The organism is Nonomuraea sp. KM88 (assembly GCF_052245635.1).
GTDB lineage: Bacteria > Actinomycetota > Actinomycetes > Streptosporangiales > Streptosporangiaceae > Nonomuraea.
In genome coordinates this window covers 225343-280690 of record NZ_JBQQCC010000006.1, presented here as the reverse complement: position 1 = coordinate 280690, position 55348 = coordinate 225343, and the positions used below count along the sequence as shown (strand labels likewise).

53 protein-coding genes (1 of these 53 cut by a window edge) are annotated in these 55348 nt (G+C 70.0%); 31 read left to right on the top strand and 22 right to left on the bottom strand.

The genetic code is table 11. The features are described 5' to 3' along the window. A protein-coding gene (locus ACTWPV_RS20680) for a MarR family winged helix-turn-helix transcriptional regulator (protein WP_443153048.1) crosses the window boundary here: on the top strand, nucleotides 1–293 show its 3' portion. The gene continues 157 nt to the left of window position 1, outside the view; the window shows 293 of its 450 coding nt (coding positions 158–450); the start codon falls outside the window, past its left edge; it ends in the stop codon at nucleotides 291–293. Between the two features lie 194 nt (nucleotides 294–487). Beyond that, nucleotides 488–1516 carry a polysaccharide deacetylase family protein gene (locus ACTWPV_RS20675; RefSeq protein WP_443153047.1) on the top strand — a complete coding sequence of 343 codons (1029 nt, stop codon included), beginning with the start codon at nucleotides 488–490 and terminating at the stop codon, nucleotides 1514–1516. 24 nt (nucleotides 1517–1540) lie between these two features. Here ACTWPV_RS20675 and ACTWPV_RS20670 read toward each other — a convergent pair whose 3' ends face one another. Next, complete coding sequence (locus ACTWPV_RS20670; protein WP_443153046.1) at nucleotides 1541–2671, bottom strand: saccharopine dehydrogenase family protein; 1131 nt, start codon at nucleotides 2669–2671, stop codon at nucleotides 1541–1543. A 157-nt stretch (nucleotides 2672–2828) separates the two neighbouring features. Here ACTWPV_RS20670 and ACTWPV_RS20665 point away from each other — a divergent pair, with 157 nt between their 5' ends. Together ACTWPV_RS20665 and ACTWPV_RS20660 are read left to right on the top strand one after the other, a co-directional pair. Further along, nucleotides 2829–4928: a serine/threonine-protein kinase gene (locus ACTWPV_RS20665; RefSeq protein ID WP_443153045.1), complete on the top strand. Its 2100-nt coding sequence runs from the start codon at nucleotides 2829–2831 to the stop codon at nucleotides 4926–4928. Between the two features lie 58 nt (nucleotides 4929–4986). Then, nucleotides 4987–5973, top strand: coding sequence for a malate dehydrogenase (locus ACTWPV_RS20660; RefSeq protein ID WP_443153044.1), 987 nt, complete (start codon nucleotides 4987–4989; stop codon nucleotides 5971–5973). A gap of 77 nt (nucleotides 5974–6050) precedes the next feature. Here ACTWPV_RS20660 and ACTWPV_RS20655 read toward each other — a convergent pair whose 3' ends face one another. Both ACTWPV_RS20655 and galE read right to left on the bottom strand, forming a co-directional pair. Then, on the bottom strand, nucleotides 6051–6251 hold the full coding sequence (locus ACTWPV_RS20655) for a hypothetical protein (protein ID WP_347646632.1): 201 nt from the start codon (nucleotides 6249–6251) through the stop codon (nucleotides 6051–6053). Between the two features lie 34 nt (nucleotides 6252–6285). After that, complete coding sequence (gene galE, locus ACTWPV_RS20650; RefSeq protein ID WP_443153043.1) at nucleotides 6286–7236, bottom strand: UDP-glucose 4-epimerase GalE; 951 nt, start codon at nucleotides 7234–7236, stop codon at nucleotides 6286–6288. Nucleotides 7237–7322: 86 nt separating this feature from the next. On the opposite strand from galE, the gene ACTWPV_RS20645 reads away from it, so the two are divergent. Together ACTWPV_RS20645 and trpS are read left to right on the top strand one after the other, a co-directional pair. Continuing rightward, nucleotides 7323–8636, top strand: a complete 1314-nt coding sequence (locus tag ACTWPV_RS20645) for a hemolysin family protein (RefSeq protein WP_347646634.1) — start codon at nucleotides 7323–7325, stop codon at nucleotides 8634–8636. A gap of 14 nt (nucleotides 8637–8650) precedes the next feature. Next, nucleotides 8651–9655: a tryptophan--tRNA ligase gene (gene trpS, locus ACTWPV_RS20640; RefSeq protein WP_443153042.1), complete on the top strand. Its 1005-nt coding sequence runs from the start codon at nucleotides 8651–8653 to the stop codon at nucleotides 9653–9655. A 25-nt stretch (nucleotides 9656–9680) separates the two neighbouring features. Here the strand turns inward: trpS and ACTWPV_RS20635 are convergent, their stop codons facing one another. The 3 genes from ACTWPV_RS20635 to ACTWPV_RS20625 form a co-directional block, all read right to left on the bottom strand. After that, the gene (locus ACTWPV_RS20635; RefSeq protein ID WP_443153041.1) at nucleotides 9681–10940 is read right to left on the bottom strand and encodes an arginine deiminase; all 1260 of its coding nucleotides are present in this window, start codon (nucleotides 10938–10940) and stop codon (nucleotides 9681–9683) included. Nucleotides 10941–11091: 151 nt separating this feature from the next. Next, a complete protein-coding gene (locus tag ACTWPV_RS20630) occupies nucleotides 11092–11256 on the bottom strand; it encodes a hypothetical protein (RefSeq protein WP_347616638.1) in 165 nt (54 codons plus the stop codon). A 119-nt stretch (nucleotides 11257–11375) separates the two neighbouring features. Beyond that, entirely contained in the window at nucleotides 11376–12566 is a 1191-nt protein-coding gene (locus ACTWPV_RS20625) for a helix-turn-helix domain-containing protein (protein WP_443153040.1), read from the bottom strand. A gap of 139 nt (nucleotides 12567–12705) precedes the next feature. On the opposite strand from ACTWPV_RS20625, the gene ACTWPV_RS20620 reads away from it, so the two are divergent. Next, nucleotides 12706–13644: a YihY/virulence factor BrkB family protein gene (locus ACTWPV_RS20620; protein WP_443153039.1), complete on the top strand. Its 939-nt coding sequence runs from the start codon at nucleotides 12706–12708 to the stop codon at nucleotides 13642–13644. Here ACTWPV_RS20620 and ACTWPV_RS20615 read toward each other — a convergent pair. Further along, complete coding sequence (locus ACTWPV_RS20615; protein ID WP_443153038.1) at nucleotides 13633–14730, bottom strand: D-alanyl-D-alanine carboxypeptidase family protein; 1098 nt, start codon at nucleotides 14728–14730, stop codon at nucleotides 13633–13635. The two genes, ACTWPV_RS20620 and ACTWPV_RS20615, sit on opposite strands and share 12 nt — an antisense overlap. A gap of 92 nt (nucleotides 14731–14822) precedes the next feature. On the opposite strand from ACTWPV_RS20615, the gene ACTWPV_RS20610 reads away from it, so the two are divergent. Beyond that, nucleotides 14823–15062, top strand: a complete 240-nt coding sequence (locus ACTWPV_RS20610) for an SCO4848 family membrane protein (protein ID WP_443153037.1) — start codon at nucleotides 14823–14825, stop codon at nucleotides 15060–15062. On the opposite strand, the gene ACTWPV_RS20605 is transcribed toward ACTWPV_RS20610, so the two are convergent. After that, on the bottom strand, nucleotides 15034–16386 hold the full coding sequence (locus ACTWPV_RS20605; RefSeq protein WP_443153036.1) for a peptide ligase PGM1-related protein: 1353 nt from the start codon (nucleotides 16384–16386) through the stop codon (nucleotides 15034–15036). The two genes, ACTWPV_RS20610 and ACTWPV_RS20605, sit on opposite strands and share 29 nt — an antisense overlap. Before the next feature lie 537 nt (nucleotides 16387–16923). On the opposite strand from ACTWPV_RS20605, the gene ACTWPV_RS20600 reads away from it, so the two are divergent. Further along, a complete protein-coding gene (locus ACTWPV_RS20600; protein WP_347646642.1) occupies nucleotides 16924–18147 on the top strand; it encodes a M20 family metallopeptidase in 1224 nt (407 codons plus the stop codon). Between the two features lie 31 nt (nucleotides 18148–18178). Here ACTWPV_RS20600 and ACTWPV_RS20595 read toward each other — a convergent pair whose 3' ends face one another. Beyond that, complete coding sequence (locus ACTWPV_RS20595) at nucleotides 18179–20059, bottom strand: Xaa-Pro dipeptidyl-peptidase (protein ID WP_443153035.1); 1881 nt, start codon at nucleotides 20057–20059, stop codon at nucleotides 18179–18181. A gap of 287 nt (nucleotides 20060–20346) precedes the next feature. On the opposite strand from ACTWPV_RS20595, the gene ACTWPV_RS20590 reads away from it, so the two are divergent. The 6 genes from ACTWPV_RS20590 to ACTWPV_RS20565 all read left to right on the top strand — a co-directional run bounded on the left by ACTWPV_RS20590 (nucleotide 20347) and on the right by ACTWPV_RS20565 (nucleotide 27216). Further along, nucleotides 20347–21402, top strand: coding sequence for a BMP family lipoprotein (locus ACTWPV_RS20590; RefSeq protein WP_443153034.1), 1056 nt, complete (start codon nucleotides 20347–20349; stop codon nucleotides 21400–21402). 121 nt (nucleotides 21403–21523) lie between these two features. Continuing rightward, a complete protein-coding gene (locus tag ACTWPV_RS20585) occupies nucleotides 21524–23131 on the top strand; it encodes an ABC transporter ATP-binding protein (protein ID WP_443153033.1) in 1608 nt (535 codons plus the stop codon). Next, complete coding sequence (locus ACTWPV_RS20580; RefSeq protein ID WP_443153032.1) at nucleotides 23131–24273, top strand: ABC transporter permease; 1143 nt, start codon at nucleotides 23131–23133, stop codon at nucleotides 24271–24273. Before ACTWPV_RS20585 ends, ACTWPV_RS20580 begins: the two co-directional genes overlap by 1 nt. Continuing rightward, the gene (locus ACTWPV_RS20575; protein WP_443153031.1) at nucleotides 24270–25547 is read left to right on the top strand and encodes an ABC transporter permease; all 1278 of its coding nucleotides are present in this window, start codon (nucleotides 24270–24272) and stop codon (nucleotides 25545–25547) included. The genes ACTWPV_RS20580 and ACTWPV_RS20575 overlap by 4 nt, the downstream gene beginning before the upstream one ends. Beyond that, on the top strand, nucleotides 25544–25939 hold the full coding sequence (locus tag ACTWPV_RS20570) for a cytidine deaminase (protein ID WP_132627761.1): 396 nt from the start codon (nucleotides 25544–25546) through the stop codon (nucleotides 25937–25939). The genes ACTWPV_RS20575 and ACTWPV_RS20570 overlap by 4 nt, the downstream gene beginning before the upstream one ends. Beyond that, nucleotides 25939–27216, top strand: a complete 1278-nt coding sequence (locus ACTWPV_RS20565) for a thymidine phosphorylase (RefSeq protein WP_443153030.1) — start codon at nucleotides 25939–25941, stop codon at nucleotides 27214–27216. The genes ACTWPV_RS20570 and ACTWPV_RS20565 overlap by 1 nt, the downstream gene beginning before the upstream one ends. Here ACTWPV_RS20565 and ACTWPV_RS20560 read toward each other — a convergent pair. Further along, entirely contained in the window at nucleotides 27203–27607 is a 405-nt protein-coding gene (locus tag ACTWPV_RS20560) for a MarR family winged helix-turn-helix transcriptional regulator (protein ID WP_443153029.1), read from the bottom strand. The two genes, ACTWPV_RS20565 and ACTWPV_RS20560, sit on opposite strands and share 14 nt — an antisense overlap. A gap of 284 nt (nucleotides 27608–27891) precedes the next feature. On the opposite strand from ACTWPV_RS20560, the gene ACTWPV_RS20555 reads away from it, so the two are divergent. From ACTWPV_RS20555 to ACTWPV_RS20540, 4 genes are read left to right on the top strand one after another with little or no spacing between them, the layout of a single operon-like run. Next, on the top strand, nucleotides 27892–28494 hold the full coding sequence (locus ACTWPV_RS20555; RefSeq protein ID WP_443153028.1) for an AMIN-like domain-containing (lipo)protein: 603 nt from the start codon (nucleotides 27892–27894) through the stop codon (nucleotides 28492–28494). Between the two features lie 58 nt (nucleotides 28495–28552). Next, on the top strand, nucleotides 28553–28906 hold the full coding sequence (locus ACTWPV_RS20550; RefSeq protein WP_443153027.1) for a cupin domain-containing protein: 354 nt from the start codon (nucleotides 28553–28555) through the stop codon (nucleotides 28904–28906). Between the two features lie 42 nt (nucleotides 28907–28948). Further along, nucleotides 28949–30022: an adenosine deaminase gene (locus tag ACTWPV_RS20545; protein WP_443153026.1), complete on the top strand. Its 1074-nt coding sequence runs from the start codon at nucleotides 28949–28951 to the stop codon at nucleotides 30020–30022. Then, nucleotides 30019–30630 (top strand): PH domain-containing protein, encoded by a 612-nt coding sequence (locus ACTWPV_RS20540; RefSeq protein WP_443153025.1) that lies wholly within the window; start codon nucleotides 30019–30021, stop codon nucleotides 30628–30630. Before ACTWPV_RS20545 ends, ACTWPV_RS20540 begins: the two co-directional genes overlap by 4 nt. A 48-nt stretch (nucleotides 30631–30678) precedes the next feature. On the opposite strand, the gene ACTWPV_RS20535 is transcribed toward ACTWPV_RS20540, so the two are convergent. Genes ACTWPV_RS20535 through ACTWPV_RS20525 form a run of 3 tightly spaced genes read right to left on the bottom strand, consistent with a single transcriptional unit; the run spans nucleotide 30679 to nucleotide 33564 of the window. Continuing rightward, nucleotides 30679–31434, bottom strand: coding sequence for an enoyl-CoA hydratase/isomerase family protein (locus ACTWPV_RS20535; protein ID WP_443153024.1), 756 nt, complete (start codon nucleotides 31432–31434; stop codon nucleotides 30679–30681). Further along, complete coding sequence (locus tag ACTWPV_RS20530; RefSeq protein ID WP_443153023.1) at nucleotides 31431–32906, bottom strand: class I adenylate-forming enzyme family protein; 1476 nt, start codon at nucleotides 32904–32906, stop codon at nucleotides 31431–31433. Before ACTWPV_RS20530 ends, ACTWPV_RS20535 begins: the two co-directional genes overlap by 4 nt. After that, nucleotides 32866–33564: a TetR/AcrR family transcriptional regulator gene (locus ACTWPV_RS20525; protein WP_347646657.1), complete on the bottom strand. Its 699-nt coding sequence runs from the start codon at nucleotides 33562–33564 to the stop codon at nucleotides 32866–32868. Before ACTWPV_RS20525 ends, ACTWPV_RS20530 begins: the two co-directional genes overlap by 41 nt. Before the next feature lie 101 nt (nucleotides 33565–33665). On the opposite strand from ACTWPV_RS20525, the gene ACTWPV_RS20520 reads away from it, so the two are divergent. The 3 genes from ACTWPV_RS20520 to ACTWPV_RS20510 are packed head-to-tail and all read left to right on the top strand — an operon-like array spanning nucleotide 33666 to nucleotide 35913. Next, on the top strand, nucleotides 33666–34484 hold the full coding sequence (locus ACTWPV_RS20520; RefSeq protein ID WP_443153022.1) for a MerR family transcriptional regulator: 819 nt from the start codon (nucleotides 33666–33668) through the stop codon (nucleotides 34482–34484). After that, complete coding sequence (locus tag ACTWPV_RS20515; RefSeq protein WP_443153021.1) at nucleotides 34481–35410, top strand: sigma-70 family RNA polymerase sigma factor; 930 nt, start codon at nucleotides 34481–34483, stop codon at nucleotides 35408–35410. Before ACTWPV_RS20520 ends, ACTWPV_RS20515 begins: the two co-directional genes overlap by 4 nt. A gap of 17 nt (nucleotides 35411–35427) precedes the next feature. Beyond that, nucleotides 35428–35913 carry a GyrI-like domain-containing protein gene (locus tag ACTWPV_RS20510; protein ID WP_443153020.1) on the top strand — a complete coding sequence of 162 codons (486 nt, stop codon included), beginning with the start codon at nucleotides 35428–35430 and terminating at the stop codon, nucleotides 35911–35913. Between the two features lie 99 nt (nucleotides 35914–36012). Here the strand turns inward: ACTWPV_RS20510 and ACTWPV_RS20505 are convergent, their stop codons facing one another. The 6 genes from ACTWPV_RS20505 to ACTWPV_RS20480 all read right to left on the bottom strand — a co-directional run bounded on the left by ACTWPV_RS20505 (nucleotide 36013) and on the right by ACTWPV_RS20480 (nucleotide 43527). After that, nucleotides 36013–37416: an ATP-binding protein gene (locus ACTWPV_RS20505; protein WP_443153019.1), complete on the bottom strand. Its 1404-nt coding sequence runs from the start codon at nucleotides 37414–37416 to the stop codon at nucleotides 36013–36015. A 130-nt stretch (nucleotides 37417–37546) separates the two neighbouring features. Further along, entirely contained in the window at nucleotides 37547–37909 is a 363-nt protein-coding gene (locus ACTWPV_RS20500; protein WP_443153018.1) for a hypothetical protein, read from the bottom strand. Nucleotides 37910–38798: 889 nt separating this feature from the next. Beyond that, nucleotides 38799–40430: a phospho-sugar mutase gene (locus ACTWPV_RS20495; RefSeq protein WP_443153017.1), complete on the bottom strand. Its 1632-nt coding sequence runs from the start codon at nucleotides 40428–40430 to the stop codon at nucleotides 38799–38801. Then, nucleotides 40427–41230: a purine-nucleoside phosphorylase gene (locus ACTWPV_RS20490; protein ID WP_443153016.1), complete on the bottom strand. Its 804-nt coding sequence runs from the start codon at nucleotides 41228–41230 to the stop codon at nucleotides 40427–40429. Before ACTWPV_RS20490 ends, ACTWPV_RS20495 begins: the two co-directional genes overlap by 4 nt. 3 nt (nucleotides 41231–41233) lie before the next feature. Continuing rightward, complete coding sequence (locus ACTWPV_RS20485; RefSeq protein ID WP_443153015.1) at nucleotides 41234–42538, bottom strand: M20/M25/M40 family metallo-hydrolase; 1305 nt, start codon at nucleotides 42536–42538, stop codon at nucleotides 41234–41236. Continuing rightward, nucleotides 42535–43527, bottom strand: a complete 993-nt coding sequence (locus tag ACTWPV_RS20480) for an Lrp/AsnC family transcriptional regulator (protein ID WP_443153014.1) — start codon at nucleotides 43525–43527, stop codon at nucleotides 42535–42537. The genes ACTWPV_RS20485 and ACTWPV_RS20480 overlap by 4 nt, the downstream gene beginning before the upstream one ends. A gap of 110 nt (nucleotides 43528–43637) precedes the next feature. Here ACTWPV_RS20480 and ACTWPV_RS20475 point away from each other — a divergent pair, with 110 nt between their 5' ends. Beyond that, nucleotides 43638–44942 (top strand): MFS transporter, encoded by a 1305-nt coding sequence (locus ACTWPV_RS20475; RefSeq protein WP_347646667.1) that lies wholly within the window; start codon nucleotides 43638–43640, stop codon nucleotides 44940–44942. On the opposite strand, the gene ACTWPV_RS20470 is transcribed toward ACTWPV_RS20475, so the two are convergent. Then, nucleotides 44939–45430, bottom strand: a complete 492-nt coding sequence (locus tag ACTWPV_RS20470; protein ID WP_347646668.1) for a gamma-glutamylcyclotransferase — start codon at nucleotides 45428–45430, stop codon at nucleotides 44939–44941. The genes ACTWPV_RS20475 and ACTWPV_RS20470 overlap by 4 nt on opposite strands. Before the next feature lie 142 nt (nucleotides 45431–45572). On the opposite strand from ACTWPV_RS20470, the gene ACTWPV_RS20465 reads away from it, so the two are divergent. The 6 genes from ACTWPV_RS20465 to ACTWPV_RS20440 all read left to right on the top strand — a co-directional run bounded on the left by ACTWPV_RS20465 (nucleotide 45573) and on the right by ACTWPV_RS20440 (nucleotide 53381). Beyond that, complete coding sequence (locus ACTWPV_RS20465) at nucleotides 45573–46961, top strand: NAD(P)H-quinone dehydrogenase (protein WP_443153013.1); 1389 nt, start codon at nucleotides 45573–45575, stop codon at nucleotides 46959–46961. Between the two features lie 151 nt (nucleotides 46962–47112). After that, a complete protein-coding gene (locus ACTWPV_RS20460) occupies nucleotides 47113–47940 on the top strand; it encodes an alpha/beta fold hydrolase (protein WP_443153012.1) in 828 nt (275 codons plus the stop codon). Nucleotides 47941–48091: 151 nt separating this feature from the next. Then, on the top strand, nucleotides 48092–50377 hold the full coding sequence (locus ACTWPV_RS20455) for a TIM-barrel domain-containing protein (RefSeq protein ID WP_443153011.1): 2286 nt from the start codon (nucleotides 48092–48094) through the stop codon (nucleotides 50375–50377). A gap of 17 nt (nucleotides 50378–50394) precedes the next feature. After that, entirely contained in the window at nucleotides 50395–51699 is a 1305-nt protein-coding gene (locus tag ACTWPV_RS20450) for an ABC transporter substrate-binding protein (RefSeq protein WP_443153010.1), read from the top strand. After that, a complete protein-coding gene (locus ACTWPV_RS20445) occupies nucleotides 51700–52563 on the top strand; it encodes a carbohydrate ABC transporter permease (protein WP_443153009.1) in 864 nt (287 codons plus the stop codon). Further along, nucleotides 52560–53381 carry a carbohydrate ABC transporter permease gene (locus ACTWPV_RS20440; protein WP_443153008.1) on the top strand — a complete coding sequence of 274 codons (822 nt, stop codon included), beginning with the start codon at nucleotides 52560–52562 and terminating at the stop codon, nucleotides 53379–53381. The genes ACTWPV_RS20445 and ACTWPV_RS20440 overlap by 4 nt, the downstream gene beginning before the upstream one ends. A gap of 24 nt (nucleotides 53382–53405) precedes the next feature. Here ACTWPV_RS20440 and ACTWPV_RS20435 read toward each other — a convergent pair whose 3' ends face one another. Further along, nucleotides 53406–53627, bottom strand: a complete 222-nt coding sequence (locus tag ACTWPV_RS20435; RefSeq protein WP_443153007.1) for a hypothetical protein — start codon at nucleotides 53625–53627, stop codon at nucleotides 53406–53408. Between the two features lie 133 nt (nucleotides 53628–53760). On the opposite strand from ACTWPV_RS20435, the gene ACTWPV_RS20430 reads away from it, so the two are divergent. Both ACTWPV_RS20430 and ACTWPV_RS20425 read left to right on the top strand, forming a co-directional pair. Next, complete coding sequence (locus ACTWPV_RS20430; protein WP_443153006.1) at nucleotides 53761–54354, top strand: glycoside hydrolase family 3 protein; 594 nt, start codon at nucleotides 53761–53763, stop codon at nucleotides 54352–54354. Beyond that, nucleotides 54351–54839: a carbohydrate-binding protein gene (locus tag ACTWPV_RS20425; protein ID WP_443153005.1), complete on the top strand. Its 489-nt coding sequence runs from the start codon at nucleotides 54351–54353 to the stop codon at nucleotides 54837–54839. Before ACTWPV_RS20430 ends, ACTWPV_RS20425 begins: the two co-directional genes overlap by 4 nt. Nucleotides 54840–54904: 65 nt before the next feature. Here the strand turns inward: ACTWPV_RS20425 and tnpA are convergent, their stop codons facing one another. Continuing rightward, complete coding sequence (gene tnpA / locus ACTWPV_RS20420) at nucleotides 54905–55333, bottom strand: IS200/IS605 family transposase (RefSeq protein ID WP_443153004.1); 429 nt, start codon at nucleotides 55331–55333, stop codon at nucleotides 54905–54907. Nucleotides 55334–55348: the final 15 nt, after the last annotated feature.

Here is a 55348-nt window from a genome sequence, read left to right as displayed (position 1 = left end):
AGGACGGCTGGCACATGCGCATGCGGCAACTCGCCCGCGCCGCCGCACTGTCGAGCAGCGCCACCACCCGCCTCGTCACCCGCCTGGAGGATCGTGGGCTGCTGACGCGAGTCCTGTGCCAGGACGACCGGCGCGGCATCTACACCGAGCTCACCGACCAGGGCTGGACCCTCCTCCTCCAGGCCCGCCCCATTCACGACGAAACCCTCGCCGCCACCCTCGCCCAGGCCGGGCAACTCCCCGAACTCGCTCCCTTGGTCACTGCGCTCCACGACGTGGCTGCCTCCGCGTGACCTCCCGCCTCCCCGGGCGGACGGGGAGGCGCCGCGCGGGCTGGTGGCGCGGCTTGCACGTTTCCCCGCGATCTGCGGACCATCTCTTGACGGTGGGGCGCGCGTGGCATAGTGGATCACTTGGGTAGGAGCCTCCCTGTAGGTACACACACCGCTACCTACCGTTACGGTCGTTCGTGTCTCGGGGGGTTCGGATGCGACTGGGAATTATGGGCGGGCTGGGACTGATCGCCGCGGTCGCGATGGTGTCCGGTTGTGACTCGCCGCCCGACACCGCCAGGCTGGCGGACAGCAAGGCCGACGCCGCCACCAAGGTCAAGGTCAGTAAGGCGGCCAAGGCCAAGGCCGCGGCCGCCGTGAAGGCGAACGAGCTGGGGCAGATCCCGGTGCTGATGTTCCACCGGGTCATCCCCAAGCCGACCACGACGGACGACCGGACGCCGAAGCAGTTCCGCGCGGACCTGGAGCGGCTGGCCAAGGAGGGGTACGTGCCGATCACGGCCGCCGAGATGGTGTCCGGCAAGATCGACATTCCGGCCGGCAAGCACCCCGTGGTCCTGACCTTCGACGACTCCTCACCGTCGCAGCTCACCCTGAACCAGATGGGCGTGCCGCAGAAGGACACCGCCGTCGAGATCCTGCTCGACGTGGCCGCCAAGAACCCGGGCTTCCGCCCGGCCGCCACCTTCTACGTGACCCGCGACATGTTCGGCAAGAGCACCCCCGAGGAGCAGGCGCAGATGCTGCTCTGGCTGAAGAACCACAATTTCGAGATCGGCAACCACACCCGCGACCACCTCAACCTGCGCGGGCTCTCGCACGAGAAGGTCGAGGAGCAGATCGGCTCGATCGCCAAGCAGGTCGGCACGTTGTCCTCGGTCAAGCCGACCACGATCTCCCTGCCGTACGGCAACCAGCCGCGCAAGAAGCAGTGGGCCATGCGGGGCAAGCACTTCAAGCACCAGGGGGCGTTCCTGGCCGGCTACACGCCCGCCCAAGCGCCGTTCAGCAAGTCGTTCGACCCGGCGGGCATCCCGCGGATCAAGGTCATGGAGAAGAAGGGCGACTGCAAGCAGTTCTGCTCGCACGCGTGGCTCGACTGGCTCAAGAACAACCCGGACATGCGCTACACCTCGGACGGGGACCCGCGGACGGTCGCGTACCCGAAGTACAAGGCGCCGTACCTGCGGAAGTCGTTCCTCACGTTGAGCCTGCCGTACTGACGGCCGGGGCCGGCCGGCGCGACGTCACCCCGATCGCGTGGTGAAGGCGATGCCGGCCGCCCGCAGCCGGTCGATGAGCGGCCGGCCCATGGCCGAGGCGGTCGTGAGCTGGCCGGCGAGGTCGGGCACGTCGTCGAAGGCCAGGCAGAGCGCCGACTCGGCGAGCATCTTGGCGGTCTCGTCGTAGCCGGGGTCGCCGCCCGCGACCTCCGTGACGACCCGCTCGCCGCCGCCCTCGCCCAGGAACGTGACCTTGAACCAGCTCTTCGCGCGCTGCTCGGGCGAAGGACCCTCGCCGGGTTTCACCCGGCTCTGGAGCCAGCCGCGTACGGCGGGGACCTGGGAGAGCATCGCGAACGCCCCCGCGCCCGCCGCGACCGCCAGCGCGGCCGGGAGGGTCTTGACGGCGATGTGCTGGCGGTAGGCGAAGTCGGGGCCGTAGCGGTCGAGGAGGCGGGCCGAGCGGCTGACGATGCGCGGGTCGACGGTGGGCATCGGGAGCGCCCAGCCGCCCACGTAACGCAGTCCGCCCGCCCTGGCGCTCACCCTGCGGCCGAGGGGCCCGGTCTCGGCGGCGCGGCGCCGGGCGCCGGCCTCGGCGGCCTGCCTGGCCCGTCCGACGATGGACATCGCGCTGGTCAGCGTGCCGCTGGAGAAGCGCGCGTTGGCCCGCAGGAAGGCGCTGACCGTCAGCGGGACGTCCTTGGGCAGCTGGGAGACGGTGTAGAGGGTGCCGAGATCGAAAACGATCGAGTCGAAGCCGCAGGCGTGCACGATCTTGGCTCCGCTGCTGACGGCCCGGTCGTGGTGGCGGACGTAGACCCGGTCCACGAACTCCGGCTCGCCCGTGAGGTCGAGGTAGTGGGTGCCGGCGTCGGCGCACGCGGCGACGAGCGGGTCGCCGTACGTGATGTAGGGGCCGACCGTGGTGGCCAGGACGCGCGTCCGGCGGGCCAGCTCGGCCAGCGAGCCGGCGTCCGTGGCGTCGGCGAGCAGGATGGGTACGTCGAGCCCGAGACGCTCCAGCTTGGCCCGGTCGCGCCCCGCCAGCGCCCACCGCGTGCCGGGGCCGGCGGCGCGGGCGAGATAGGCGGCGGTGAGGGCGCCGGTGAACCCGCTCGCACCGAAAAGTACGATGTCGTAGGGACGGTCCATGATCAGCGGCTCCTGGTGATCGTCTGCTGCACATTCGACCGTGCCCATGGCCACGCCGGCGAACCCCCAAGGTCTCGAAGGCTTAACAAATCCCTGGGAAGTGGCTGGGCGTCGTAAAGTTTGCGTCGTTGGGGTCAAGCACACGTGGGGATGACGAATGCCGCGAATCGCACCGTTGGTGGCCGGCGATCCCGACCACCTGGGGTCGTTCCGGCTGTCCGGACGGGTCGGAGAAGGCGGTCAGGGCATCGTCTACCTCGGCGTCAACGACGAGGGGGAGCGTGCGGCCATCAAGTTGCTGCACGTGAAGTTCAGCGGCGACACCATCGCCCGGTCGCGATTCGCCAGGGAGCTGAAGGCCGCGCAGCGGGTGGCGTCGTTCTGCACGGCCAGGGTGATCGAGGCCGACCTCGACGGTGACACCCCGTACATCGCCAGCGAGTACATCGAGGGCAAGGCGCTGCGTGACCTCGTCGAGACCGACGGGCCGCTCACCGGCACGGCGCTCGACCGCCTCGCCATCGGCACCGCCACCGCGCTCACCGCCATCCACCACGCCTCGATCATCCACCGCGACTTCAAGCCCGACAACGTGCTGATCGCCGCCGACGGGCCGCGCGTGGTCGACTTCGGCATCGCCCGGATCATCGACTCCACCGGCACGATCACCAGCCGGGCCATCGGCACGCCCGCCTACATGGCGCCCGAGCAGATCGCGGGCGACGACATCGGCCCCTACACCGACGTGTTCTCGTGGGGGGCGACCATCGCCTTCGCGGCGACGGGAGAGACGGTCTTCGAGGGCAAGTCGATCGCGGTGGTGCTCAACCGGATCCTCAACCACGAGGTCGACGTCGACATGATGCCGGAGCCGCTGCGGAGCGTGGTGAGCTCGGCGCTGGCCAAGTCGCCGGCCGAGCGGCCCTCGGCCGACCAGATCCTGCTGCGGCTGCTCGGGCAGTCGTCCACGGCGGGGGCGTCGACGGCCGTGCTCACCAAGGGCGTGCAGCTGGCGGGCGACGACACGACGCCGTTCATCCGGGTGTCGGCGGGGTCGATCACCGACCACCCCAGCCGGCGGGCCTCCGCCGTACCGACCCACGGGCCGGCCCACGGCACGGGCCAGGGGCCGTTCCACGGCACGGGCCATCAGACCGGTTCCGGTCACCACGCCGGCACGGCCTGGCCCGCGGTGGGGCACGCCGCGACGGGGACGGAAACGGGCGCCGGCACGGGCACGGGCACAGGGACAGGGAACGCCGCGACGGGGCCTCAGAGCGCGGCAGGGCAGGAGACGGCGCCTCCGGGCGAGTCCGGGCCGCCCACGGGCGAGACGGGGCCGTCTGAGGGCGGCGGGACGCCGTACCCGGCGAAGAAGCTCGCCACTCGCGGCCGGCGCCGGTGGGCGAAGGCAGGGGTCGCGGCGGCCGCCGCGCTCGCCCTCGTCGCGGCCGCCGCGGTGGCGGCGACGATGAACGGCTGGCTGTCGTTGCCCTTCGGCGGCACGGCGGAGCAGACGGTCGATCCCTCCCGCCCGAGCGTGGTGGACAAGGTGGCCGGCACCGGGCGGATCGTGATCGGCGTGCGGGGCGACCTGCCCGGCGTCGGCCTGCGCAACGGCGACGGTTTCGACGGTTTCGACGTCGACATCGCCAGAGAGCTCGCCGCGGAGCTCGGCGCGAAAGAGACGAAGTTCGTCCAGGTCAGCAGGGGCGACAGGGCCGACGCGCTGGAGAAGGGCCAGGTCGACCTCGTCGTCGCCGCGTACTCCATCGACAAGGGCAGAACACAGTTCGCCGGCCCCTACTACCTGGCGCACCGCGACCTGCTGGTGCGCGCGGACAGCGACCACGACACGATCGCCGATCTCAAGGGCGAGAAGGTCTGCGCCCCGAGCAGTTCTTCCCTCAGCGAGGTGCAGGAGAAGGTGACGGTCGAGCCGGTGGCGGCCAGCGACTACGCCGCCTGCATGGACCTGCTCAGAAGCGGCAAGGTCGCCGCGGTGCCGGGGGAGGACGTGGTCCTGGCCGGTTTCGCGCAGCGCGAGAGCATGCGCTACAAGATCCTCGGCGCCAAGCTCAACAACGAGCGTTACGCGGTCGGCATCAGGAACGGCGACGTGAAGACCTGCAAGGCGGTCAAGGCCGTCATCGCCGACCTCTACGCCAGGGGTGTCGTCAAGCGGCTCCTGACCAGCAGGTTCGGTAGGGTCGATTTCGAAATGGAGCTGAAGGTACCCGCGATGGAAACCTGTTGATGACGTGCGGGTAACATCCCGAAGGTCAACGAATCGTCCTGCGAGTTAGGGGAAGGCCATGGCGTCGTCAGCCACTGCGCCCGTCAAGGTGACCGTCACCGGAGCAGCCGGCCAGATCGGCTACGCGCTGCTGTTCCGCATCGCGTCGGGGCAACTGCTCGGCGCCGACGTCCCGGTCAGGCTGAGCCTGCTGGAGATCCCGGCGGCGGTGAAGGCGGCCGAGGGCACCGCGATGGAGCTCGACGACTGCGCGTTCCCGCTGCTGTCCGGCATCGAGATCACCGACGACCCCGACGTCGCCTTCGCGGGCGCCAACGTCGCCCTGCTGGTGGGCGCCATGCCGCGTAAGGCCGGCATGGAGCGCGGCGACCTGCTCGGCGCCAACGGCGGCATCTTCGGCCCTCAGGGCAAGGCGATCAACGACCACGCCGCCGACGACATCAGGGTCCTGGTCGTGGGCAACCCGGCCAACACCAACGCGCTCATCGCCCAGCGCAACGCGCCCGACGTGCCCGCAGACCGCTTCACGGCGATGACCAGGCTCGACCACAACCGCGCGCTGTCGCAGCTGGCCGCCAAGCTTCAGGTGCCGGTCACCGAGATCAAGAAGATGACGATCTGGGGCAACCACTCCGCCACCCAATACCCTGACCTGTTCCACGCCGAGGTGGGCGGCAAGGTCGCGGCCGAGCAGGTCGACGGCGACTGGCTGCGTGACACGTTCATCCCGACGGTGGCCAAGCGCGGCGCCGCGATCATCGAGGCGCGCGGCGCGTCCTCGGCCGCCTCGGCGGCCAACGCCGCGATCGACCACGTCCACGACTGGGTTAACGGCAGCGAGTGGACGTCGGCGGCCGTGGTCTCCGACGGCTCCTACGGCGTGCCCGAAGGGCTCATCTCGTCGTTCCCCGTGCGCGCGGCCGGCGGCGCGTTCGAGATCATCCAGGGTCTCGAGATCGACGCGTTCTCCCGGGAGCGCATCGACGCCAGCGTGCGCGAGCTGGAGGAGGAGCGCGACGCGGTGACGTCGCTGGGCCTCATCTGAGCGGCAGGCACCGCCCGAACGCGAAACGCGCGCCCTCGTCGTCACGGGGGCGCGTTCGCGTTCGTGGGCCCGCCCGGCTAGGGGCAGGCCGCGGTGGGCACAACGGGTGCGGCGGGCACGGACTGGATCGACGGCACGGGCAGGATCGCCGGTGTGGGCTGCAGTGCCGGCGCCGGCTGCGACGTCGCGAACAACACGCCGGCGGCGGCCATCAGGCTGCCCGCCACGACGAGGGCACCGTAGAGCAGCTTCGTGACCCTTGGTGAAAAGCTCCTCACGTTTCGATATCCCAGCACATATCTCGCCTTCATATCAGGTGTTTGGCGAAAGCGCTCTCCAGGCATCGGAGACGATGTCGCCCAACGCCGCCCGCTCGGCCTTCCAGCCCAGCTCGCGCTGGATCTTCGCGGACGAGGCGACCAGCACGGCCGGGTCGCCGGGCCGGCGGTCGCCCACGACGACGGGGATCTCGTGGCCGGTGACCTCGCGGCAGACCGAGATCACCTCCTGGACGCTGAAGCCGGTGCCGCTGCCCAGGTTGTAGATCTTGTGCTCGCCCGGCGTGATCGCCCCGAGCGCCAGCAGGTGCGCCCTGGCCAGGTCGAACACGTGGATGTAGTCGCGCACGCAGGTGCCGTCGGGCGTCGGGTAGTCGGAGCCGAACACGCTCACGGAGTCGCGCTCGCCGGTCGCGACCTTCAGGACGTTGGGGATGAGGTGGGTCTCGACCGTGTGCCGCTCGCGGTAGCGGCCGTGGGCGCCGGCCACGTTGAAGTAGCGCAGGCTCACCGCGCTGAGCCCGCGCACCTGCGCGAACGCGGTCAGCGCGGTGTCGACGGCCAGCTTGGAGGCGCCGTAGGGGTTGGTGGGGCGCGTCGGGTCGCTCTCCTGGATGGGGGAGCGTTCGGGCTCGCCGTACGTGGCCGCGGTCGAGGAGAACACGATCCTGGCCACGCCCTTGTCCCGCATGGCGTCGAGCAGGGCCAGCGTGCCGCCGAGGTTGTTGGCCCAGTAGAGTCCGGGCTTGGCCACCGACTCGCCGACCAGCGACTTGGCCGCGAAGTGCAGCACCGCGTCGGCGCCGTCGAGCGCGTCGTGCGCGTGGGCGATGTCCGCCCGCACGAATCGGGCGCCCTCGGGCACGGCGTCCTCGTGCCCTGTCGACAGGTCGTCGAGTACGGTCACCTCGTGGCCCGCCTCGACGAGCTGCGCCGCGACGACGCTGCCGACGTATCCGGCACCACCCGTGACCAGCAGCCTCATGTTCACTCCTGTTCAAATATGTTTGATTTTGTACGGCTTGCCGTTCAGCATACGCGGGAAAGCGGCCGAGTACGCTGCCAACCACCATGTTTGACACCGTCGTGGCCAACATCGCCCTGGTTCTGCTGTTCATTCTGATCGGCGGCTTCTTCGCCGCCGCCGAGATAGCGATGGTGTCCCTGAGGGACAGCCAGGTACGCCAGATGTCGCAGCGGGGCCGCAGAGGCGAGCGTGTGGCCAAGCTGGCCCGCGACCCCAACCGTTTCCTGTCCGCCGTGCAGATCGGCGTGACGGTGGCCACCATGTTGTCGGCCGCGTTCGGCGCCGACCGGCTGGCCGCCCAGCTCGTGCCCGTGCTCGAAGGGTGGCGGGTGCCCGAGGCCGTTGCCCCCGTCATGGCGCTCGTGCTGGTGACGCTGGCCATCTCGTACGTGTCGCTCGTGCTGGGGGAGCTGGCCCCCAAGCGGCTGGCGCTGCAGCGGGCCGAGGGCCTGTCGTTGTACGTGGCGCCCTTCCTCGACCGGCTCGCCGCCCTGTCGCGCCCGATCATCTGGGCGCTGTCCAAGTCCACCGACGTCGTGGTCCGGCTGCTCGGAGGCAACCCGAAGGCCGACAGGGAGGAGGTCACGACCGAGGAGCTGCGCGAGATGGTGGTCGGCCACACCGACCTGACCGCCGACGAGCGCAAGCTGATCGCGGAGGTGTTCGCCGCGGGCAAGCGGCAGCTCAGGGAGGTGATGCTGCCGCGTACGGAGGTGGAGTTCATGGAGGCGGACACGCCGCTGGACGACGCCGCCCGCCTGGCCGCCACGCTCCCGCACTCGCGCTTCCCCGTCTACCGCGAGTCGTACGACGAGGTGGTCGGGTTCGTGCACGTGCGTGACCTGCTCGACCCCGAGCTGGCCGGGCGGAGCGAGCCGATCAGCGCGGTCGTGCCGATCAGGGCGGCGAAGTTCGTGCCCGCGTCCAAGCGGCTGCTCACCACGCTCAACGAGATGCGCGCGGAGGGCCAGCACCTGGCCATCGTGGTGGACGAGTACGGCGGCACGGCGGGCATCGTCACCCTGGAGGACCTCGTCGAGGAGCTGATCGGCGACATCAGGGACGAGTACGACGTGGAGGAGGACGTCGTGGTCCTGCCCGCGGGCGAGATCGAGATCGACGGCCTGACGAACCTGAACGACTTCGCCACCGAGACCGGCATCCGGCTGCCGGACGGGCCCTACGAGACGCTGGCCGGGTTTGTCATGGCCATGCTGGGGCACGTGCCCGTCGTCGGGGAGAAGGTGGAGGTGCTGGGCTTCGAGATGAGCGTCACCGAGCTCGACGGCCGCCGTATCGCCAGGGTACGCGTGAAACGCCGTCCGGTCGTCGAGTCGCCGCCCGACCAGGATTCCTGACACAATTGCCTGCTATGGCCAGACCTCGTGTACTCTCCGGCATCCAGCCCACAGCGGACTCCTTCCACCTGGGCAACTACCTGGGTGCGGTCCGCCAGTGGGTCACCTTGCAGGAGACCCACGACGCGTTCTACTGCGTGGTCGATCTCCACGCGATCACCGTGCCGACCGAGCCCGACGCGCTGCGCCGACGCAGCCGCGTGGCGGCCGCGCAGCTCTTCGCCGCCGGCCTCGATCCCGAGCGGTCGACCGTCTTCGTGCAGTCGCACGTGCGCGAGCACAGCGAGCTCGCCTGGATCCTCAACTGCCTCACCGGGATGGGCGAGGCGGCCAGGATGACGCAGTTCAAGGACAAGTCCGCCAAGTTCGGGGAGAGCGCCGCCAGCGTCGGCCTGTTCACCTACCCGATCCTGCAGGCGGCCGACATCCTGCTCTACCAGGCCGACCGCGTGCCGGTGGGCGCCGACCAGAAGCAGCATCTCGAGCTCACCCGTGACCTGGGCGGGCGCTTCAACCACCGGTTCGGCGCGACGTTCCGGCTTCCGGAGCCGTACATCCTGAAGGAGGTCGAGAAGATCACCGACCTGCAGGACCCGACGGCGAAGATGTCCAAGTCGTCCTCCAGCCCCGCCGGCATCCTCGATGTCCTGGAGCAGCCGGGCCCGCTGCGCAAGAAGGTCATGCGCGCGGTGACCGACACCGGCTCCGAGGTGCTGTTCGACGAGGAGAACAAACCGGGCATCAGCAACCTGCTGCGCATCCAGTCAGCGCTGACCGGCACGTCCATCCCCGACCTGGTGGCCCGCTACGAAGGGCAGGGCTACGGCACGTTCAAGAAGGACGTGGCCGAGGCGGTCGTCGAGGCGTTCTCGCCGATCAGGGAGCGCACGGAGAAGCTGCTGTCCGACGAGAAGGAGCTCGACCGGATGCTCGCGATCGGCGCCGAGCGCGCGTCGGCGGTGGCCAGGGAGACGATGGCCCAGGTCCGCGACCGGGTCGGCTTCCTGCCCACGACGTAGCGGCCGCCGCGGGTGCGACGGGCGCTCAGACGTCGTCGCGCAGGACGGGGCAGGTCATGCAGCGCGCGCCCCCGCGGCCCTTGCCCAGCTCGAAACCGTCGATCTCGATGACCTCGACGCCGTGCTCGCGCAGCTTGCGGTTGGTGAACTGGTTCTTGCGGTAGCCCACCACGACCCCGGGCGACAGGGCGAAGAAGTTGTTGCCCGAGTCCCACTGCTCGCGGGCCCGCTGGTGGTCGTCGCCGCCGGTGGGGATGACGTCCAGGCGGCGCACGCCCAGCGACTCCTCAAGCGCGTTCACGAAGCCGGTGTCGCGGCGCACGTCGAGGGTGCCCGGCTTGTCGCCGGGCCGCAGCGAGTAGGTGGTCGCCGCTTCGAGGAACGGCGGGTACGCCGTGGCCTTGTCGACGTCGAGCAGCGTGAAGACGGTGTCCAGGTGCATGTACGACCGGCTCTTCGGCACGTGGACGGCGATGACCCGCTCGGCGACCTCCGCCGCGAACAACGACAGCGCCAGGTGCTCGACGGTGCGCGTGGTGGTGCGCTGGCTGATGCCGACGGCGACCGTCCTGTTGCCGATGGGCATCATGTCGCCGCCCTCCATCGCCGCCGTGCCGTAGTCCTTCTCGTTGAAACGCCGGTCGTCACCCGCGAACGGATACCAGAAGCCGAAGTCGCGCCCCGCGAACATCGGGTGGTGGTGGTAGATCGTGGACTGGTTCATCGTCTCCAGCAGCCGGACGGGGAAGAACATCGGGTTCAGCGCGACGCCGCCGTACAACCAGGCCGAGGGGTCGCGCTGGTAGAGCGAGTTGGGCAGCGGCGGCAGGATGAACTCCCCGCTCTCGCCCGCCGTGGCGACCAGCGAGGAGTGCTCCAGGGCGGCCGTCCCGAACTCCTCCTTGGTCAGGCCGCCGATCAGGGCCGCGGCGAGCCGGTCGCCGCTCCACCCGGCCAGGGTCTCCCTGACGGTGTCGACGAGGACCGGGCCCACCGTCAGGTGGGTGACGGTCTCCTCGATGGCGTGCCACTTGGCCTCGAAACCCGTGTCGAGGGCCTCGGCCAGCAGCTGCTGGTGGTAATGGACCTCGATGCCGCGCTCGCGCATCAGGGCCACGAACGCGTCGTGCTCCCGCTGCGCCTGCTCGACCCAGAGGATGTCGTCGAACAGCAGCTGGTCGCTGTTGGCCGGGGTGAGCCGCCTGAGGCTGAGCTCCGGCCGGTGCACGATGACCTTGCGCAGCGTGCCCACCTCGGAGTGGACGCCGAACCGCTGATCGTTCATGGTGATCTCCTCGGACGGTGATCAGCGAACCCGCCCGACCCCGCGCGAACGCCGGGCCGGGCTCCCGAACATCCCCGTCCGCGTCACCGGCCAACCGCGTCGCGCGGGGCCTTGGAGATTTCCTGCCTCCCCCATGGGAGGCCGCGCGAGGTCAGCCGCGCCGCACGACCCGGTGCACCCGCAGCAGCGCCCGCAGGGCGGCCAGGCTTGGCCGGGTGAACCGGGTCTCGCCGCGGACGGCCGTCCAGCCGGAGGGTCCGCGGTCGAAATCCCAGCCGGGAAACTCGCGCGTCGCCTCCTGAAGCAGTCTTTCCATGACGAGATGGGCACTTGGCGCTGTGGTCATGAACGCAGAGTGGCACCAGGACGCCGCACGGTGACGAACTGAGGCGAAGGATCTCCCAGTTCGCATGGACCGAACTCAGAGTTCGCTCCTCAGATCAGGATGCCGTGCCGCTCGGCCAGGAAGCGGACCTCCGGCGCCCACGAGGGCCGCGCCCGCCGTGCCAGAGCCCGGACCATCTCTCTCAGCAGCGGCTTGTGGTCGAGCTCCTCGGGGCTCTCCCGCTCGAGGCGCAGCAGGTGGAGCAGGCTGGCGGCGTCGTCGCCGAGGTCCTCGCAGGCGCGGGCCACGTGGCCGAGGTGGGTGGTCCGCCGCTCGATGGACGGCGTGCGGCGCAGGTCGATGTCGTCGGCGATGCGCAGCACGGCGTCGGGGCGGCCGGCGTCGTTCTCGACGCTGGCCATGTGGATGGCGACGTTGGTGGGTCCGAAGAAGGCCAGGTCGTAGCCGTCCGAGTGCTCGTGCACCCGCTCCGCGAGCTGCGTGGCGGGACCGCGCAGCCGTTCCCTGGCCTCGTCGTCGTCGCCCGAGCGGGCGGCGCCGACGGCGGCGAGCAGGTGCAGCGCGCCGAGCGCCTTCCTGTGGCGCTCGTCTCCGCCGGCGACGTGGGGTTCGAGCACTTCGAGGCCCCGCCGGGCGACGTCGTACGCGATCTGGTGCATGTCGTCGGACAACATCGACTGCCCCAGGCTCCAGTACGCCCACGCTCTCATCAGCGGATCGGCCGACTCCTCGGCGAAGCGCATGGCCCGGTCGGCGGCGAGGTGGGCGAGGTCCACCCGGCCCAGATGTTTGAGCACGCCCCTGGCCAGCAGGTACGCGTCGGTCGCGACGCCGTGGGAGGCGGGGGTGCGTTCGAGCGCGAGGTTCTCGGCGTCGGAGATGAGCGAGGGCAGGGCCGCCATCAGGATCGAGTAGCGGCGGGCCGAGGTGAACCAGGCGTTGCGGGCCGCCGCCACGCGTTCGGTGAGCTGCTCGGCGTCGGGCGGCTCGAGGTCGGGGGTCAGCGTGCGGCAGGTGAACAGCGCGCGTTCGATGTCGCGGATCTGCGGGCGGCTCGGCTCGTGGGAGTCGCGCGGCGTCTCTCCTAAGAGGACCGTGGTGCGTACGCCGAGCACCTTGGCGATCTCCCGCAGGAGGGGGAGTGACGGGGTGCGTTTGCCGTGTTCGATCAGCTCGATGTGCCTGGCGGTGCAGCCGGCCTGGGTCGCCAGCGCGGTGGTGCTCATGCCCCTTCGTTCGCGCTGGAGCCTGACCATCTGCCCGGTGCTGATTTCGGCCATGGGCGTGGCGCCTCCTGGGTCGGTCCTAACTGCACAGGCTAGGGCCCACGAAGATCGCCTGTACTGGATTCCGCCCTGCTCAGGGGAGGTGATGGCGGCACGCTCGTGAAAGGGTGATCGGCAGGGGAATGGGAGTGGGATGGCGAGTCTGGCGGAGCGGTTCGAGCCGGTGAAGGCCTGGGGCCGGCGCACGGTGGACGACTGGCGGGTCCGCCGGCCGTCGATCGACCACCTCATCATGACGGTGCAGCGTTACCGGCTGCAGTCGGGCGACCGGCTGGCCGGCGCGGTCACCTACTTCGCCTTCCTGTCCTTCTTCCCGCTCCTCTCGCTGTCGTACGCGGTGCTCGGGTTCGCGGTGGCGACCAGCGAAGCCACCCGCGACGCGCTGCAGCGGGCGATCGCCGAGCGGTTGCCCGGTCTCGCCCCCCACCTCGACCTCGAGGGCATCGCCCAGGCCAGGGAAACCGCCGGGATCATCGGCCTGCTCGGTCTCCTCTACGCCGGGCTCGGCGCTCTCGACGCGCTGCGCGAGGCGTTGCGCGAGATGTCGATGACGACCGCGCCGCCGCTCGGCTTCGTCGCCGGCAAGCTGCGCGACCTCGCCTCGCTCGTCATCGTCGGGGCGACGATGATCCTGTCCGTGCTGGTGGCCGGGTTCGCCACCACGGCCACGGACAAGGTGCTGCACGCGCTCTTCGGCGGCTCGTCCATGCTGGTGACGCTCGGGCTCAGGATCGCCGGAGTGGTGGCGAGCGTGGGCGCCGACTGGCTGCTGTTCGTGATCCTGCTCGGGTGGGTGGCCAAGGCCGGGCTGCCGTTCCGGGCGATCGCCAAGGGCGCGCTGCTCGGCGCCCTCGTGTTCGGGGTGCTCAAGCAGGCGGCGACCCTGCTGCTCGGGCACACGCTGAGCAACCCCGTCTACGGCGCGTTCGCGGTCATCGTCGGCCTGCTGGTCTGGATCAACATCTCGGCCAGGCTCGTGCTCTTCGTCGCCGCGTGGACGTCGACGGCGGGGTTCAGCCCGCCGCCGTCTCCGTCGCCGGTGCCCGCGCCGGGGACGTCGTCAGAGCCGTGACCTGCCGCGCTTGCGGCGGATCCCGTACGCGAGCCAGATCAGGCCGAACAGCAGCCCGCCGCCGATCACGAGCGCACCCACGGTCTTGGTGGAGTCGGTCTGCTTCGAGGCGGCCCTGTCCAGCAGCGCCGGCTGGGCGGCGGGCGTGACGGACGTGGAGGCATCCGGCTTGGGCGCGGCGGCCCGCGGGTCGGGGAGCGGGTCGACGAGCTTCCCGACCGGTGCCGCCTTGCCGCGCACCGAGAAGCCCCAGTCGAGCAGCTTGGCGACCTCGTCCCAGAAGAAGCCCTCGTGCCGCATGATGCTCACCACGATCGTGTGGCCGCCACGGGTGGCCGCGCCGACGAAGCTGGCCCTCGCCTTCGAGGTCCAGCCGTTCTTGACGCCGATCATGCCCTTGTACCGCCAGAGCAGCTTGTTGTGGTTGCTGATCTGGTAGTGCTTGCCCTTGGGCGCGGGGAAGTTCGCGGTCTTCGTGCTGATGTAGCGCTTGAAGTCGGGATTGGCCAGTCCGGCGCGGGCGATCAGCGCCAGGTCGTAGGCCGAGCTGCTCTGCCCCGGCTTGTCCAGGCCGCTGGGCGTCTTGGCCACCGTGTCGTTCGCCTGCAGCCGCTTGGCCTCGGCGTTCATGTCACGCATGGTCTTGTCCAGGCCGCCGTTCGTCTCGGCCAGGGCCATGGCGGCGTCGTTGCCCGACGACATCATCAGGCCCTTGAACAGGTCCTCGACCTTGTACTTCGCCTTGACGGACAGGCCGACCGCGCTGCCCTCCTGGTTGCAGGCGTTGCGGCTCGGCCGGATCTCGCGGTTCTTGTCGAGCTTGGGGATGAGCGTGAGCGCGGTCAGCGCCTTGAGTGTGCTGGCCGGCAGGTAACGCCCATGGGCGTCCTTCGCCGCGAGCACGTTCCCCGTGGTGACGTCCGCGATGACGTACGACGTAGCCTTGCTCTTGGGAGGCTTCTTGACGCCGTCGGGCGACACCAGGCCACGGCGGCCCAGCGCCTCGCCGCCGACCGGTGTCGTCGGTGCGGCGTAGGCGGTCCCGCCGGTGAGCGAGACTGAGGCGATGAATGCCGCAATTGGCATGATTTTCGTCCACATGGCGGTCTCAGCGTAGCTCCGTGTGAATGCCCATGTGGCGACACATCCCCCGGAGATCCAGCTTCGATACTAGAGAGATGGGCATGTCGCGAAAGATCGCCGGATTCCTCATCATCCTCGGCGGATTCATGATCTTCGAGTGGATCAACCTGGGGTTTAACTTGGCCGACGGCCATCCGACCAGCTTCTACGTGGTGCACGGCATCCTCGTCGTGGTGAACGTCGTGCTCGCCGTCATCCTGGCGGTCATCGGCTGGCGCGGGCTGCGTGGCACGGGCGGTGGTTCCGTCACGGGCCGCAGTAGAGACGCCGGGTGAGCGCGTGCAGCTCGTCGGCCTCCTCCCGCGAGTTCCCGATCGAGGTGAAGCCCAGCTTGCCGTGCTCGGGCACGGCGCCGAGCAGATGGAAGACGTTCCCGGTGCGCCGCTCGGGGTCGAACCCGACCCCGAGCCGCTCGGCGGTCCTGACGATCTCGCCGGGAGTGCGCCCGCGCAGGCAGACCGAAGCGCAATTGTCGGTCGCGGTGTAGAACTTCGGCTGACTTCCGGCCATGAGGAGACCGGTGGCCGCATCGTACGTGGCCCCGGTCGTGAGCATGGCGGCGCCGAACGGATGCGTGGTGCCGCCGATCCGCAGGTTGATCTCGCACAGCAGCGCCGCGTACCCGGCGTCGGCCTTGAGCGCGAAGAAGTCCATCCCGAACACGCCCACCACGCCCCGCTCGGCCAGCGTACGGGCGATCCCGCCGGCCGACGCGCCCACCTCGGAGCGGTACTCGTCCGCCGCCGGGAACGTGCAGCCCTGGTAGACCTGGCCGCTGTCGCCGCCGAGGATCTGGTCGTGCGTGGCCAGCACGCGCGCGTCCCCGCCCGGCGTGATGCAGGCCAGCGCGCTCGGGTAGTAGAGCGGCCGGTGCTCGATGTACTCCTCGACCACCGCGCCGCGCTCCTGGATCTTGGCGGTGTAGCTGGCCCAGGTCTCTCCCGCCGCGGAGAAGCGGGTCAGCGACCGGTCGGCCTTGTCGACGATCACGTTGCCGAGCCCGGAGTAACCGTCGTTCAGCTTGACGATCACCCGCTCGCCCGGCACCGCCTCCATCGCCTCCTCGATCTCGACCTCGGTCCGCAGGTCGCCGAAGCCGCGCGGCATCGGCACGCCCGCCTCGTGTCCCACCTCGCGGGCGCCGCTCTTGGAGCCGTAATAGGAAAGGGACGTGGCCGGACCGTAGAGGGGCACGTTGAGTGACGAGGCGAGCTCCTCCTCCAGCTCGCTCAGGACGAACGGCACCAGCCAGGCGTCGCCGTCGATCGCCGATCGCAGTTGCTCCATCACGTCGGGACGGGAGAGCAGGCTCCTGGTCAACGGCTGAGACCAGGGGTCGTCGAGGGTGATCAGCGTGAGGCGCTTGGCGGCGTCGTCAGGGTCGGGGAGGAAACTGAAGTAATAGTCGATGATGTCGGGATCGATGGGGGCGGAGGAGAGATAGATCACCTTGACCCCGGGCTCCCGCAGCGTGAGCAGCAGGAAGAGCAGGCGCTCCTCGTACGACCTGACTCCCGTGATGCGGCGGAGCTCGTCCTGCGGAAGCGAGAGCGAGGGCACGACCACCAGGGTCCCCTCGACCGGCTCGAAGATGCTCAACCCAGCATACTTCGCCCCGAACGGGATATTAGTGATCATATAGCGAGTGAAGCACGCATTCTTCCCAGAGGCAGCCATCGTCGAAGTGTGATGACCATGACGGAAGGTGACAGGATTCGGAATCGCTGACCACGTTTGGAACTGGCGACAACGGGTCACCATCTACTGATCCCTTGTGACTATTTCGGGATCACGCAACCCCTGACGCTGTGTGACCCACCCCAGGTTACGGGCATGCCATCGGCTAACTTTTGGTGTATCTGTCGCCGGGAAGCCGCGCGGGGACGATAAAGTCGAAGCATCGCCATCGGGCTCACGGCCGACCGCTGTGCTCCCGGGCCGCGGCGGCACTCGCGACCGACGAACGCAAGCCCGTACTGACGATCTCGCGCACCTGACACCAGTGGGTGTGTTCTTGCGTCGCCGAGCGGTCGCCCGATCCGGGCGCCCCGCGGGGATGGACGAGTTTTCACAGCGCATCAGCCGCGTTGCCCGAGACGTTCGGGGCAGTGCGGCATTGGGACGGGACGGTGACATATGCGGGGACGTGAGCTTCGGGGAGAACTCGACGCGTTCCTGGCGGAGAGCGAGCAGGATCTCGTGGCGTTCCGCCGCGACCTCCACATGCACCCTGAACTGGCTTTCGCCGAATACCGCACGACACAGCGCATCGCCGAACGGCTCACGGCCGCCGGCCTGGCCCCTTCGGTGCTGCCCCGCGGCACCGGCCTGATCTGCGACGTGGGCAGCGGCGACGGCCCGACCATCGCGCTGCGCGCCGACATCGACGCGCTGCCGCTGCAGGACGAGAAGGACGTCTCCTACCACTCGACCGTGGCCGGGGTCTGCCACGCCTGCGGCCACGACGTGCACACGACGATCCTGCTCGGCACCTCGCTCTTCCTCGCCCAGCAGGCCGCCGCCGGCCTGCTGCCCGGCCGCGTACGCCTGATCTTCCAGCCCGCCGAGGAGCTGCCGGGCGGCGCGCTCGAGGTCATGGCCCACGGCGGCATCAGCGGCGTCGACCGCATCTTCGGCCTCCACTGCGACCCCCGCGTCGACGTCGGCCAGCTCGGGCTCAGGAACGGCCCGATCACCTCCGCCTGCGACAAGCTGGCCATCAGGGTCTCGGGCCCCGGCGGCCACACCGCCCGCCCCCACCTGACCGCCGACCTCGTCTTCGCGCTGGCCAAGATCCTCACCGAGCTGCCCGCCGCGCTGTCGCGCCGCGTCGACCCGCGCTCGTCCCTCAGCCTGGTCTGGGGCAAGGTCGAGGCCGGCTCGGCCGCCAACGCGATCCCCGACGACGGCGTCGCCGAGGGCACGGTCCGCTGCCTCGACGAGAACGCCTGGCACGCCGCCCCCGACCTGATCAAGTCGCTGCTGGAGTCGGTGGCCGGCGCCTACGGCGTCGAGGCCACGATGGACTACACGCGCGGCGTGCCGCCGGTGGTCAACGACGAGGTCAGCGTCGAGATGCTGACCGAGGCCGCCGAGCGCGCGCTGGGCGCGGGCGCGGTCGTCCCGACGCAGCAGTCGCTCGGCGGCGAGGACTTCGCCTGGTATCTCGAGTCGATCCCCGGCGCGTTCGCCCGCCTCGGCACGCGCTCGCCCGACGGCTTCACCTACGACATCCACCAGGGCACGTTCGACGTCGACGAGAAGGCGATCTCGATGGGCGTGCGGGTGATGGCCACCACCGCGCTGACCGCGCTGTGGGAGGTCGGCCCGCTCGACTCGATCACCTCCGCCCTGGCGTGACGGCCCGCCGCGCGCGCGGCGGGCCTCCCCATCACATCAGCCGGCCCCACACCACGGGCAGCCGCAGGGACGAGTGCCCCGGCGCGACCGTGATCCTGGTGCCCGGCGGATAGCGCAGGGTGTAGTCGACGTCGGTCGACATGATCACCAGGCCCAGCCGGTGTCCCTTCTTGAACACGTAGTCGGTCGGCTGGAAGTCCCAGGTGAAGCCATATTCCTTGCCGGGCCGCAGCGGCTCGGTCCGGTCCGGGCGGTGCCGGTTGCGCACGTCCAGCCAGCCCCGGGTGACGATCTTGTAGGGGGTCACGGCGGTGCCGAGCCTCCTCAGCGTCGTGCAGCCGGAGTCGTCGGGGACGCTCTCGCCATAGCAGTAGCTCTGGCCGGTCGAGACGAGGGTGCCGTTCGGGCGCTCGTCCGTGCCGTAGTCCACCAGCAACGCCGTCAGGTACGGCGACGCACCGTCCTTCAGCGAGGCCCGCACCGAGATCGTGGGCGTGCCGGAGATGCGCACGTCGGTGGGGAGCGTGCCGGTCGTGTACGCCAGCCGGTTCGGATCGGACCCCGAGGCCTCCACGAGCTGCTCGGCCGTCCTGGACTTCTGGTCGGTGAACGACTCCTTGCGCGACAGCGGGCGCGGCAGCAGGCTCAGCTTCGCGCCCGAGCCCAGCCAGAGCGGCACCGTGGCCGTCCCCGGCAGCGGCCACGAGGCGTGCTGGGCCCACTGGCCGGCCGCGCTCTCCACGTCCGCCTGCGGCTCGCGCATGATGCCGGAGTCGATGCCGTGCAGCCAGTGGTCGAACCAGCCGTGCAGCTGCCGCAGCCACTCGGCGGTACGCAGGTTGAAGGGGCTCATGTGGGTGCCCTGGTGCAGCCAGATCTTGCGCGGCACGTCCCGCCTGGCCAGGGCGTACCACCACTGCGCGAACTGCTTGGTCTTGACGTTCCAGTCGTTGAGCCCGTGCACCAGGAAGACGCTCGCCCTGACCTTGCCGACGTCGTTCATGTAGTTGCGGGCGTCCCAGAGCGGGCTGTAGTCGCCGGTGATCCGGTCCTGCTCGGCGGTGAGCCGGTCCATCAGCCCACCGCAGACCTCCTGGCCGTTCTCCCTGGTCAGCACGTATTTCGCGAGCACGTCCAGGTCCTCGCCCTGGAATCCGCCCGGCGCCAGGACGCCGCCGTTGGCGCGGTAGTAGTCGTACCAGCTGGAGATCGCGGCGATCGGGACGATCGTCTCCAGTCCTTTGACCCCGGTCGCGGCGACCGCGTTCGGCAGCGTGCCGTTGTACGAGACGCCGATCATGCCGACCTTGCCCGTGGACCACGTGGCCTCGACGGGCTCGCCGCCGGCGTCGAAGCCCTTGGCGCGGCCGTTCAGCCAGTCGATCGCGGCCTTGGGGCCGGCCGTCTCGTTGCGGTCTCCGGAGGTCGGGCAGCCGGTGGCGCGTCCGCTGCCGAGGTTCTCCACCAGGGCGATGGCGTAGCCGCGGGGGACGAAGTAGTTGTCGTAGTAGCCGTCGAAGGGCTGGGGCACCGTCTTGGCCGCGTCGGCGCGCAGGCCGGGCAGCGGGTTGCCGTTCTCGTCGACGTCCACGGGGTGGTTGGAGACGTCGTTGCCGCCGGCGTAGTAGGGGCTGGCCTCCATGATCACGGGGACTTTGAGGCCCTCGTCGGTCTCCTTGGGCCGCAGGATGTCCACGGCGACGCGGTCCGGCTTGCCGTCGTTGTCGCTGTCGGTCCCCTCGACCTCGACGTACACGGTCTGCGCGATGGCGTCCGCCCTGGAGAAGATCGGCTGCGTGGCGCTGCCCTCGATCTTGATGGCGGGGGTGTCGGCTGTGGCGGGCGGGATGCCGGTCAAGGTCGCGACGAGTAACGCGACCAGGGGCACGGACAGGACCTTGCAAGGATGCATACGGTGCTCCGGTAGGAATTTTCCGCCGTCGCTGGGAATGTCCGCCATGATCTGCTCGGGGGCAAGGGCGATCGAGACCCAAACTTTGAGCAGAACTTTTCCCGAGCCTGACGCCCGCTTCAGGTCACGGACGCGCTTGATGTCGATAACGGAGCGGTTGCGACACCGTGTGCTGGTTTGGTCTGCCCTGGTCAACCAACTATCTTCCGTGCAGGTGCCGTACGCTCCTTGGCGCGCGCGACGAACTCGCAGCGGAGGAAGACGGCGGGGAAATGGAAGGAGTCGCCTTGCTCGGCAAGCGATTCAGCAGGATGGCGGTCGGCACGGTGGCCGGCGTCATGCTCATGGCAGCGGCCGCCTGCGGCGGCGACACTGGTGGGGGCACCACCGCGAGCGAGGCGCCGGCCGGCGAGTCCGAGGGCGCGCTCAAGGTCGGTCTCGCCTTCGACATCGGCGGGCGCGGCGACAAGTCGTTCAACGACGCGGCGTACGCGGGCCTGGAGAAGGCCAAGACGGAGCTCGGCGCCGAGATCAAGGAGCTGAGCCCGGCCTCCGACGGCTCCAACCGCGGCGACCTGCTGCGCCAGCTGGCCGACGCCGGCTACAACCCCATCATCGGAGTCGGCTTCGCCTACGGCGAGGACATCAAGAAGACCGCGGAGGAATACCCCGACATCCAGTTCGCGGTCGTCGACTCCGCCTCCAACGCGCCCAACGTGACCGGCCTGCTGTTCGCCGAGGAGCAGGGCTCCTACCTGGCGGGTGTCGCCGCCGCGACCAAGGCGGAAAGCGGCCACGTCGGCTTCGTCGGCGGCGTCGAGAACGACCTGATCAAGAAATTCGAGGCGGGCTTCGAGGCCGGTGTGAAGTCGGTCAAGTCGGACGCCAAGATCGACGTGAAGTATCTGACCCCTGACGGTGACTTCTCCGGGTTCAAGGCCCCCGACAAGGGCAAGGTCGCGGCCGAGAAGATGTTCCAGGACGGCGCCGACATCGTCTACCACGCCGCCGGCGACTCCGGCCTCGGCGTGTTCCAGGCGGCCGCCGCGGCCAAGAAGAAGGCCATCGGCGTCGACTCCGACCAGCGCCAGACGGTCAAGGAGAGCGACCTGCAGTCGGTCATCATGACCTCGATGCTCAAGCGCGTCGACGTCGGCGTGTTCGAGTTCGTCAAGGCCTTCCAGGGCGGCGCCAAGGGCGGCTCCAACATCACCTACGACCTCAAGGTCGACGGCGTCGGTCTGGCCACCACGGGCGGCGAGATCGACGACATCAAGGACAAGCTCGACGCGGCCAAGAAGGACATCGTCGAGGGCAAGATCACGGTCCCGGCCAAGCCGTAATCAGGCACATGACCACGCGAGGGCCCGGAGTCCGCAACTTCGGGCCTTCGCCCATGCCGCCCTGCCGCTAGGAGAGGCGAAGTGAGCCAGCACCGACCGACGACCTGGGAGCGGTGAGCACATGAGCTCGGACACCCTCGACACGGCGAGACCCGCCGTCGAGCTCGAGGGCATCACCAAGCGCTTCCCCGGCGTCGTCGCCAACCATGACATCCACATCTCCGTCCGGCAGGGCACGGTGCACGCGATCGTCGGGGAGAACGGCGCCGGCAAGTCGACGTTGATGAAGATCCTCTACGGAATGCAGAAGCCGGACGAGGGGACGATCAAGGTCGGCGGCCAGGACGTCAGCTTCCGCTCGCCGAGCGACGCCATCGACGCCGGCATCGGCATGGTCCACCAGCACTTCATGCTGGCCGACAACTTCACCGTGCTGGAGAACATCATCCTCGGCGCCGAGCCGACGAAGGCCGGCAGGCTCGACGTCGGCGCGGCCACGAAGCGCATCACCGAGCTGGCCGCCACCCACGGCCTGCGCGTCGATCCCGGCAGGCTGGTGGAGGACCTCGGCGTCGGCGACCGCCAGCGCGTGGAGATCCTCAAGGTCCTCTACCGCGGCGCCCGCATCCTCATCCTCGACGAGCCGACCGCCGTGCTCGTCCCGCAGGAGGTCGACGAGCTCTTCCAGAACCTGCGCGAGCTCACGGCCGAAGGCCTGACGGTCATCTTCATCTCCCACAAGCTCGACGAGGTGCTCGACATCGCCGACGAGATCACCGTGATCCGGCGCGGCACCACCGTCGCGAGCGTCGATCCCCACGAGGTGACCGCCCGGCAGCTCGCCGAGCTGATGGTGGGAAGCGAGCTGCCCACGCCCGAGACGCGCGAGTCCACGGTGACCGACACGGTGATGCTGAAGGTGTCGCACCTCACCATGGAGGCCGACGGCCACCGCGCCGTGCCCAAGGGCATGCCGGTCGAGCGCTACGTCGACCTGCTGCGCGAGGAGGGCCGCCGGCTGCTGCTCGACGACGTGTCCTTCGAGATCCACAAGGGCGAGATCCTCGGCCTGGCCGGCGTCGAAGGCAACGGCCAGAGCGAGCTGATCGAGGCGATCATGGGCATCCGCCCGGCGCACGGCGGCATCGCGCTGGGCGAGCAGGACCTCAGCGGCTGGTCCACGCTGAGACGCCGGGAGGCCGGCATCGGCTACATCCCGGAAGACCGCCACCGCCAGGGCCTGCTGCTGGAGGCGTCGCTGTGGGAGAACCGCGTGCTCGGCCACCAGACCAGGAAACCCGCGCGCAGCGGCATCTGGATCAACCGGGGAGCCGCCAAGGCCGACACCTGGCGCATCGTCGAGGGCTACGACGTACGCACGCCCGGCGTCGACACGCTGGCCCTGGCGCTGTCCGGCGGCAACCAGCAGAAGCTGATCGTGGGCCGCGAGATGAGCGGCGAGCCCCTGTTCCTCATCGCCGCCCACCCCACCCGGGGCGTGGACGTCGGCGCTCAGGCCGCGATCTGGGACCACCTGCGCGAGGCCAGGGCGGCCGGGCTGGCCGTGCTGCTCATCTCCGCCGACCTCGACGAGCTGATCGGCCTGTCCGACTGCATCCAGGTGATCTACCGCGGCCGCCTCGTGGCCGCGCTCGACCCGTCCGACATCACGCCCGAGCGGCTGGGCGGCTACATGACCGGCGCCATCGCCGGCACTGAGGAGTCGTGATGCCCGCGGGGCTCAACCGGGCGCTGTTCACCGTCGCCGGCGCCGCCGTCGCCATCGTCCTGGCGATCGCGATCTGCAGTGTCGCCATCGTCGCCGCGGGCGCCGACCCGCTCGCCGCGTTCGCCGCCTTCTTCGACTTCGGCGCGAGCGCCCGGTCGCAGTCGAACGGCATCGCGGCCTTCCTCAACCGCGCGGTGCCGCTGTTCATCGCCGGTCTTGCGGTGGCCGTGGGCTTCCGCATGAACCTCTTCAACATCGGCGTGGAGGGCCAGTACCGCCTGGCGGCCATCTGCGCGGCCTACGTGGGCTCGACGTTCACGGCGCCCAAGCCGATCCAGATCGCGGTGATCATCCTGGTCGCCGCGGTCGTCGGCGGCCTCTACGCGCTGATCCCCGCGGTCATGAAGGTGACCAGGGGCGTGAACGAGGTCATCTCCACGATCATGCTGAACTACATCGCGCTCAGCCTGACCTCCTACCTCGTACGCGGCCCGTTCACGGGGCAGCGGGCCGAGGGCGAGCTCACCACGACGACGCCGGACCTCCCCGAGTCGGCCATGTTCCCCAACCTGAACTTCTTCTTCGACTGGTTCGGCATGCTCCCGCCCACCCGCGGCGGCGGCGTGTGGGGATTCCTGCTCGTGGCGGTCGTGCTCGGCCTGGTGGTCTGGGTGGTGCTGGAGCGCACCCGGTTCGGCTTCGACGTCAAGGCCAGCGGGCTCAACGGCCCGGCGGCGCTCGCCTCCGGCGTCAACCCCAGGACGATGGTGATCGCGGCGATGGTGATGTCCGGCGCGATCGCCGGGCTCATCGGCCTGCCCGAGATCCTCGGCGACCGGGGCGCCTTCAACTCCAACTTCACCCCCGGGCTCGGCTTCCTCGGCATCGCGGTGGCGCTGCTCGGCAGGAACAAGCCCGTGGGCATCGCGATCGCCGCGCTGCTGTTCGCGTTCCTCGACCGGGCGCAGGGCGCGCTGCAGATCGCGGACGTGCCGCCGTCCGTCATCACGATCATGCAGGGCGTGATCGTGCTGTTGGTCGTCGTGGCCAACGAGGTGACCAACCGCCTCGCGCTCAGAGTCGAAGAACGCCGGGCCGCCCGGCAGCTCGGCGGGAACTCTCCGGTTGAGGTGGGAGCATGACCAGGGTCGGGAAATACCACGTGGCGCTCCTCGGCGTCGCCGTGCTCCTCCTGCTGCTGTCGCTGGTCCGGGTCGTGTCGGGCTACACCGACATCACCTCGTCCGGCACGTTCGCATCCGCGCTGCTGTTCGCGGTGCCGATCGGCCTGGCCGGCCTCGGCGGGTTGTGGGCCGAGCGGGCCGGCGTGGTCAACATCGGCCTCGAGGGCATGATGGTGCTCGGCACCTGGTTCGCCGGCTGGGCCGGATACCAGTGGGGCGCCGTGGCCGCGCTGGTCGCGGGCCTGCTCGGCGGCGCGCTCGGCGGGCTGCTGCACGCGATCGCCACCGTGTCGTTCGGCGTCGACCACATCATCAGCGGCGTCGCGATCAACCTGCTCGGCCCCGGCGTCACCCGCTTCCTGTCGGAGGTGCTCTACAAGGAGGGCACCCAGGCGGCGGACGCGGGCGCCGGCATCACCACCTCGCCCGCGATCACCTTGCCGCCGCGGGTCAGCCTGCCGGTGCTGTCGGACGGGCCCGACCTGCTCGGGAAGCTGGAGAGCACCCACTGGTTCCTGCTGTCCGACCTCGCCGGCATCCTGCGCGGGCTCACCCACAACGTCAACGTGCTGGCGGTCCTGGCCGTCCTCCTGCTGCCGCTGACGTTCTTCGTGCTCTGGCGCACGGCCTTCGGCCTGCGGCTGCGCTCGGCGGGCGAGAACCCGTGGGCGGCCGAGTCGCTCGGCGTGAACGTCTACTTGATCAAGTACGTCGCCGTCGTCATCTCGGGCGCGTTCGCCGGGCTCGGCGGCGTGTTCCTCGTCTTCGTCTCCACGAAATACGTGGAGGGGCAGACGCTGGGCCGCGGCTTCATCGGCCTGGCCGCCATGATCTTCGGCAACTGGCGTCCCGGCGGGCTCGCCGGCGGCGCCGCGCTGTTCGGCTACGCCGACGGCCTGCAGCTGCGCAGCTCCGGGGCGGTCACCTCGTTCTTCCTGTTCGGCGCGGTGTTGCTGCTGATCTACCTCGGCCAGCAGGTACGCCGCCAGCTGGCGTCGGGCGAACCGGCCGAGATGGTGACCAGAGGCGCCAAGGAGTACACGATGATGGCCGCCGCCGCCGCGGGTATGGTCGTGCTGTTCTGGCTCTGGCTGACCGTCGACCAGCTGCCGAACGAGTTCGTCTACATCACGCCGCACGTGCTCACGCTGATCGTGCTGCTGGTCGCCTCGCAGCGGCTGCGCATGCCCAAGGCCGACGGCGTGAGCTATCGCAGGGGGGATCAACATTGAGCATCGACTGGGAGACCCTGCGCGCCAGGGCCGCCGAGGCCATGCGCAACGCGTACGCGCCCTACTCCAAGTTCCCCGTGGGGGCGGCGGCGCTGGTCGACGACGGCCGGGTGGTCACCGGCTGCAACGTCGAGAACGCCTCCTACGGCGTCGGCCTGTGCGCCGAGTGCGGCCTGGTGTCGGCGCTGCACCAGTCGGGCGGCGGCCGGCTGGTGGCCTTCACCTGCGTCGACGGCCACGGCGAGCTGCTGATGCCGTGCGGGCGCTGCCGCCAGCTCCTCTACGAGTTCGGCGGTGACGACCTGCTGGTCGAGACCGTGGACGGGCCGAAGCCGATGCGTGAGATCCTGCCGTACGCGTTCGGCCCGCAGGACCTCAGCCGGAGCTCGTGATGGACGCGATCGAGGTCATCCGCGCCAAGCGCGACGGCGGCCAGCTGACCACCGCCCAGATCGACTGGGTGATCGACGCCTACACCGGCGGCGGCGTGGCCGACGAGCAGATGTCCGCGCTGGCCATGGCGATCCTGCTGAACGGAATGGACCGGCGCGAGATCGCCGCCTGGACCCAGGCGATGATCCGTTCGGGCGAGCGTATGGACTGGTCCGCGCTCGACCGCCCCACCGCCGACAAACACTCGACCGGCGGGGTCGGCGACAAGATCACGCTGCCGCTGGCGCCGCTCGTGGCGGCGTGCGGGGCGTACGTGCCGCAGCTGTCCGGCCGCGGCCTCGGCCACACCGGCGGCACGCTCGACAAGCTCGAGTCGATCCCCGGCTGGCGCGCCTCGCTCTCCAACGACGAGATGCTGCACGTCCTGCGCGAGGCCGGGGCGGTCGTCTGCGCCGCCGGTTCGGGCCTCGCGCCCGCCGACAAGAAGCTGTACGCCCTGCGCGACGTCACCGGCACCGTGGAGTCCATCCCGCTGATCGCCTCCTCGATCATGTCGAAGAAGATCGCCGAGGGCACCGGCTCGCTCGTCCTCGACGTGAAGGTCGGCTCGGGGGCGTTCATGAAGACCCCGGGGACGGCGAGGGAACTGGCCGAGACCATGGTCGCGCTCGGCACGGACGCGGGCGTGCGCACGGTCGCGCTGCTGACGGCCATGGACCGGCCGCTCGGGCGGGCCGTGGGCAACGCCCTGGAGGTCGAGGAGGCCGTCGAGGTCCTGGCCGGCGGAGGGCCCGCCGACGTGGTGGAGCTGACCGTACGCCTGGCGCGGGAGATGCTGGCCGCCGCCGGGGTGTCCGGCAAGGACCCGGCGAAGGCGCTGGCCGACGGCTCGGCGATGGACTCCTGGCGCCGCATGATCGCCGCCCAGGGCGGTGACCCCGGAGCCCCGCTGCCCAGGGCGGCCGAGACCACCACGGTGCGGGCGCCGGCGTCGGGCGTGCTGACCCGGCTCGACGCGTACGCCGTCGGGCTGGCCGCCTGGCGGCTCGGCGCTGGCCGGGCGCGCAAGGAGGACCCGGTCTCCGCGGGGGCGGGCATCACGCTGCACGCCAAGCCCGGTGACCCGGTGCGCGAGGGGCAGCCGCTGCTGACCCTCCACGCCGACGAGACGGCCCGCTTCGAGCGGGCGCTGGAGGCGCTGGGCGGCGGCTACGCGGTGGGCCCCGCGGACGTGGCACGGCCGCCACTGATCATCGAACGCGTCACCGCCCCGTGACAACGACCCCGCTCGGGGCGGGGGCGCCGGCGAAGATCTGGAGCAGGACGGCGCGCTGCGTGGGGAGGGCCTCGGCGTGCCGGGCCCGTCCCGCGTCGGTGATGGACACGTAGACGCCCCGCCGGTCGGCGTCGCACACGCCGCGCGAGACCAGCTCACCCTTCTCCAGCCGCGCCACCACCCGTGACAGGGCGCTCTGGCTCAGGTGGACCTCGTCGCAGAGCTCCTGGATGCGCAGCTTCCTGTCGTGGTGGACGATCCGGTCGAGCACCTCGAACTCGCTGGGACCCAGGCCGTGCCGGTCGCCCAGCTCGCGCTCCAGGGCGCACATGGCCTTGGCGTGCTTGGCCAGGACGTAGTGCCAGGTGCCGACCACGAACTCCTCGTCCATGTCGCGGAGGGTACCACCTCGGTGAATGCAATTGCATACGTTCTTCCAGGACGGTTGGCTCGCCCGGCTCCGTCCCGGACGTGTCCGGGCCGGTACGGCGGGCGCCATGCACCGGACGGCCCGGCCATGGGCCCTTTCACGATGCCGTTCGCACGTTTCGCCCGGCCACAGGCCCCGCGCGATGCGGGACCGTTTGCGTGTTTCGCCCGGCTGCCGGCCCGAAGGAGCGGCGCGATCTGCGGAAACGCGGCTTGCGGCGAGGCGGGGCGGGGCATCTACCGGGCATGCGCTCGCCATCCCCGCCCGGCCGCCGGTCGTCGCGCTCGCGCGCCCTGGCCTCGCTGGCCTGTCTCGCCGCGCTCACCGCCTGTGGCCCGGCCCAGCAGGCCGCCCTGCCCGGATCGCCCGGACCGACCAGGTCATCCGCCACGGCCCGCGACACTCCCGGCCGCAACGTCCCGACGAGCACCGCCGAGGTGGACGTCCGGCGCGACGGCATCGAGCCCGCCATCGTGACGGGCGTGCGGTACGCCGGGCACAGGACGTACGACCGCGTGGTCATCGACCTCGACGGCGAGATACCCGGCTACAACGTGCGATGGGTGGACGAGTTCGTGGAGGACGGCTCCGGCCGGCCGATCGACATCCGCGGCGGCGCGTACCTCCTCGTCACGCTCTTCCCCTCCCAGGCCCACGACGAGGACGGCACGCCCACGTGGGAGGGCGGCCCGATCTACCACGCCAAACTGCGCAACCTCGCCGACGTCGTCAGGACCGGCGACTTCGAGGGCCGCGTCGGCATCGGTCTGGTGCTGGACAGGCGGGCCGCGTTCCAGATCCAGGAGCAGGGCGCACCCAGCCGCCTGATCGTCGACGTGGCCCATTAACCTCCCTGCGGGGACACCCCGCACACCCCGAAACAATGGAAGAGGCTAGCCTGGGCTGGTGGTGAGAAAGATCGAGGGCGGTCCCGCCCGCATTCCGGTGCCCGGTGGCAAGATCATTGACGAGCACGTGGGCCGGGTCAGCAGCGGCGACGAGACGATCTCCATCGCCCGCATGGTCGCGCCGGCCGGCTGGGAGGAGCCCGCCCAGACGCCGTCGTTCGCCGAGTACACCGTGGTCCTGCGCGGCACGGTGATCGTGGAGCACGCGGAGGGCACGACCGAGGTCGAGGCGGGGCAGTCGGTGGTGACCTCGCCGGGGGAGAAGGTCAGATACAGCGCCGGTCCCGAAGGGGCCGAGTACATCGCCGTGTGCCTGCCCGCGTTCAGCCCGGAGTCGGCCGGCCGCGACTGAGCCGTAACCCGGAAAACCGGGCGGTGCTCATATCATGGCGAGATGAGCCCCACGCTTGACCAGATCCGGCGGGCTCCCAAGGTGTTGCTGCACGATCACCTCGACGGCGGGCTCCGCGCCGAGACGATCGTCGAGCTGGCCCGGGAGACCGACTACGGCCGGCTGCCCACCCACGACCCCGACAACCTGCGCCAGTGGTTCGAGGAGGCATCCGACTCGGGCTCGCTCGAGCGCTACCTCGAGACGTTCGACCACACGGTCGGGGTCATGCAGACGCGCGAGTCCCTGGTGCGCGTCGCCTCCGAGTGCGCCCAGGACCTGGCCGCCGACGGGGTGGTCTACGCCGAAGTGCGCTTCGCGCCGGAGCAGCACACCTCCAGAGGGCTGAGCCTCGACCAGGTGGTCGAGGCCGTGCTCGAGGGGTTCAGGCAGGGGTCGGAAGGGCGTGGCATCCACGTCGGCACGCTGCTGACGGCCATGCGGCACCAGGCACGCTCCAGGGAGATCGCCGAGCTCTCCGTGCGCTACCGCGACGTGGGCGTCGTCGGCTTCGACATCGCGGGCGCCGAGGCGGGCTACCCGCCCACGCGGCACCTCGACGCGTTCGAATACCTGCAGCGGGAGAACGCCCACTTCACCATCCACGCGGGCGAGGCGTTCGGGCTGCCGTCGATCTGGCAGGCCATCCAGTGGTGCGGCGCCGACCGGCTCGGCCACGGCGTGCGCATCATCGACGACATCACCGTGGCCGGCGACGAGCCCGCCAAGCTGGGGCGCCTTGCCGCCTACGTGCGCGACAAGCGCATCCCGCTGGAGATGTGCCCGACCTCCAACCTGCAGACCGGCGCCGCCGCGTCGATCGCCGAGCACCCCATCGGGCTGCTGCGGCGGCTGCACTTCCGGGTCACGGTCAACACCGACAACCGGCTGATGAGCTCGACGAGCGTGTCGCGGGAGTTCCACAAGCTGGTCGAGGCGTTCGGCTACGGCTGGGACGACCTGCAGTGGTTCACGGTCAACGCGATGAAGTCGGCGTTCATCCCGTTCGACGAGCGGCTGGCGTTGATCAACGGCGTGATCAAGCCCGGGTTCGCGCAGATCAAGTGGCAGTCGTGAAAGAGTCCTACCGTTCCAAGACCGCGTTCGCGCTGGCGTGGGTGTGGCTGGCCTTCGTCGCGTTCAACGTGTGGGACCTCATCGCCCACTACACCGGCAAGTCGTCGCTGGTGGCGCTGGCCGTGCTGGGGGCGCTGACGGCGCTGGTCTACTCCATCGCGCTCAGGCCCGCCACCGTGTTCACGCAGGAGGGCCTGGTGGGGCGCAACCCGTTCCGCACGACGTTCCTGCCGTGGGCCTCCATCGACGACGTCACGGTCTCTCACTCCATCAACGTCCACCACGGCGACGAGCGGGTGCTGCGGTTGTGGACGCCGATGAGCAGCGCCAGAGAGCGGGCCAAGGCGCAGCGGCGCGGCGCCCCCAGGCGGCAACGCGGGCGTTTCACGACCGAGCCGACGCTCTCCAGGTCGGAGCAGGCGGCGGTCGAGGCGTTCGCGGGCAAGACCCACGCCGACTGGGTGGGCGACCAGATCCGCGAGCGCGCCGAGGCGGCCAGGCGCCGCGACGAGCAGGCGGCGCCGCCCCGGGTCACCTGGTCCTACGACTCCATCGCCGTGCTGGTGGCCGCGATCGCCCTGGTGGTCGCCGCGATCGTCGTCGCCTGACCACCACCGCGATGGCCGCCGGCCCGTCAGGAGCTCCGTGGCCGTTCCTCAGCCGGGAGAGTCCTGGCCAGGCCGGCGCCGGCGGTCGATGAACCTCGTCATGCCCGCCTGGGCGATGCCCGCCTCCTCCACGAGCCTGGCCGCCTCCGCCTCCGCCTCGAAGGCCCGCTCGACCTCGTGTGCCGGCGGCCGCAGCAGCCCGAGGTGCACGGCGGTGGCCGTGCCGGGCGCGGTCCAGTGGTGCACTCGGGCGATCGCCGTGTCGAGCAGCGCCTCCGGGGCGACGATCTCGTCCAGCAGGCCCGCGGCCAGGGCGTCCTGCGCGCTCATGCGGGTCGAGTCGAGTACCAGCCGCAGCGCCCGCGCGCCCGCCAGGCGGGGAAGCAGGTAGCTCGCGGCGTTCGAGATCGACAGGCCGATGTGGTTCTCGGGGAGGAAATACTCGGCCGACGGGGTGCCGATGCGCGTGTCGAAGCAGAGCGTCCACTCGGCGGCCCCGCCGACGGCCAGGCCGTTGACCGCCGCCACGACCGGCACGCGCGTCTCCAGCACGGCCCTGGTCATGTCGTGGAACGACGCCACCTCGTCGACCAGCGAACGGCCGGCGGCCTGGTGGATGTCCTCCCCGGCGGAGAACGCCCGGCCCGTGCCGGTGACCACGATGCCCCTGGCGCCCTTGCCGTCGCCGTGGTCGCGTACGGCCGCCGCGAGGTCCCCGCGCATGCCGGTGGTGAGGGCGTTGAGCTTGGCGGGTCGGGCGAGGGTGATCAGCGCCACCTCGTCGCGTTCGGTCACTTCGATCATGGTCTCTCCTTGCCGACGGGGATGGCGGGAGCGGCGCGCTGGTCGCGTTCGGGATGGAGCAGGTGGCGTTTCTCGATACGGGCCGACGGGGTGAGCGTGAACGACTCGACGAACTCCACGTACGCCGGGATCTTGAAGCGGGCCAGCCGGCCGCTGGCGTGCTCGATGACGTCCATGGCGGTACGCGCGTCGGGGGCGTGACCGGGGCGGAGCTGGAGGAACGCCTTGGGCAGCTCGCCCCACAGGTCGTCGGGGACGGGCACCAGGGCCGCCTGCAGGACCGCCGGGTGCTGGGCGAGCACGCGTTCGACCTCGGCGCAGGAGATGTTCTCGCCGCCCCTGCGCACCATGTCCTTCAGCCGCCCGGCGTGGTGGAGGTAGCCGTGGCCGTCGCGGACGCCCAGGTCGCCCGTGTGGTACCAGCCGCCTCTGAAGGCGTGCGCGGTCGCGTCGGGGTGGTTCCAGTAGCCCTTCATCATGGGCACGCCCCTGACCAGGATCTCGCCGTTGCCGTCGAGCTCGACCTCCTTGCCCGGGGGCGCGACGCCCATGGCGCCGGTGCCGACGGTGTCGTCCGCGTCGACGGCTGCCACCAGGTCGGGGCCGCTCTCCGTGGAGCCGTAGAGCTCGCGCCATGGCGCGCCCCAGCGCTGCTCGAACGTGCGGTGCAGCTCGGGCGGGATGCCCGAGCAGAGCACGAGCCGCATGCGGTTGTCGCGGTCACGCGGGTGGGGCGGCTGCTTGTGCAGCAGCAGGGGCATGGTGCCGAGCACGTACGTGAGCGTCGCGCCGTGCTCCCTGGCCGAGTTCCAGAAGCCGGAGGCGGAGAAGCGGGGGAGCACCACGAGGGGGATGCCGCCGGCGAGGCAGAGCACGGTGACCCATTGGGGGTCCATGTACGAGTACGCCTGGGTGATGATCATGACGTCGTCGTCGCGGAGGCGTGCCTGGTCGGCGACGATCTGGGCGGTCCTGAGCCAGTAGTCGTGGGTGAGCATGCAGGCTTTGGGGAAGCCCGTGGTGCCCGACGTGTACTGAAAATTGGCAACATCGTCGGCTTCGACGGGGACCTGCGGGCTCCGGTCGCCCGCCTGCCGGATCAGGGTCCGCGGGTCGTGGCACGGACCCGGGTTGATCGCGGCCAGGCCGTCCGTGGTCAGTGTCAGCACCGCGCCCGAGTCGTCGAGGACGTGAGCCAGGTCGGCCGCCTGGTAGCGCACGTTCACCGGGACGGCGATCGCCCCGGCCTTCAGGACCGCGAGCCAGCTCAGCGGCCATTCGGGCACGTTGTCCAGCATGATCGCCACTCGGTCGCCCCGGCGCACGCCCTGGTCGGTCAGGGCGGCGGCCAGGCGGTCCGACCGTGCGTCCGCGGCGTCGAAGGTCAGCGAGGTGTCGGGGAAGCGGAGGAACTCGCGCGTGCCGTACGTTCTAGCGGCGTGCCTCATCAGGTCGGGGATCGTTGTGTGCATCCGGCGGCTCCCACGGAAAGTCGGGCAGCAGGGAGAAGTCAGGACTTGTCGTGACCTGGACGGGGGCGCGTACGGCGGCCAGGCCGATCGTGACGAACTCGGCGCACACCTGCTCCAGCGTGGAGTCCCCGTCGGGGCGGTACCACTCGCTGGTGCCGGTGCACATCGACATCAGGGCGAGGCGGGTCAGCTTCTGGTCGGCGACGCGGAAGGCGCCCCCGGCGACGCCGTCGGCCAGCGTGCGCTTCCAGTGGGCCTCGTACGCGTCGCGCAGGGCGATGATCTCGTCGTGGGCGGCCGAGCCCGGCGTCAGGGAGCGCAACTCGCCGTCCATGACGCGGGTGGTCAGGGGGTTGAGGGCGTGGACGGCGGTGAGCGAGCCGATCAGCAGGGCCAGCCGATCGGCCGGGCCGCCGGCCGTGGCCAGCATGCCTTCCGTGGCGTCGTTCAGGCCCTGCTGGGCGACGCGCATGAGGTCGGCGAGCAGGGCCTCCTTGCTCGCCACGTGGTGATAGATCCCGGCGTTGGTCATGTTGACGGCCCGGCCGAGGTCCCTGATGCTCGTCGCGGCGTAGCCCTGCCGGGCGAACAGCAGCACCGCGGCCGTCCTGATCCGCTCGTGCGCATCGGTGTCAGGGTCCGTGAGGTTGACGATCATGGCTCCTACCGAACGTTCGGTCGCCTCGCAAACTACCCCAACTCCCGAAAAATCGCCATAGTTGACTCTGACACCGTGTGAGGCCCTAGACCGGAGACGTCATGTTCACCATCGGAGAGTTCGCCAGGCTGGGGCTGGTGTCCGTACGCATGTTGCGGCACTACGACGCGATCGGGCTGCTGCGCCCCGCGCACGTGGACCAGGTCAACGGCTACCGCTCCTACCAGGCCGCGCAACTGTCCCGGCTCAACCGCATCGTCGCGATCAAGGACCTCGGCTTCACGCTGGAGCAGGTCAGGGCCATCCTCGACGAGAAGGTCAGCACGGAGGAGCTGCACGGCATGGTACGCATGCGCCGCGCCCAGCTCGAAGCCCGGATCAGCGCCGACCTGGCGAGGTTGCGCAGCGTCGAGGCACGCCTGCGGACGATCGAAACGGAGGGCCACATGGAGAGTGCGGAGGTCGTGCTGAAGCGCGTCGCCCCGGTCAGGGTCGCCGAGCTCAGCGCCAGAGCGGCCAGCTACGAAGGAGAGGACATCGGCCCGGTCATCCAGCCCCTCTTCGCCGAGCTCTGCCGCCGCGTGGAGGAGGCCGCGGTCAAGGTCGTGGGCCCGGGGGTCGCCTACTACGAGGAGGAGGACGACGGCTCGATCATGGTCCACGCCTGCCTGCCGGTGTCCGTGGCGCCCGGCGACCACGACCTCCAGGTGACCGACCTGCCCGCCATCGAGACGGCGGCCACGATCATCCACCACGGGTCGATGGAGGAGGTGGGGAAGACGTTCCAGACCCTGGCCCACTGGATCGAGGAGCACGGCTACCGTTCGCTCGCCCTGGCCAGGGAGGTCTCCCTGCACTGCCCGGATAACCTGGACGAATGGGTGACCGAGCTCCAGATCGCGGTGGTTCCGGCCGGATGACAGCCGTCGAGGAGGAGCTCGAACACCACCGGGTGGCGCTGACCGGCTACTGCTACCGCATGCTCGGCTCGGGCTTCGAAGCCGAGGACGCGGTGCAGGAGACGTTCGTCAGAGCCTGGCGGACGTACGACGCCGCTCGGGGCGGGCTGCGCGCGTGGCTGTTCCACCTGGCCACGAACGTCTGCTTCGACATGCTCAGGGGCCCGCAGCGCCGCGCCCGCGCCATGGACCTGGGGCCCGCCGCCACCCCAGGCGACGCCCTGGGCGCGCCGCTCCCGGAGAGCCGCTGGATCCAGCCCGTCCCGGACGTCCGGGTGCTCGACCCGGCCGAGCTCGCCGTCACGCGGGAGACGATCCGGCTGGCGTTCGTGGCGGCACTCCAGCACCTGCCGCCACAGCAGCGCGCCGTGCTCATCCTCCGCGACGTCCTCAGGTGGTCGGCCGCCGAGACGGCCGCCCTGCTGTCCACCACCGTCCCGTCGGTCAACAGCGCGCTCCAGCGCGCCCGCGCCAAGCTCCCCCCGGCCGAGGAGGCCGACGCGACGGTGGACGAGGGCCTGCTCGCCCGCTACGTGTCGGCGTTCGAACGGTACGACGTGGCCGCGCTGGTGTCGCTGCTGCACGAGGACGCGACGTCGTCGATGCCGCCGTTCGCGTGGTGGTTGCGCGGGCGCGAGCACATCCACACGGTCCTGACCGCGGCCGCCGCGAGCGGCCAGGCCCCGTGCGAGGGCTCCCGCCTGCTGCCGGTCAGGGCGAACGGCTCACCGGCCTTCGGCCAGTACCTGAACGGCGAGCCCTTCGCCCTGGTCGTCCTCGACGTCGCCGGTGGCCGCATCGCGGGCGAGACCACCTACCTCGATCCCGGTCTGTTCCCGTTCTTCGGCCTGCCGATGAGTTTCGCGGCGCCGCTCCGTACACGTTGATGAAGGAGGAACAGAACATGCCACAGATCGTCGAATTCTCCGAGCGGCCGTACGTCGGGGTGCGCGGGACCATCACCATGACCACCTTCGGCCTCGTCGCCGATCGGATCGGTGAGATCATCGGCTGGCTCGCCCAACGCGGCCACGCCCCCGCCGGAGCGCCCTTCCTCAGGTACGACGCCATCAACATGCCGCAGGACCGGTTGGTGGTGCAGGCGGGCGTCCCGGTGGCCGGGCCGGTGGCGGGCGAGGGCGACATCCTCGCCGCCACCCTGCCCGCCGGCCGCTACGCCGTCACGTCCCACCACGGACACCCCGACCAGCTCTTCGGCGTCATCGAGGCGCTGCTGAAGTGGGGCGAGGAGCAAGGGCTCGCCTGGGACATGGCGGAGAAGGACGGGACGGAGCACTGGGGCTGCCGGCTGGAGCTCTTCCAGACCGATCCCAGAGTCGAGCCCGACATGCACAACTGGGACACCGACCTGCAGTTCCGCATCGCCTGAGTAGGTCTCATGGTTGAGACCAACACGCGCTGTTGGTCTCAACCCCGGTCTCCAGCGGACCTGATTTCGTGTTGGTCTCATCGCTGAGACCATCCGTGCTCATCGCCAGGCGTCGACCAGGTGCTCAGGGGTGATGTGCGTGACGCCCTCCACCTCGCAGCCGCTGCGGGAGACGGTGTAGAGCGGCGTGGAGGAGTCGGCTCCGGGCATCTTGGACCGGTGCACGATGAGCTCGCTCAGGTCATGATGATCGAACGGGCGGTTCTCCAGCCAATTGACGGACCCGACCATCGTGATCTGCTTCGCGACCGGCTCCCGGTCGGCGCCGACGATGTCGATCTCCGGATCGTTGGTCCTGGTCCAGAAGCCCCCGATCGCTCCCGTCGCCTCGGGCAGACCGTCCATACGGCGAAGCGACTCGCGGATCAAGGGCTCGACGGCGACTCCGCGCCAGGCCGTCCATGAACGTTCTATCTGTTTCAGCACGAGGTCGCCGCGGGCACGATCGATCTGCGGCAGGCCGGGTTCGATGAAGGACAGCCAGAAACGCAGGTGCGTGTCCGCGATGTGGTAGCGGCGTTCTTTCGACGGGCGCACGGAAAGCGGAACCTCCGCCGTGACCATGCGCTTCTCCTGCAGGATCTGCAGACCGCGCTGGACCGACGACCCGGGCACTCCTCCGGAAGCCTTGGAGAGCGACGAGTAGGTGCGTTGTCCGGATCCGATGGCCCTCAGCAGGGTTCTCGGCTGTGCTTCGGGTGGGAACTCCGCCGCCATGGCTCGCACGCCGCTCACGGTCAGAGCCGAGGTCGGGTCCGGGACGACGGTGCGCAGAAAGTCACGGGCCGTGGCCCCGGCCGGCCATTCGTCGAGAATCATGGGCATGCCACCGGTGATCAGGTGTGCGTCGACGGCCTCCGTGGCGGGCAGGTCGAGCTTGTCCGCCACGTCGGCGACGGTGAGCGGATTGACCACCATTTCCGATGCCCGCATATAGAACGGGCGGTCGTACTGGTTGATCGCTTCCATGATGGACATGTCGGAACCGATGAGGATGAGGAGCATCGGGCGGCGCGAGAGATGGCGGTCGAAGACGTACTGCAGCTTCCCTTCGAGATAAGGGTCTTGATGGATCATGTAGGGGAGCTCGTCGATGACGACGATGCTCGGCGCGTCCTGGGGGACGGCCTGTGCCAGCAGCACGAGCAGGCGGTCCCAGGAAGTGGGCGTGACCTGCTCGAAGAGCGACGCCTCAGGCAGGTCTGAGGCGCCCGCGCTTGCGATGAAGTTCTCGAACTGGTCCGCCAGCGGTTGCTGGGCCGCCGTGAAGAAGAGGCTGGGCACGCCGCTCCGGCGGATGAACTCCTCCGCGAGGCGCGACTTCCCCACCCGACGCCTCCCTCGCATGAGGATGGCTCGGCCTGGCCGATCTCCGGTGCCCACCCGGTTGAAGTAGCGGCCGAGAGCGTCGAGTTCCCGCTTGCGTCCGATGAAGTTGTCCATAGCGAAGCCTCCAGGGACGAAGCATCCAGAGATGGTTCAACCATAGCTGGGACAACCATGTTTGGTTGCTTATTTCTCTGAGGGTCGCCCTGGTGGTCCCACGATGAGACCACCAACGTCAGGAAACGGGTTACGGCGCTCCGTCTGGAGGGTCATTGTCCTGGGGGTGCGGTGTGACGGCGGCCCGGATGACCAACGTCGCCACCCGCGCGAGGAACGAAGGGGTGAGCACGGCGCCGGCCGCGCCCTGGCGGGCCGGGCTGGACGCCATCATCCGCGTGGCCCGGCCCGCGCCCAGGCAGGCCGCGGACGCGACGGCCACGGCCGCCCACAGGCTGTAGCCCTGGGGAAGCAGCATGTCGACGAAGATCGGGTAGGTGACCAGCGCGCTCATGAACGCGATCACCCAGGACACGGGCCCGCCGGACGGCTGAACGGGTGCGGGGGCCTGCGGGCGGCGGCTCCTACCGGAACGTGCGGGCGATGTCGCCATCGGTGATCTCCTCTTGTCCGGGAACATCGGTGTTCGGTTCGACTCCAGGTGGGTGCGTCGAAGCGCGGCACGGAATGAGGCCGCTTTTCGGCGCCGGTCTATGAGGGGCTCGTGTTTCTCGTCTCCTGGGCAAACAGGAGAGCGGGAGCTCCTCGTAGTGCGGCAAGCATGGCATGGCTACTCGCGCTCACGCTAGGTGACCGTGCCGGGAATGCGATTCGTGCTTTCGTGGCGGCGTGTGGCTGAGAAAAGTGAAGAGGTCTCCCGTTTGCCCGGGAGACCTCTTCTACCAACGGTTTTCCGGCGCCCACCTGGAGTCAGCGGACAATCATCCGGAATCAGAGGAGGGGACAGGGAGCGCTCGCCTCGACGTGCCTTCCCCTGCCCCTTCTCGGCCTTGCGTCCACGCGATCGGACTCAAGGTCATCGTTGTAATTGTACAGGTGGGAAGGGCCGATGTCCTTGCTTCCGCAGTCCGGCCGAGGGGTGCTTTGCCCGGAATGTGTGGCGTGTGGGGTGGGTTTGCGCGTGAACTGAGAATACTTAATGGCTTCGGGTTGGATGGCGTGTTATGGGGCGGTATGAGGTGACTTTCTGGCCCGCGGTTCAGAGGACGATCTTTAGCTTCGGTGTGGCGAACCATCGGTGGCGGATAGAAATCCCCGGCCTTTACAGAATCGCCTTCCGGTCGCAACTCGATGCATTTGACCGGCGCGGCGGAAACGCATTCATTAGTACGGCGGAAAGACAAGTTCTTTCTGGCGAACCGGCTGATCGGCAGGGGTTACGGGCGGCTTGAGTAAAATTTATGACGTGGGCGTGTCGGGCCGCGCGCGGGCCCCCCGAGTATCACCGTACGTCTCTCTGGAATAACGCAGAGTAACGACCGCTACGAGAGGTCGAGCAGGGCGGCGAGTTCTCTCCGCAGGAGGTCGAGCTCACGGGCCGCCACGGCCCGTGCCTCGGTGACCTCGCCCGCCACCGGCACGACCGCCTCCAGATAGCACTTGAGCTTGGGCTCCGTGCCCGAGGGGCGCACCACCACGCGGGCGTCCCCCTCCAGCGCGTAGCGCAGCCCGTCGGTCGGCGGCAGGCCTCCGTCGCCGCCGGCCAGATCGTCGGCCCGCAACACCGCCCGCCCGCCGAGCGTCGCGGGCGGGGCCGCGCGCAGCCGTGACATGGCGCCGGCGATCAGCGACAGGTCGGACACCCGGATGGAGAGTTGCTCCGTGGCGTGCAGCCCGTAGCGCCGGGCCTGGTCGTCGAGCAGGTCCAGCAGCGTACGCCCGGCACGTTTCGCGTCCGCCGCGATGCCCGCCACCACCAGCGCCGCACCGATGCCGTCCTTGTCACGGACCGGGAGGCCGGCGTCGGTGCCGACGCTGTAGCCGATGGCCTCCTCGTAGCCGAAGACCAGCCCCGGCCCCGCCTTGATGATCCATTTGAAGCCGGTCAGCGTCTCGCCGTAGCGCACGCCGTGCGCCTGCGCGATCTTGCCGAGCAACGTCGAGGAGACGATGGTGGTGGCCACCATCCGGTCGCCGGTGGTGTGCGCGATGACGTGCTCGGCCAGCAGGCCACCGACCTCGTCGCCGGTCAGCATGCGGCAGCCGCCGCCGGGCAGCGGCACCCCCACCGAGCACCGGTCGGCGTCGGGGTCGTTGGCGATGACCAGGTCCGCGCCGACCCTGGCGGCCAGCGCCACGGCCAGATCCATCGCGCCCGGCTCCTCCGGGTTGGGGAAGGGCACCGTCGGGAAGCGGGGATCGGGTTCGCGCTGCTCCTCGACCGCCAGCGGCGACGGGAACCCGGCGGCCAGGAACGCACCCGTCAGCGTGGCGGCTCCCACCCCGTGCAGCGGCGTGTAGGCCACCTTCAGGTCGCGGGCGTCGCCCAGCGGGAGCGACGTCACGGCGGTGACGTAGTCGTCGACGATGCCCTCGCCGAGCTCCGTCAGCGTGCCGGGGCCGTCGATCAGCAGCCGGTCGACGCGGCCGACGGCGTCGATGGCGGCCGAGATCTCACGGTCGACCGGCGGGGCGATCTGGGAGCCGTCGTCCCAGTAGACCTTGTAGCCGCTGTCACGCGGCGGGTTGTGGCTGGCGGTGACCGCCACGCCCGCGTCCGCGCCGAGGCGGCGTACGGCGAAGGCCAGCACGGGCGTGGGCAGCGGGCCGGGCAGGAGCGAGGCGTGCACCCCGGCGCCCGTCAGCACGGCGGCCGTGTCGCGGGCGAACACGTCGGACTTGTGCCGCGCGTCGTAGCCGATCACCACGTGCTTGCCGGGCCCGAGCACCGCGGCCAGGCCGGCGGCCGCGCGCATGACGGTGACGCGGTTCATCCGGTTGGGGCCGGCGCCGAGCTCGCCGCGCAGGCCCGCCGTGCCGAACTCGAGCCTGGCGCCGAAGCGCTCTTCGAGCGCGGCCAGGTCTTCCCCCTCGAGCAGGCGGGAGAGCTCGGCGCGGGTGTCGGGGTCGGGATCCTGGGACAGCCACTCGCGCGCCTGCCGCAGAACGCTCAAAGCCGGTCCACCACCTTGGCCAGCAGCACGCCCATGCGGGCCGCCGTGGCCCGGCCGACCTCCAGGACCTCCTCGTGGTCGAGCGGCTCGCCGGACAGGCCCGCCCCCGGGTTGGTGACCAGGGAGACGCCGAGCACCTCAAGCCCGGCCTCGCGGGCGGCGACGGCCTCCAGCACGGTGGACATGCCGATCATGTCGCCGCCCAGCGTGCGGCACATGCGGATCTCGGCGGGCGTCTCGTACGTGGGCCCGCGGAAGGCGATGTAGACGCCTTCGGCCAGCGTCGGGTCGATCTCGCGGGCCAACTCGCGCAGGCGGCGGGAGTAGACCTCGGTGAGGTCGAGGAACGTGGTGCCGGTGATCGCGTTGGACCCGGTCAGGTTGATGTGGTCGCTGATCAGTACGGGATCGCCGACGTTCTGCGTCTCCGGACGCAGGCCGCCGGCCGCGTTGGTCAGCACGAGCGTGCGGACCCCGGCCGCGGCCGCCGTACGCACGCCGTGCACCACGGCGTCGACCCCGAGCCCTTCGTAGAGGTGCGTACGCCCGAGGAACACCAGCGCGTGCCGCCCCGCGGAGGTGCGGACCACGCGGATCCTGCCTCCGTGGCCCGCCACGGCGGGGGCGCGGAACCCCGGCAGGCCGGTGAACGGGATCTCGCTCACCGTCTCGCCGATCGCGTCGGCGGCGGGCACCCACCCCGACCCCATGACGAGCGCCACGTCGAAGGTGTCGAGGCCGGTGGCGGCACGCAGCGCCGTGGCGGCCTCGGAGGCCAGGGTGTACGGGTCTTCACTCACGTTTCAGTAGTTTAGGAGGAACCGGTCCAGAACCCGCACGCCGAAGTGCAGCGCGTCCACCGGCACCCGCTCGTCCACGCCGTGGAACATCGCCGCGAAGTCCATGTCCGCCGGCAGCCGCAGCGGCACGAAACCGAAGCCGCGCACGCCCAGGTCGGCGAAGAAGGTCTTGTTGTCGGTGCCGCCCGACATGCAGTACGGGATCGCCCGCGCCGCCGGGTCCTCGGCCTTCAGCGCCGCGATCATCGACTCGACCAGCGCGCCGTCGAACGAGGTCTCCAGCGCGATGTCGTGGTGCACGAAGTCGCGCCGCACCTTGGGCCCGAGCAGCGAGTCGACGGTCTTGAAGAACTCCTCCTCGAACCCCGGCAGGAAGCGCCCGTCGACCACGGCCGTGGCCTGGCCGGGGATCACGTTCGACTTGTAGCCGGCGCCGAGCTGGGTGGGGTTGGTGGTGTGCCTCAGCGTCGCCCCGACGAAGCGCACCAGCGGCCCGATCCTGTCCAGGATCGGCTGCGGGTCGTTCTCGTCGAACGGGATGCCGTAGGCGGAGGCGACCTCGGTGAGGAACCGGCGGACCGTGGGCGTGTAGGTGAGCGGCCAGTCGTGTTCGCCGATCCTGGCGACCGCCCTGGCGACCTCGGTGACGGCGTTGTCGTCGTTGAGCATGGAGCCGTGGCCCGCGGTGCCGTCGGCGGTCAGCTTCATCCAGGCCAGGCCCTTCTGGGCGGTCTCGATGAGGTAGAGCCGCAACGACGGGTCGACCTCCAGGGAGTAGCCGCCGACCTCGCTGATCGACTCGGTGACCCCTTCGAAGAGCTCGGGGTGATTGGCCGTGAGGTATTTGGCGCCGTACACGCCGCCGGCCTCCTCGTCGGCCAGCCAGGCGAAGACGATGTCGCGGCGCGGCCTGCGCCCTTCGCGCTTCATCTGGCGCAGCACCGCCAGCATCATCGCGTCCATGTCCTTCATGTCCACCGCGCCGCGGCCCCAGATGTAGCCGTCGCGCACCTCGCCGGCGAACGGGTCGACCGTCCAGTCGGCGGCGTTGGCGGGCACGACGTCCAGGTGCCCGTGCACGAGCAGGGCGGGCAGAGCCGGGTCCTCGCCCTCGACGCGGGTGACGACGTTGCCGCGGCCCGGCTCGCTCTCGACGTACGTGGACTCGATCCCGACCTCGGCCAGCCTGGCCATGACGACCTCGGCCGCGGCGCGCTCGCCGGGCCCGCTGCCGTCCCCGTAGTTGCTGCTGTCGACGCGGATCAGCTCCGCGCAGAGGTCGGCGACTTCGTTCTCGGCAGGTGTCATGGCGTTTTCTCCCAACGGTGATCCAGCGTGAGCAGTCCGGACTTGAGCAGGTGGCCGCGCTTGTGCGCGCGGGTGATGAGGGTGAGGTCGATGTCGGTGATCTCGTCGTGCCGGCCGACGACGCCGGTCAGGAAACGGTAGAGGTCGGCCTCGTGGGCCGCCACCACCTGCACGATGAGGGAGTGGGTGCCCGTGGTGGCGGCGCAGTAACGGACGTTCCGGTGCGCGGCCAGCCGCCGGCCCACCAGGTCGAGCCCGTGCGGGCGGACCTTCAACCAGAGCATGGCCTCGACCTCCAGGCCGAGCAGCGCGGGTTCGACCTCCGCGCGCGGCAGCAGCAGCCGCCGTTCGAGCAGCGAGGTGACGCGCCGGCGCGCGGTCGGCACGGAGATGTCGAGCCGCTCGGCGACCGCGGTGAAGGCGATCCTGCCGTCGTGGGCGAGCAGCTGGGCGATCTCCTCCTCCAGCGGCGACAGGCCGTCCTCGTCGGGCAGGCACTCCGGCGGCGGCGGGGGCCGGAGCTCGGCCACCTCCTGCTCGGTGAGGTAGGGCGCGTGCCATTCCGCGACGGTCCTGAACGTGTGGAGGACGACCTGGGTCTGCGTCTGTACGACGCCGTCGATCTCGCTGATCTGCGCGGAGACGATGTGGTGCAGGTCCTCGCGGGACGGGGAGACGAGCTCGCTGCCGAGGTCGGCGGCGCCGGTCAGCGAGTAGACCGAGCGCGTGTCAGGCCGGTCGGCCAGCGCCTGCGCGACCTTGCCCGCGGTGCCGGGACGCACCTGGACGTGCAGGTGGACGGGGCGGCCGTGCCCGGTGCGCAGGTCGTCGTAGATGGCCGTGACCCGCACGATCCCTTCGGTGATGAGCCGCTGGAGCCGCCGGGCGACGGTGCGTTCGTGCTCGCCCACGGCCCGGCCGAGCTCGCCCCACGAGGCGCGAGGGCTGACTTGCAACGCGGCGACCAGTCGCCGGTCGAGAACATCCACCTACAACCATCTCAATGTCGGGTATGTAAATAAATTCCCAGGTAATTGACTGTTTCGGTCGTCCCATGCACAGTAGGCCATCACCGCACTGTTCAGCAAAGGAGCCATCCGTGGCGACCTCCCCCACCACGCAGTCACCACTCGGCATCCCCAAGAGCCGTGTCCGCCAGCTCACGGCGGCCAGCATCGGCAACGTCGTCGAGTGGTACGACTGGTACGCCTACAGCTTCCTCGCGATCTACTTCTCCAGCCAGATCTTCCCCGAGAGCGCGGGCAACAGCCTGGTCCCGCTGCTGAGCTCGTTCGCGGTGTTCGCCGTCGGGTTCTTCATGCGCCCGCTGGGCGGCCTGCTGGTCGGCGCGTTCGCCGACAGGTACGGCCGCAAGCTCGCGATGACGGGCACGATCGTGCTGATGGGCGTGGGCTCGCTGCTCGTCGGCCTGACCCCCACCTATGAGGCCGTGGGCGTGCTGGCGCCGATCATCCTCGTCGTGGCCAGGCTCATCCAGGGCCTGTCGGTGGGCGGCGAGTTCGCCGCCGCGACCACGTTCCTCGTGGAGTCGGCCCCGCCCGGCCGCCGCGGCCTGTTCTCCAGCTTCCAGTACGTCAGCACCACCATCGGCCAGCTGCTGGCGTCGGGGCTCGCGGCGGTGCTGGCCACCATGCTCATCCAGGCCGACATGGACGCGTGGGGCTGGCGCATCCCGTTCTTCGTGGGCGCCGTGCTCAGCCTCGTGGGCCTGTGGATCCGCAAAGGCGCCGACGAGACCTCGGCCGTGGCGGAGGAGGTCCGGCAGGGCAGGGCCGAACGGCAGAAGATGTTCGAGTTCCTCAGGCTCCACCCGAGGTCGGCCGCCACCATCGTGGGCATCACGATCGCCGGCACCGTCGCCTACTACACGTGGACCACGTTCCTGCCGACGTACGCGCAGATCACCGTGGACTTCGACAAGGCCGACTCGCTCCAGATCGGCACGATCTCGCTGGTCTTCTTCATGGTCCTGCAGCCGCTGCTCGGCATGCTGTCGGACCGGATCGGGCGCAGGCCGATGCTGATCGCCTTCGGGCTCGGGTTCGTCCTGCTGCCCGTGCCGCTGCTGGGCCTGCTGACCGACGCGTACGGCAGCCTGCTGACCGTGCAGCTCATCGGCATGGTCTTCCTGGGAGGCTTCACCTCGATCTCGGCGGCGGTGAACTCGGAGCTCTTCCCGACCAGGGTGCGGGCGGCCGGCGCGGGCTTCCCCTATTCGCTGACCGTGGCGCTCTTCGGCGGCACCGCCCCGCTGATCGGCACCGCGATGCAGGAGATGGGCAACCCCGGCCTCTTCCCGTGGTACATGTCGGGGCTGGCGCTGATCTCGACGCTGGTCTACATCTTCGTGTTGCCGGAGACCAAGGACCAGCCGCTGCGCTAACCGCCGACCGAGGTGCAGGGGCGCTCCCGCAGCTCCTTGACGTAGTCGTCGGGGGCGCCCGCCCGCTCGGCCGCCTCGGCCAGGCTGCCGAGGTAGCGGGCCGAGGGCAGGCCGCCCTCGTAGCCGTCGAGCACGTAGACCCAGGCCACGACCTCGCCATCGAGGGTCTGCACCCGCAGCCGCACCTTGTGGTAGCGCCCGCGGACCGCGCCCTCCCACTGGTCGAGGGAGGTCTCCTCCCACTCGGGCACGTCGTAGAGCACGACGAACACGTGCTCGTCGGGGTCTTCGACGATCGTGGCGACGGCGCCCTCCCAGGCGAGGTCCATCCCGCCGAACGTCAGGCGCCAGCCGGGCAGCCAGCCGACCCCCCAGATGGGGGAGTGGGGGGCACGCATGGCCATCTGCTCCGGGTCCATGTTGGTGCCGTAGGCGGCATAGAGCCTGAGGTCATTGGACTTGCCCGAAGGATTCGAAAGCCACGCCACGATCCACCCCTCTCGCCGGGTGCTGCTTCGTCATCCAGCTACCGCGCCATCCTGCCACGCCACCCGCCGGAGTCGATCCATCCGGATCAGGTGGCGTGGCCCGGTTGCCGCCCGCCCCACCGCGTACGGGACAATGGGATGCGTGACGAGGATCGCGATCATCGGTGGCGGACCAGGCGGCTACGAAGCAGCACTCGTGGCCGCACAGCTAGACGCGCAGGTCACCCTGGTCGAGCAGGACGGTCCTGGCGGAGCATGCGTGCTGACCGACTGCGTGCCGTCCAAGACGCTGATCGCGACCTCGGTCCGCAAGCAGGCCCTGCTCGACGCCCCTTCGCTGGGGGTGTCGTTCTCCGGCGGCCCCGACGGTGACGCGGGCGCGGTCGGCGTCGACCTGCCGCTGGTCAACCAGCGCGTCAAGGAGCTGGCCCAGGCGCAGTCCGCCGACATCGCCACGCGGGTGGAGGCCGAGGGCGTCGAGATCATCAAGGCGCGCGGGCGGCTGGTCGACCCGCAGGTGGTGCGCGCGGGCGACCGTACGATCAGGGCCGACGTCGTGCTCGTGGCCACCGGGGCGACCCCACGCGTGCTGCCGGGCGCCGAGCCCGACGGCGAGCGCATCCTCACCTGGCGCCAGCTCTACGACCTGGAGGAGCTGCCCGAGCACCTGATCGTGATCGGCTCCGGCGTGACGGGCGCCGAGTTCGCCGGCGCCTACCGCTCGCTCGGGGCGGAGGTCACTCTGGTCTCCAGCCGCGACCGGATGATGCCCAACGAGGACGCCGACGGCGCCGAGGTGCTGGAGGAAGTCTACCGGCGGCGCGGCATGAACGTCATGGGCCGCTCGCGCGCCGCCTCCGTCAAGCGCACCCACGACGGCGTGGTGGTGACGCTGGAGGACGGCCGCACGGCCGAGGGCTCGCACGCGCTGATGACCGTCGGCATGGTGCCCAACACCTCGGGCATCGGGCTGGAGGAGGCCGGGGTCCAGCTCGACGAGGGCGGTTTCGTCAAGGTCGACAAGGTTTCCCGCACGTCCGCGCCGGGCGTCTACGCGGCCGGCGACTGCACGGGCGTGCTCATGCTGGCCTCGGTCGCCGCCATGCAGGGGCGCATCGCGGTCTGGCACGCGCTCGGCGAGGCCGTGCAGCCGTTGCGGTTGTCGACCGTGGCCTCCAACATCTTCACCGATCCGGAGATCGCGGCCGTCGGGGTCGCGCAGCGCGCGATCGAGGGCGGCGAGGTCGAGGCCAACGTGGTGAAGCTGCCGCTCGCGACCAACGCGCGGGCCAAGATGCAGGGCTTCAACGACGGGTTCGTCAAGGTGTTCTGCCGCCCGCACACCGCGATCGTGCTGGGCGGCGTGGTGGTGGCGCCGGGTGCGTCCGAGCTGATCCTGGCCGTGTCGGTGGCCGTGCAGCAGCGGCTCACCGTCGACCAGCTCGCGCACACGTTCGCGGTCTACCCCTCGATGTCGGGCTCCATCACCGAGGCCGCCCGCCGCCTCATGCAGCCGGGCGTCGCCATCTAGGCGGCTTTTCTCCGGCAAAGACCCGTTGGTCTGGGCTTGGCCTTACCCGACGGCGAACTGCGGTATGGCTCGTTCGCGGGTGGGGTGCTCCCGTGTGCGGGGTGCACGCGCACCCGCATTCCATCGACACGACCATCGACGGGGGAGCACCATGCCTTACGTAGCCACGCGCGACGGCACGCAGATCTTCTTCTACGACTGGGGCAGCGGCCCGCCGGTCGTCTTCTGTCACGGGTGGCCGCTCAACGCCGACGCCTGGCACGACCAGATGAAGCTGGTGGCCGACAACGGCTTCCGGGCGATCGCGCACGACCGGCGCGGCCACGGCCGCTCCAGCCAGTCGTGGGACGGCTACGACTTCGACACCTTCGCCGACGACTTGAACGACCTCATCACCGCTCTCGACCTCAACGACATCACGCTGGTGGCCCACTCGATGGGCGGCGGCGAGCTGGCCCGTTACGTCGGCAGGCACGGGACGTCCCGCCTGCGCAAGGCGGTGCTGCTGTCGGCGATCCCGCCGCTGATGCTCAAGACGGACGCCAACCCCGAGGGGACGCCGCAGGAGGTGTTCGACGATCTCAAGGCCGGCATCCTCGCCGAGCGCTCGCAGTTCTGGCGTGACAGCGCGGAGGCCTTCTTCAGCGCCAACCGCCCGGGCAACAAGGTGACGCAGGGCAACAAGGACGCCTTCTGGCTGATGGGCATGGCCGAGAACATCCAGGCGGGGGTGCGCTGCGTGGACGCGTTCTCCGCCACCGACTTCACCGAGGACCTCAAGAAGTTCGACATCCCGACCCTGATCGTCCACGGAGACGACGACCAGATCGTGCCGATCGCGGCGGCCGGCGACAAGTCCTCACAGATCATCAAGAACTGCTCGTACAAGGTCTACGAAGGCGGCTCCCACGGCATCGCTCTCGTCCCGGGCCAGAAGGAGCGCTTCAACGGCGACCTGCTGGAGTTCCTGCGCGGCTGACCGGGCCTGCGATCCGCGCCCGGTCGATCAAGCTCTCCGGCATGGAGGCGCCCCCGCGCGCACGGGGTGCCAGGGGCGCTGACCGTTGACGTTTGTTGGTATGGACAGCAAACTAATTCACGAGTTGGCGCAGCCGTTCGAAGGAGCCTCCATGCCCTACCGCCCCCCGCTGGTCGCCCACGAGTACTTCGTGGCGGACCCGCCCGAGCTGCCGGTCCGCACGCGAGGCGAGGGCGGGCTGTCGGCGCTGACCGCCGCCGAGCTGGTCGCGGCCGACGGCGCCGAGGTGATGCTGAAGGCGGTCACCTCGGCGGAGGAGACTCTGGTCGTCCAGGTGGGCGTGGCAGGGGAGGGCGTCATCCGGGTGCGGCTGTCGGAGGACGCGACCGCCAGGCCCCGCTCGGAGAGGGCGATCTCCCTGGTGCGGCCCGGCAGGTATCCGGAGGCCAGGGCCGAGGTGGCGCCGGACGAGCCCATCGTGATCGACGCGGGCTCCCTGCGCGCGGAGATCAGCCTCGCGCCGTGGCACCTGCGCTTCACCGACGCCTCCGGCGCCACGCTGGCCGAGCAGGACCGCGGGCACATCGACATCAGCGGCAGGCTCCGTACGCTGCCGTTCGGCCGCTCCTCGACCGGCGGCACCCCCGTGGCCTATCACGAGAGCTTCGCCGCCGCGCCCGACGAGGTGTTCGCCGGGTTCGGCGAGTCGTTCACCCGGCTGGACAAGCGCGGCCAGCGGCCGGTCATGTGGAACTTCGACGCCTTCGGCGCCGAGTCGCAGCGGGCGTACAAGAACGTCCCCCTCTACCTGTCGAGCAGGGGGTACGCCGTGCTCGTCGACAGCGGGGCGCCCGTGGAGTTCGACGTGTGCCAGTCGACGCACAGCGTCGTGCAGATCCTGGTGCCCGACGACGTGATGGACTACTACGTGATCGCCGGGCCGGGGCCCGCCGACGTGCTGGACCGTTACGACCGGCTGACCTGCCGGCCGGCGCTGCCGCCGAAATGGGCGTTCGGCACCTGGATCTCCTCCGGGTTCCGCGTGGACAGCCAGGAGCGCGTGCTGGCCAGGGGGCGCACGATCAGGGAGCGCGGCATCCCGTGCGACGTGCTGCACCTGGACACGTACTGGCAGGCCGACGGGCACTGGTCGGACCTGCGGTGGGATCCGGTGAACTTCCCCGACCCGGAGGGGATGCTGGCCGAGCTGGACGGGATGGGGTTCAAGGTCTGTCTGTGGATGAACCCGTACGTCTCCCATCTGAGCCCCGCCTTCGAGGAGGCCGCTGCGGCCGGATATTTCCTGAAGAATCGGGAGGGCGAGGTCTACGTCGCCGACTGCTGGCACGGCTCCTTCCCGCCCTGCGGCATCGTCGACTTCACCAGCCCCGCGGCCGTCGAGTGGTTCACCGGCCTGCTGCGCGGGCTGCTGCGCCAGGGTGTCGCGGCATTCAAGACCGACTTCGCCGAGGGCGTGCCCAGCGACGCGGTCGCCGCCAACGGGATGACCGGCACCGACCTGCACAACGTCTACACCCTGCTGTTCAACGACGCGGTCGCCGCCGTCACCCGCGAGGTCCACGGCCACGACCTGGTGTGGGCGCGCTCGTCGTACCTCGGGGGGCAGCGCCACAGCGCCCAGTGGAGCGGCGACACCTACACCAGCTACGCCGCCATGGGCAGCACGATCAGGGGCGGGCTCGCGCACGGCCTGTCGGGCGTGCCGTTCTGGAGCCACGACGCCGGAGGCTTCACCGGCCGCCCGTCCGACGACCTGTACGTGCGCTGGACCCAGTTCGGCGCGCTCTCCCCGCTGCTGCGCCTGCACGGCACCACCACCCGCGAGCCCTGGGAGTTCCCCGACGTCGAGGAGGAGGCGGTGGCGGCGCTGAGGTTGCGCTACCGGCTGATGCCCTACCTCTACTCGGCGGCCGTCGAGGCCGCGCGCACGGGGGCGCCGATGATGCGGGCGTTGTGCGTGGACCATCCGGACGATCCGGTGGCCTGGCAGGCCGACCTGGAATACCTGTTCGGCCGTGACCTCCTGGTCGCCCCCATGACCGCGCCCGATGGCGTCCGGCAGGTCTACCTGCCGCGCGGCACGTGGGTCGACTACTGGACGGGCGACGTGCTGGAGGGCCCCGGCCACGTCCGGGTGCACAAGCCGCTGGACCAGATCCCCCTGTTCGCCCGCCACGGAGCGCTCATCCCGGTCGCCGAGCCGCAGGAGACGATCGGCGTGCCGACGGAGATCACCCTTCTCGCCTTCGGGGGCGTCGACGGGACCGCCGAGATCCACGACACCGACGGCGTGACGGTCGCCGTCGCCACCAGGGACGGCGACGAGCTGCGCGTCTCCGTCACCGGCCCGAAGCGGGTCACCGGCGTCGAGATCGTCCCGGTGCCCGGAGCCCCCGCGCGAACCGTCATCGTGTGACACCCCCTGGAGGGATCATGGTCAAGTTGAGAGGCGCCGCGGCGCTGGCCGCCGTGGTGCTCGCGCTGTCGGCCTGCGGCTCGGGCTCCGGCAGCCCGTCGCCCGCGGACAGCGGCCAGCCACGCGTGCTGAGACTGTGGCACTACGAGTCGGCCGAGAGCGCCATGGGCAAGGCGTGGGCCGAGGCGATCAGGAAGTTCGAGGCGTCCCACCCGAACGTGACCGTCGAGTTCGAGGAGAAGAGCTTCGAGCAGATCCAGAAGACGGCGAGCATGGTGCTCAACTCCGACGAGGCGCCCGACCTCATGGAGTACAACAAGGGCAACGCCACCGCGGGCCTGCTGTCCAAGCAGGGCCTGCTCGCCGACCTGACGGAGGAGACCACCGAACGCGGCTGGGACAAGCTGCTGACCGGTGGGCTGCGGACCACCGCGATGTACGACGACCGCGGCGTGATGGGCTCCGGCCAGTGGTACGGCATCCCCAACTACGGCGAGTTCGTGATGGTCTATTACAACAAGGACCTCTTCGCCAAGCACAAGGTCGAAGTGCCGGCGACGTTCGAGGAGTTCACGGCCGCGCTCGACGCGTTCGTCAAGGCAGGCGTGACGCCCGTCGCGAACGCCGGCGCCGAATACCCGGCCCAGCAGATCCTCTACCAGCTCGCGCTCACCAAGGCGCAGAAGCCGTGGCTGGCGGCGTTCCAGTCGTACCAGGGCAAGGTCGACTTCCACGGGCCCGAGTTCACCTACGGCGCCGACACGTTCGCCGACTGGGTGAAGAAGGGCTACATCGCCAAGAACTCCTCCGGGCTCAAGGCCGAGGACATGGGCGTGGCGTTCATGAACGGCGAGTTCCCCATCATGATCAGCGGCAGCTGGTGGTACGGCCGCCTCGCCTCGGAGATCAAGGACTTCGCGTGGGGCCACTTCCTCTTCCCCGGCGCCACCATGTCGCCCGGTTCGAGCGGAAACCTGTGGGTCGTGCCGGAGAAGTCGGAGAACAAGGACCTGGCCTACGACTTCATCGACATCACCATGAGCAAGGAGATCCAGAACCTGCTCGGCAACTCCGGCGGCGTGCCCGTGGCCGCGGACCCGGCCGCCATCACCGACGAGAAGAGCAAGGAGCTCATCGAGTCCTTCAACAAGCTGACCGCCGCCGACGGCCTGGCCTTCTACCCCGACTGGCCCGCGCCCGGCTACTACGACGTGCTGGTGGCCGGCGTCCAGAACCTCATGACCGGCAGCAAGACCACCTCCGAGGTGCTGGACGAGATCGCCGGGCCGTACGAGGACAACCTCGCCGACCTTGGTTTCTAGATGAGGGAGCGCACGAGGGGATACTGGCTCTACCTGGTCCCCAGCCTGCTGCTGTTCCTCGCCGTCATCGTCGTGCCGTTCCTGATGAACGTGGGCGCGAGCTTCACCCGCTGGTCGGGGGTGGGCATGCCGCGGTGGATCGGCCTCGACAACTACACCAGGCTGCTCGGCGACGAGCGGTTCTGGGAGTCGTTCCAGCACAACGTGGGGCTGATCGTGGCGATGGCCGTCGTCCCGACCGCGATCGGCCTCGTGCTGGCGGCCGCGCTGTTCGACTACATCGGCCGGCGTTTCGGCACGCGGACGGCCTCGGCGCTGCGGGCGACGTACTACCTGCCGCAGGTGCTGCCGGTGGCCATCGCCGGCGTGGTGTGGGGCTGGATGTTGCACCCGTCGTACGGCGCGGTCAACCAGATCTTCGGACTGGAGCTCGACTGGCTCGGCGATCCCGACCTGGCCCTGGCCACCGTCATGGCGGTCATGGTCTGGTTCCAGCTCGGCTATCCGGTGGTGATCTTCATGGCCGGGTTGCAGCGCGTGGACCCGTCCTACCACGAGGCGGCCGAGATCGACGGGGCCTCGTGGTGGCGCAGGTTCTGGCACGTCACGGTCCCGCAGATCCGGCCGGAGATCTTCGTGGTGCTGCTGACGTGCACGATCGCCGCGCTCAAGGTGTTCGGGCCGATCTTCGTGCTGACCCGCGGCGGGCCCGGCAACGCCACCATGGTCCCGTCGTACTTCTCCTACCTGAACTTCTTCCAGAAGAGCAACGTCGGGTACGGCTCCGCGATCGCCACGGTGCTGGCCCTGATCATCGTCGTGGTGACGTTCCTCTTCCTGCGCGTGCAGGAGCGTGAGCCGTGAGGGGCCCGGGGCGCTGGGCGGTGTTGTTCGCGCTCGTCGTGCTGGCCGTGGTGATGATCTTCCCGTTCGTCATCGTGGCGGTGAACGCGGTCAAGTCGCCGGCGGAGTACAGCTCGCAGGGGCCGCTGAGCCTGCCCGACGGGCTCTACCTCCAGGGCATCGTGGACTTCTGGAACCGGGTGGAGTTCGGCACCAAGCTCTGGAACAGCTTCGTCATCAGCGCGTCGGTGTCGGTGCTGGCCGTCGTGCTGTCGGTGCTCAACGCGTACGCGCTGGGCATCGGCAGGGTGCGGGGCCGGCTGTGGATCCTCGTGCTCTTCCTGGTGGCCAACACGCTGCCGCAGGAGTCGCTGGCCTACCCGCTCTACTACCTGGCCAAGGCGGCGGGCCTGTACGACACCCGGCTGTCGGTCATCATCGTCATGACGGCGATCCAGGCGGCGTTCGGCACCTACCTGCTGAGCGCGGTGCTGGGCCGGTTCCCGAAGGAGATCCTGGAGGCGGCGGCGATCGACGGCGCCGGCCGGCTGCGGGCGCTGGTGCGGATCGTGGTGCCGATCAGCCGGCCCACGCTCAGCGTGCTGCTGATCTTCTTCTTCATCTGGACCTGGAACGAGTTCTTCCTGCCGCTGATCCTGCTGATCTCGAACGACACCCAGACGGTGCCCGTCGCGCTGGGTGTCCTGCAGGGCGAGCGCTACATGGACGCGACGATGTCCAGCGCCTCGGCCCTGCTCGGCGTCGTCCCGGCGATCGCCTTCTTCCTGATCTTCCAGCGCACGCTGACCCGAGGTGTGACGGTCGGCGCCATCAAGTGACGGAGACCCCCCATGCGAATCCCGTTAGTGGCCGCCCTCGCCGTGGCGGCCTCGATGCTCGCCGTTCCGCCCGGCCAGGCGGCCGGCCATCCGTTCCAGGACCCCGGCCTGCCGCTGGAGCAACGGGTCGAGGACCTGCTCGGCCGGCTCACTCTGCGGGAGAAGCTCGGCCTGCTGCACCAGTCGCAGCCGGCGATCCCGCGGCTCGGCATCGGCTATCACAAGAACGGCACGGAGGCGCTGCACGGCGTCGCCTGGTCCAACCACCGCGACGACGGCTGGAACCAGAAGTTCGCCGCCGGGACGGTCTTCCCACAGGCGGTCGGGCTGGCCAGCACCTGGGATCCGGAGCTGGTCAGAAGGGTCGGCTCGGCGGTCGGTGACGAGGTGGCGGTGGTGGTGGTCGGCAGCCACCCGTTCGTGGCGGGGCGCGAGTTTCCGCGACCGCGACGGCCTGCGGCTCGGCGAGGGGCAGCGGCGGCTGATCGAGGCCGTGCGCGGGGCCAACCCGAGGATGGTCGTCGTGCTGGAGAGCGGCTATCCCGTCATCGTCGACGCGCCGACCCTGCTGTGGACCACGCACGCCGGCTCGGAGACCGGCCATGCCGTCGCCGACGTGCTGTTCTGCGACGTCAACCCGGCCGGCCGGCTCACCCAGACCTGGCCGGCGTCGGACGACCTGCCGGACCTCCTGGACTATGACCTGATCAAGACCGGCATGACGTACCTCTACGGCAGGGACAGGCCGCTCTACGCCTTCGGGCACGGGCTGAGCTACACGTCGTTCGGTTACCGGGGCCTCAAGGTGCGCGGCGACCAGGTGAGCGTCGAGGCCGCCAACACCGGGGACGTCGGGGGCGACGAGGTGGTCCAGCTCTACACCCACCAGCGCCGCTCCCGCTTCGCGCAGCCGGTCAAGCGTTGCGCGGCTTCCAGCGGGTCACGCTGGACCCGGGGGAGTCGCGGACGGTGACCTTCACGCTGAAGCGGTCGGACCTGGCCGTCTGGGACCACACCCGCTCCAGGTGGGCCGTGGAGGAGGCCGCCCACGACGTCCTCGTCGGCTCCGCGTCCGACCGGATCCGCGGGCGCGCGACCCTGCGCGTGCGGGGCGAGACCATTCCCGTGCGCGACCTGGCGAGGACCACGCGGGCGATGGACTTCGACGACTACCGGGGCGTGACGTTCGCGGACGAGACGAAGGCGGCCGGCGAGGCCGTGGCGGGTTCGGAGGGCGGCTGGATCTCCTTCACCCGCGCGGCGTACGGCTCCCGGTTCACCGCCGGGGTCGCGTCGGTGAGCGGCGGGGCCGTCGAGGTGCGGTCGGGCTCGCCGAAGGGCCGGTTGCTCGCGACCGCGCAGGTGCCCGCCACGGGCGGGATCTACCAGTGGGGTACGGCGAGCGCCTCGCTCAGGGCGGGCAAGGGCGACCTCTACCTCGTGTTCAGTCTCATCTAGCGATGAACCCCGGGCGTTGACGCCTGGGAGGAATCGCTTCACTGACCTGGGCTTGCGTCCGGACGTCAGTCCGGACGCTTCTGGTTCTCGATGTACTCTTTGATGATCGACAGGGGCGCTCCCCCACAGGAGGCGGCGAAGTAGGACGGCGACCAGAAATGGCCGCCCCACAGATACTTGCGGATATGGGCCGGGTATTCCTTGCGTAGCAGGCGGGCCGAGACGCCCTTGAGGCTGTTGACCAGAGTGGACAGGGCGACCTTGGGCGGATAGTGGACCAGGAGATGAACATGGTCGTGCTCGCCGTTGAACTCCACCAGCCTCGCGCCGAAACTGTCGCACACCTCGATCATGATGTCTTCGCAGCGGCGCAGGATCTCGTCGGTGAACACCTTACGCCGATACTTCGGTGTGAAGACCAAATGGGCGTGCAAGCTGTAGACCACGCTGCGCCCCCGCCGGATATCAGGATTCGGTTCCCATCGCGGTGACATGGACCTAATGATAGT

What these genes read in the sequence shown, in the direction of transcription:
- ACTWPV_RS20560 (WP_443153029.1), bottom strand. Translation starts at nt 27,607, where the DNA reads ATGGACGAGGAGTTCGTGGTCGGCACCTGGCACTACGTCCTGGCCAAG.
- ACTWPV_RS20580 (WP_443153032.1), top strand. Translation starts at nt 23,131, where the DNA reads ATGCCCGCGGGGCTCAACCGGGCGCTGTTCACCGTCGCCGGCGCCGCC.
- ACTWPV_RS20455 (WP_443153011.1), top strand. Translation starts at nt 48,092, where the DNA reads ATGCCCTACCGCCCCCCGCTGGTCGCCCACGAGTACTTCGTGGCGGAC.
- ACTWPV_RS20660 (WP_443153044.1), top strand. Translation starts at nt 4,987, where the DNA reads ATGGCGTCGTCAGCCACTGCGCCCGTCAAGGTGACCGTCACCGGAGCA.
- ACTWPV_RS20665 (WP_443153045.1), top strand. Translation starts at nt 2,829, where the DNA reads ATGCCGCGAATCGCACCGTTGGTGGCCGGCGATCCCGACCACCTGGGG.
- ACTWPV_RS20595 (WP_443153035.1), bottom strand. Translation starts at nt 20,059, where the DNA reads ATGCATCCTTGCAAGGTCCTGTCCGTGCCCCTGGTCGCGTTACTCGTC.
- ACTWPV_RS20675 (WP_443153047.1), top strand. Translation starts at nt 488, where the DNA reads ATGCGACTGGGAATTATGGGCGGGCTGGGACTGATCGCCGCGGTCGCG.
- ACTWPV_RS20445 (WP_443153009.1), top strand. Translation starts at nt 51,700, where the DNA reads ATGAGGGAGCGCACGAGGGGATACTGGCTCTACCTGGTCCCCAGCCTG.
- ACTWPV_RS20525 (WP_347646657.1), bottom strand. Translation starts at nt 33,564, where the DNA reads ATGATCGTCAACCTCACGGACCCTGACACCGATGCGCACGAGCGGATC.
- ACTWPV_RS20520 (WP_443153022.1), top strand. Translation starts at nt 33,666, where the DNA reads ATGTTCACCATCGGAGAGTTCGCCAGGCTGGGGCTGGTGTCCGTACGC.
- ACTWPV_RS20450 (WP_443153010.1), top strand. Translation starts at nt 50,395, where the DNA reads ATGGTCAAGTTGAGAGGCGCCGCGGCGCTGGCCGCCGTGGTGCTCGCG.
- ACTWPV_RS20670 (WP_443153046.1), bottom strand. Translation starts at nt 2,671, where the DNA reads ATGGACCGTCCCTACGACATCGTACTTTTCGGTGCGAGCGGGTTCACC.
- ACTWPV_RS20645 (WP_347646634.1), top strand. Translation starts at nt 7,323, where the DNA reads ATGTTTGACACCGTCGTGGCCAACATCGCCCTGGTTCTGCTGTTCATT.
- ACTWPV_RS20575 (WP_443153031.1), top strand. Translation starts at nt 24,270, where the DNA reads ATGACCAGGGTCGGGAAATACCACGTGGCGCTCCTCGGCGTCGCCGTG.
- ACTWPV_RS20635 (WP_443153041.1), bottom strand. Translation starts at nt 10,940, where the DNA reads ATGAACGATCAGCGGTTCGGCGTCCACTCCGAGGTGGGCACGCTGCGC.
- ACTWPV_RS20600 (WP_347646642.1), top strand. Translation starts at nt 16,924, where the DNA reads ATGCGGGGACGTGAGCTTCGGGGAGAACTCGACGCGTTCCTGGCGGAG.
- ACTWPV_RS20500 (WP_443153018.1), bottom strand. Translation starts at nt 37,909, where the DNA reads ATGGCGACATCGCCCGCACGTTCCGGTAGGAGCCGCCGCCCGCAGGCC.
- ACTWPV_RS20585 (WP_443153033.1), top strand. Translation starts at nt 21,524, where the DNA reads ATGAGCTCGGACACCCTCGACACGGCGAGACCCGCCGTCGAGCTCGAG.
- ACTWPV_RS20510 (WP_443153020.1), top strand. Translation starts at nt 35,428, where the DNA reads ATGCCACAGATCGTCGAATTCTCCGAGCGGCCGTACGTCGGGGTGCGC.
- ACTWPV_RS20555 (WP_443153028.1), top strand. Translation starts at nt 27,892, where the DNA reads ATGCGCTCGCCATCCCCGCCCGGCCGCCGGTCGTCGCGCTCGCGCGCC.
- ACTWPV_RS20625 (WP_443153040.1), bottom strand. Translation starts at nt 12,566, where the DNA reads ATGGCCGAAATCAGCACCGGGCAGATGGTCAGGCTCCAGCGCGAACGA.
- ACTWPV_RS20530 (WP_443153023.1), bottom strand. Translation starts at nt 32,906, where the DNA reads ATGCACACAACGATCCCCGACCTGATGAGGCACGCCGCTAGAACGTAC.
- tnpA (WP_443153004.1), bottom strand. Translation starts at nt 55,333, where the DNA reads ATGTCACCGCGATGGGAACCGAATCCTGATATCCGGCGGGGGCGCAGC.
- ACTWPV_RS20535 (WP_443153024.1), bottom strand. Translation starts at nt 31,434, where the DNA reads ATGATCGAAGTGACCGAACGCGACGAGGTGGCGCTGATCACCCTCGCC.
- ACTWPV_RS20460 (WP_443153012.1), top strand. Translation starts at nt 47,113, where the DNA reads ATGCCTTACGTAGCCACGCGCGACGGCACGCAGATCTTCTTCTACGAC.
- ACTWPV_RS20615 (WP_443153038.1), bottom strand. Translation starts at nt 14,730, where the DNA reads ATGCCAATTGCGGCATTCATCGCCTCAGTCTCGCTCACCGGCGGGACC.
- ACTWPV_RS20505 (WP_443153019.1), bottom strand. Translation starts at nt 37,416, where the DNA reads ATGGACAACTTCATCGGACGCAAGCGGGAACTCGACGCTCTCGGCCGC.
- ACTWPV_RS20610 (WP_443153037.1), top strand. Translation starts at nt 14,823, where the DNA reads ATGGGCATGTCGCGAAAGATCGCCGGATTCCTCATCATCCTCGGCGGA.
- ACTWPV_RS20545 (WP_443153026.1), top strand. Translation starts at nt 28,949, where the DNA reads ATGAGCCCCACGCTTGACCAGATCCGGCGGGCTCCCAAGGTGTTGCTG.
- galE (WP_443153043.1), bottom strand. Translation starts at nt 7,236, where the DNA reads ATGAGGCTGCTGGTCACGGGTGGTGCCGGATACGTCGGCAGCGTCGTC.
- ACTWPV_RS20630 (WP_347616638.1), bottom strand. Translation starts at nt 11,256, where the DNA reads ATGGAAAGACTGCTTCAGGAGGCGACGCGCGAGTTTCCCGGCTGGGAT.
- trpS (WP_443153042.1), top strand. Translation starts at nt 8,651, where the DNA reads ATGGCCAGACCTCGTGTACTCTCCGGCATCCAGCCCACAGCGGACTCC.
- ACTWPV_RS20620 (WP_443153039.1), top strand. Translation starts at nt 12,706, where the DNA reads ATGGCGAGTCTGGCGGAGCGGTTCGAGCCGGTGAAGGCCTGGGGCCGG.
- ACTWPV_RS20485 (WP_443153015.1), bottom strand. Translation starts at nt 42,538, where the DNA reads ATGACACCTGCCGAGAACGAAGTCGCCGACCTCTGCGCGGAGCTGATC.
- ACTWPV_RS20565 (WP_443153030.1), top strand. Translation starts at nt 25,939, where the DNA reads ATGGACGCGATCGAGGTCATCCGCGCCAAGCGCGACGGCGGCCAGCTG.
- ACTWPV_RS20515 (WP_443153021.1), top strand. Translation starts at nt 34,481, where the DNA reads ATGACAGCCGTCGAGGAGGAGCTCGAACACCACCGGGTGGCGCTGACC.